Origin of the sequence: Streptomyces sp. NPDC051136 (assembly GCF_044455745.1) — a bacterium.
Lineage (GTDB): Bacteria > Actinomycetota > Actinomycetes > Streptomycetales > Streptomycetaceae > Streptomyces.
On the sequence record NZ_JBITFE010000004.1, the window covers coordinates 576,081 to 632,641 of the forward strand.

The 56,561-nt window shown below is 72.9% G+C and carries 50 protein-coding genes and 1 pseudogene (2 of these 51 cut by a window edge); 18 read left to right on the top strand and 33 right to left on the bottom strand.

Annotated elements, in window-relative coordinates; translation table 11 throughout:
• The 14 genes from ACIBCJ_RS15070 to ACIBCJ_RS15135 all read right to left on the bottom strand — a co-directional run.
• A protein-coding gene (locus ACIBCJ_RS15070) for an ABC transporter ATP-binding protein (RefSeq protein ID WP_362093224.1) crosses the window boundary here: on the bottom strand, positions 1–424 show its 5' portion. 1,460 nt of this gene lie to the left of the window's left edge; the window shows 424 of its 1,884 coding nt (coding positions 1–424); it begins with the start codon at positions 422–424; its stop codon lies off the left edge, out of view.
• Between the two features lie 114 nt (positions 425–538).
• On the bottom strand, positions 539–1,540 hold the full coding sequence (locus ACIBCJ_RS15075) for a proline racemase family protein (RefSeq protein WP_362093221.1): 1,002 nt from the start codon (positions 1,538–1,540) through the stop codon (positions 539–541).
• 2 nt (positions 1,541–1,542) lie between these two features.
• Positions 1,543–2,439 (bottom strand): dihydrodipicolinate synthase family protein, encoded by an 897-nt coding sequence (locus ACIBCJ_RS15080; RefSeq protein WP_365978244.1) that lies wholly within the window; start codon positions 2,437–2,439, stop codon positions 1,543–1,545.
• On the bottom strand, positions 2,439–3,914 hold the full coding sequence (locus tag ACIBCJ_RS15085) for an NAD(P)/FAD-dependent oxidoreductase (RefSeq protein ID WP_365978245.1): 1,476 nt from the start codon (positions 3,912–3,914) through the stop codon (positions 2,439–2,441). The genes ACIBCJ_RS15080 and ACIBCJ_RS15085 overlap by 1 nt, the downstream gene beginning before the upstream one ends.
• Positions 3,907–4,197, bottom strand: coding sequence for a (2Fe-2S)-binding protein (locus tag ACIBCJ_RS15090; RefSeq protein ID WP_365978246.1), 291 nt, complete (start codon positions 4,195–4,197; stop codon positions 3,907–3,909). The genes ACIBCJ_RS15085 and ACIBCJ_RS15090 overlap by 8 nt, the downstream gene beginning before the upstream one ends.
• On the bottom strand, positions 4,194–5,357 hold the full coding sequence (locus tag ACIBCJ_RS15095) for an FAD-dependent oxidoreductase (protein ID WP_365978480.1): 1,164 nt from the start codon (positions 5,355–5,357) through the stop codon (positions 4,194–4,196). Before ACIBCJ_RS15095 ends, ACIBCJ_RS15090 begins: the two co-directional genes overlap by 4 nt.
• Before the next feature lie 274 nt (positions 5,358–5,631).
• Positions 5,632–7,641: an SWIM zinc finger family protein gene (locus ACIBCJ_RS15100; protein ID WP_399282539.1), complete on the bottom strand. Its 2,010-nt coding sequence runs from the start codon at positions 7,639–7,641 to the stop codon at positions 5,632–5,634.
• 611 nt (positions 7,642–8,252) lie between these two features.
• Positions 8,253–11,297 (bottom strand): SNF2-related protein, encoded by a 3,045-nt coding sequence (locus ACIBCJ_RS15105; protein ID WP_365978248.1) that lies wholly within the window; start codon positions 11,295–11,297, stop codon positions 8,253–8,255.
• A 102-nt stretch (positions 11,298–11,399) separates the two neighbouring features.
• A complete protein-coding gene (locus ACIBCJ_RS15110) occupies positions 11,400–11,981 on the bottom strand; it encodes a sugar kinase (RefSeq protein ID WP_362093207.1) in 582 nt (193 codons plus the stop codon).
• The gene (locus ACIBCJ_RS15115) at positions 11,978–13,126 is read right to left on the bottom strand and encodes an ROK family glucokinase (RefSeq protein WP_133886135.1); all 1,149 of its coding nucleotides are present in this window, start codon (positions 13,124–13,126) and stop codon (positions 11,978–11,980) included. Before ACIBCJ_RS15115 ends, ACIBCJ_RS15110 begins: the two co-directional genes overlap by 4 nt.
• A 114-nt stretch (positions 13,127–13,240) precedes the next feature.
• Positions 13,241–14,032 carry an ATP-binding cassette domain-containing protein gene (locus ACIBCJ_RS15120; RefSeq protein ID WP_362093200.1) on the bottom strand — a complete coding sequence of 264 codons (792 nt, stop codon included), beginning with the start codon at positions 14,030–14,032 and terminating at the stop codon, positions 13,241–13,243.
• Positions 14,029–15,069, bottom strand: a complete 1,041-nt coding sequence (locus tag ACIBCJ_RS15125) for an ABC transporter permease (protein WP_362093197.1) — start codon at positions 15,067–15,069, stop codon at positions 14,029–14,031. Before ACIBCJ_RS15125 ends, ACIBCJ_RS15120 begins: the two co-directional genes overlap by 4 nt.
• Positions 15,066–16,070: a sugar ABC transporter substrate-binding protein gene (locus ACIBCJ_RS15130; RefSeq protein ID WP_362506141.1), complete on the bottom strand. Its 1,005-nt coding sequence runs from the start codon at positions 16,068–16,070 to the stop codon at positions 15,066–15,068. Before ACIBCJ_RS15130 ends, ACIBCJ_RS15125 begins: the two co-directional genes overlap by 4 nt.
• A 229-nt stretch (positions 16,071–16,299) precedes the next feature.
• Positions 16,300–17,037: a myo-inositol degradation transcriptional regulator gene (locus ACIBCJ_RS15135; RefSeq protein ID WP_362094083.1), complete on the bottom strand. Its 738-nt coding sequence runs from the start codon at positions 17,035–17,037 to the stop codon at positions 16,300–16,302.
• 129 nt (positions 17,038–17,166) lie between these two features.
• Here ACIBCJ_RS15135 and ACIBCJ_RS15140 point away from each other — a divergent pair, with 129 nt between their 5' ends.
• Positions 17,167–18,180 (top strand): Gfo/Idh/MocA family oxidoreductase, encoded by a 1,014-nt coding sequence (locus ACIBCJ_RS15140; RefSeq protein WP_365978249.1) that lies wholly within the window; start codon positions 17,167–17,169, stop codon positions 18,178–18,180.
• Between the two features lie 10 nt (positions 18,181–18,190).
• On the opposite strand, the gene ACIBCJ_RS15145 is transcribed toward ACIBCJ_RS15140, so the two are convergent.
• The 6 genes from ACIBCJ_RS15145 to ACIBCJ_RS15170 all read right to left on the bottom strand — a co-directional run bounded on the left by ACIBCJ_RS15145 (position 18,191) and on the right by ACIBCJ_RS15170 (position 23,376).
• Positions 18,191–19,786: a polyamine aminopropyltransferase gene (locus ACIBCJ_RS15145; protein ID WP_365978250.1), complete on the bottom strand. Its 1,596-nt coding sequence runs from the start codon at positions 19,784–19,786 to the stop codon at positions 18,191–18,193.
• A 21-nt stretch (positions 19,787–19,807) separates the two neighbouring features.
• Positions 19,808–20,248, bottom strand: coding sequence for a DUF350 domain-containing protein (locus ACIBCJ_RS15150; RefSeq protein WP_365978251.1), 441 nt, complete (start codon positions 20,246–20,248; stop codon positions 19,808–19,810).
• 70 nt (positions 20,249–20,318) lie between these two features.
• Positions 20,319–20,714 carry a DUF4247 domain-containing protein gene (locus ACIBCJ_RS15155; RefSeq protein ID WP_362093184.1) on the bottom strand — a complete coding sequence of 132 codons (396 nt, stop codon included), beginning with the start codon at positions 20,712–20,714 and terminating at the stop codon, positions 20,319–20,321.
• Positions 20,711–21,217 carry a DUF2617 family protein gene (locus ACIBCJ_RS15160; RefSeq protein WP_362506147.1) on the bottom strand — a complete coding sequence of 169 codons (507 nt, stop codon included), beginning with the start codon at positions 21,215–21,217 and terminating at the stop codon, positions 20,711–20,713. The genes ACIBCJ_RS15155 and ACIBCJ_RS15160 overlap by 4 nt, the downstream gene beginning before the upstream one ends.
• A gap of 146 nt (positions 21,218–21,363) precedes the next feature.
• Positions 21,364–22,047, bottom strand: a complete 684-nt coding sequence (locus tag ACIBCJ_RS15165; RefSeq protein ID WP_365978252.1) for a response regulator transcription factor — start codon at positions 22,045–22,047, stop codon at positions 21,364–21,366.
• 78 nt (positions 22,048–22,125) lie between these two features.
• A complete protein-coding gene (locus tag ACIBCJ_RS15170; RefSeq protein WP_362093175.1) occupies positions 22,126–23,376 on the bottom strand; it encodes a histidine kinase in 1,251 nt (416 codons plus the stop codon).
• Positions 23,377–23,555: 179 nt separating this feature from the next.
• Between ACIBCJ_RS15170 and ACIBCJ_RS15175 the strand changes: the two genes are divergently transcribed.
• Positions 23,556–23,756 carry a hypothetical protein gene (locus ACIBCJ_RS15175; RefSeq protein WP_362093172.1) on the top strand — a complete coding sequence of 67 codons (201 nt, stop codon included), beginning with the start codon at positions 23,556–23,558 and terminating at the stop codon, positions 23,754–23,756.
• 32 nt (positions 23,757–23,788) lie between these two features.
• Here the strand turns inward: ACIBCJ_RS15175 and ACIBCJ_RS15180 are convergent, their stop codons facing one another.
• Entirely contained in the window at positions 23,789–24,184 is a 396-nt protein-coding gene (locus ACIBCJ_RS15180) for a ribonuclease (protein WP_362093169.1), read from the bottom strand.
• A gap of 175 nt (positions 24,185–24,359) precedes the next feature.
• On the opposite strand from ACIBCJ_RS15180, the gene ACIBCJ_RS15185 reads away from it, so the two are divergent.
• Positions 24,360–25,136, top strand: coding sequence for an SDR family oxidoreductase (locus ACIBCJ_RS15185; RefSeq protein WP_362093166.1), 777 nt, complete (start codon positions 24,360–24,362; stop codon positions 25,134–25,136).
• A gap of 133 nt (positions 25,137–25,269) precedes the next feature.
• Here the strand turns inward: ACIBCJ_RS15185 and alc are convergent, their stop codons facing one another.
• Both alc and allB read right to left on the bottom strand, forming a co-directional pair.
• Positions 25,270–26,400: an allantoicase gene (gene alc, locus ACIBCJ_RS15190; RefSeq protein WP_362093164.1), complete on the bottom strand. Its 1,131-nt coding sequence runs from the start codon at positions 26,398–26,400 to the stop codon at positions 25,270–25,272.
• Positions 26,401–26,461: 61 nt separating this feature from the next.
• Positions 26,462–27,799 carry an allantoinase AllB gene (gene allB, locus ACIBCJ_RS15195; RefSeq protein ID WP_133886150.1) on the bottom strand — a complete coding sequence of 446 codons (1,338 nt, stop codon included), beginning with the start codon at positions 27,797–27,799 and terminating at the stop codon, positions 26,462–26,464.
• Between the two features lie 256 nt (positions 27,800–28,055).
• Between allB and allR the strand changes: the two genes are divergently transcribed.
• Complete coding sequence (gene allR, locus ACIBCJ_RS15200) at positions 28,056–28,877, top strand: allantoin degradation transcriptional regulator AllR (protein WP_362093160.1); 822 nt, start codon at positions 28,056–28,058, stop codon at positions 28,875–28,877.
• 66 nt (positions 28,878–28,943) lie between these two features.
• On the opposite strand, the gene ACIBCJ_RS15205 is transcribed toward allR, so the two are convergent.
• Positions 28,944–29,255 (bottom strand): DUF5955 family protein, encoded by a 312-nt coding sequence (locus ACIBCJ_RS15205; protein ID WP_362093157.1) that lies wholly within the window; start codon positions 29,253–29,255, stop codon positions 28,944–28,946.
• A gap of 145 nt (positions 29,256–29,400) precedes the next feature.
• On the opposite strand from ACIBCJ_RS15205, the gene ACIBCJ_RS15210 reads away from it, so the two are divergent.
• Positions 29,401–30,024, top strand: coding sequence for a nucleotidyltransferase family protein (locus ACIBCJ_RS15210; RefSeq protein WP_365978253.1), 624 nt, complete (start codon positions 29,401–29,403; stop codon positions 30,022–30,024).
• Between the two features lie 184 nt (positions 30,025–30,208).
• The gene (gene aceB, locus ACIBCJ_RS15215) at positions 30,209–31,831 is read left to right on the top strand and encodes a malate synthase A (RefSeq protein WP_362093150.1); all 1,623 of its coding nucleotides are present in this window, start codon (positions 30,209–30,211) and stop codon (positions 31,829–31,831) included.
• 80 nt (positions 31,832–31,911) lie between these two features.
• On the opposite strand, the gene ACIBCJ_RS15220 is transcribed toward aceB, so the two are convergent.
• Together ACIBCJ_RS15220 and ACIBCJ_RS15225 are read right to left on the bottom strand one after the other, a co-directional pair.
• On the bottom strand, positions 31,912–32,826 hold the full coding sequence (locus ACIBCJ_RS15220) for a HipA family kinase (protein ID WP_365978254.1): 915 nt from the start codon (positions 32,824–32,826) through the stop codon (positions 31,912–31,914).
• A 48-nt stretch (positions 32,827–32,874) separates the two neighbouring features.
• A complete protein-coding gene (locus ACIBCJ_RS15225; RefSeq protein ID WP_365978255.1) occupies positions 32,875–33,303 on the bottom strand; it encodes an ATP-binding protein in 429 nt (142 codons plus the stop codon).
• 162 nt (positions 33,304–33,465) lie between these two features.
• Between ACIBCJ_RS15225 and ACIBCJ_RS15230 the strand changes: the two genes are divergently transcribed.
• A complete protein-coding gene (locus ACIBCJ_RS15230; RefSeq protein ID WP_365978256.1) occupies positions 33,466–34,335 on the top strand; it encodes a helix-turn-helix transcriptional regulator in 870 nt (289 codons plus the stop codon).
• Positions 34,332–34,577 carry a DUF397 domain-containing protein gene (locus ACIBCJ_RS15235; protein ID WP_365978257.1) on the top strand — a complete coding sequence of 82 codons (246 nt, stop codon included), beginning with the start codon at positions 34,332–34,334 and terminating at the stop codon, positions 34,575–34,577. The genes ACIBCJ_RS15230 and ACIBCJ_RS15235 overlap by 4 nt, the downstream gene beginning before the upstream one ends.
• A gap of 64 nt (positions 34,578–34,641) precedes the next feature.
• On the opposite strand, the gene ACIBCJ_RS15240 is transcribed toward ACIBCJ_RS15235, so the two are convergent.
• From ACIBCJ_RS15240 to ACIBCJ_RS15250, 3 genes are all read right to left on the bottom strand, one after another.
• Complete coding sequence (locus ACIBCJ_RS15240) at positions 34,642–35,790, bottom strand: cellulase family glycosylhydrolase (protein WP_365978258.1); 1,149 nt, start codon at positions 35,788–35,790, stop codon at positions 34,642–34,644.
• 252 nt (positions 35,791–36,042) lie between these two features.
• On the bottom strand, positions 36,043–37,071 hold the full coding sequence (locus ACIBCJ_RS15245) for a LacI family DNA-binding transcriptional regulator (protein ID WP_362512822.1): 1,029 nt from the start codon (positions 37,069–37,071) through the stop codon (positions 36,043–36,045).
• Positions 37,068–39,506, bottom strand: a complete 2,439-nt coding sequence (locus tag ACIBCJ_RS15250) for a glycosyl hydrolase 2 galactose-binding domain-containing protein (RefSeq protein WP_365978259.1) — start codon at positions 39,504–39,506, stop codon at positions 37,068–37,070. The genes ACIBCJ_RS15245 and ACIBCJ_RS15250 overlap by 4 nt, the downstream gene beginning before the upstream one ends.
• 273 nt (positions 39,507–39,779) lie before the next feature.
• Here ACIBCJ_RS15250 and ACIBCJ_RS15255 point away from each other — a divergent pair, with 273 nt between their 5' ends.
• The 3 genes from ACIBCJ_RS15255 (at position 39,780) to ACIBCJ_RS15265 (ending at position 43,079) form a co-directional block, all read left to right on the top strand.
• A complete protein-coding gene (locus ACIBCJ_RS15255) occupies positions 39,780–41,102 on the top strand; it encodes an extracellular solute-binding protein (RefSeq protein ID WP_365978260.1) in 1,323 nt (440 codons plus the stop codon).
• Between the two features lie 121 nt (positions 41,103–41,223).
• Complete coding sequence (locus tag ACIBCJ_RS15260) at positions 41,224–42,210, top strand: sugar ABC transporter permease (RefSeq protein WP_362093125.1); 987 nt, start codon at positions 41,224–41,226, stop codon at positions 42,208–42,210.
• Positions 42,207–43,079 (top strand): carbohydrate ABC transporter permease, encoded by an 873-nt coding sequence (locus tag ACIBCJ_RS15265; protein WP_365978261.1) that lies wholly within the window; start codon positions 42,207–42,209, stop codon positions 43,077–43,079. The genes ACIBCJ_RS15260 and ACIBCJ_RS15265 overlap by 4 nt, the downstream gene beginning before the upstream one ends.
• Before the next feature lie 46 nt (positions 43,080–43,125).
• Here ACIBCJ_RS15265 and ACIBCJ_RS15270 read toward each other — a convergent pair whose 3' ends face one another.
• Together ACIBCJ_RS15270 and ACIBCJ_RS15275 are read right to left on the bottom strand one after the other, a co-directional pair.
• A complete protein-coding gene (locus ACIBCJ_RS15270) occupies positions 43,126–44,046 on the bottom strand; it encodes an intradiol ring-cleavage dioxygenase (RefSeq protein ID WP_399282542.1) in 921 nt (306 codons plus the stop codon).
• Positions 44,047–44,209: 163 nt separating this feature from the next.
• On the bottom strand, positions 44,210–45,169 hold the full coding sequence (locus ACIBCJ_RS15275; RefSeq protein WP_362093117.1) for a LysR family transcriptional regulator: 960 nt from the start codon (positions 45,167–45,169) through the stop codon (positions 44,210–44,212).
• A 199-nt stretch (positions 45,170–45,368) separates the two neighbouring features.
• Here ACIBCJ_RS15275 and ACIBCJ_RS15280 point away from each other — a divergent pair, with 199 nt between their 5' ends.
• On the top strand, positions 45,369–47,744 hold the full coding sequence (locus ACIBCJ_RS15280) for a M4 family metallopeptidase (protein WP_399282544.1): 2,376 nt from the start codon (positions 45,369–45,371) through the stop codon (positions 47,742–47,744).
• 123 nt (positions 47,745–47,867) lie between these two features.
• On the opposite strand, the gene ACIBCJ_RS15285 is transcribed toward ACIBCJ_RS15280, so the two are convergent.
• Positions 47,868–49,403 carry an IucA/IucC family protein gene (locus ACIBCJ_RS15285; RefSeq protein WP_365978263.1) on the bottom strand — a complete coding sequence of 512 codons (1,536 nt, stop codon included), beginning with the start codon at positions 49,401–49,403 and terminating at the stop codon, positions 47,868–47,870.
• A gap of 103 nt (positions 49,404–49,506) precedes the next feature.
• Between ACIBCJ_RS15285 and ACIBCJ_RS15290 the strand changes: the two genes are divergently transcribed.
• The 3 genes and pseudogenes from ACIBCJ_RS15290 (at position 49,507) to ACIBCJ_RS15300 (ending at position 53,190) form a co-directional block, all read left to right on the top strand.
• On the top strand, positions 49,507–51,048 hold the full coding sequence (locus tag ACIBCJ_RS15290; RefSeq protein WP_365978264.1) for an IucA/IucC family siderophore biosynthesis protein: 1,542 nt from the start codon (positions 49,507–49,509) through the stop codon (positions 51,046–51,048).
• 62 nt (positions 51,049–51,110) lie between these two features.
• A pseudogene (locus ACIBCJ_RS15295) lies at positions 51,111–52,375 on the top strand (VWA domain-containing protein).
• Positions 52,375–53,190: a hypothetical protein gene (locus ACIBCJ_RS15300; RefSeq protein ID WP_365978265.1), complete on the top strand. Its 816-nt coding sequence runs from the start codon at positions 52,375–52,377 to the stop codon at positions 53,188–53,190. The pseudogene ACIBCJ_RS15295 and the gene ACIBCJ_RS15300 overlap by 1 nt, the downstream one beginning before the upstream one ends.
• Positions 53,191–53,232: 42 nt before the next feature.
• Here the strand turns inward: ACIBCJ_RS15300 and ACIBCJ_RS15305 are convergent, their stop codons facing one another.
• Positions 53,233–53,889, bottom strand: a complete 657-nt coding sequence (locus tag ACIBCJ_RS15305; RefSeq protein ID WP_362093102.1) for a helix-turn-helix domain-containing protein — start codon at positions 53,887–53,889, stop codon at positions 53,233–53,235.
• Between the two features lie 87 nt (positions 53,890–53,976).
• Between ACIBCJ_RS15305 and ACIBCJ_RS15310 the strand changes: the two genes are divergently transcribed.
• From ACIBCJ_RS15310 to ACIBCJ_RS15320, 3 genes are all read left to right on the top strand, one after another.
• Positions 53,977–55,185 (top strand): pyridoxal phosphate-dependent aminotransferase, encoded by a 1,209-nt coding sequence (locus tag ACIBCJ_RS15310; protein WP_133886170.1) that lies wholly within the window; start codon positions 53,977–53,979, stop codon positions 55,183–55,185.
• Between the two features lie 106 nt (positions 55,186–55,291).
• Positions 55,292–55,960 (top strand): 1,4-alpha-glucan branching protein, encoded by a 669-nt coding sequence (locus ACIBCJ_RS15315; RefSeq protein WP_365978266.1) that lies wholly within the window; start codon positions 55,292–55,294, stop codon positions 55,958–55,960.
• Positions 55,961–56,021: 61 nt separating this feature from the next.
• Positions 56,022–56,561: the 5' portion of a histidine phosphatase family protein gene (locus tag ACIBCJ_RS15320; RefSeq protein ID WP_362093095.1), read on the top strand. The gene runs 60 nt beyond the window's last position; 540 of the gene's 600 nt are visible here — the first part of the coding sequence; it begins with the start codon at positions 56,022–56,024; its stop codon lies beyond the right edge, outside the window.

Sequence of the window (56,561 nt, forward strand, 5' to 3'; positions counted from 1 at the left end):
TGAGCACCCGCTTGGTGAGGGAGCCGGCGAAGTTGTCGTGGAAGAACGCGGCGTCCTTGGCGAGGAGTTCGTCCATGCCGCGCACGTACAGGTGCTCCATGCCGAGGGCGTCCACGCGGTTCAGGCAGTGCTGCCCGATCCGCCACACCACCTCGGCGAGCAGCAGCGTCACCCCGAAGCCCAGCACGTACGGCAGTGCCGTGCCGAGGGTCAGGCCGCCGTCGTCGCCGTCGGCGGCCTGACCGGCCAGCTTGGCGATGAGCAGGGGGGCGACGTAGCGGATGCCGATGTTGCCCACGGCGGGCAGCAGCAGCGCGGGCAGGGCGAGTCGTCGTAGTCGCAGCAGTTCACGGCCGTAGTGGCGCAGCGCCAGGACGACCGCGCTCCTGCCCGGCGCCGCCCCTCGTGCGTCTGTGGTGCCCATCACACTCCCGGTGGTTCGGAAGTCGGAATCTTCCCGTCGGACGGAGACCACAGTCCAGGCATTTAAGGCGGACCGTCGAGAATCGGACACCGGGCTCCGGCCCGCGCGAGTCCCTCAGAGGGTGAACCCGGCCGGGTAGGGGTCCGTGGGGTCGAGCAGGTACTGCGCGGTGCCGGTGATCCATGCGCGGCCGGTGACGGACGGGAGGACCGCGGGGCGGCCGCCGACGGTCGTCTCCCCCAGGACGCGGCCGACGAACCGGGAGCCGATGAACGACTCGTTGACGAAGTCCCGGCCGGCCGGCAGCAGACCGCGGGCGTGCAGCTGGGCCATCCGGGCGCTGGTGCCGGTGCCGCAGGGCGACCGGTCGAACCAGCCCGGGTGGATCGCCATGGCGTGCCGCGAGTGCTCCGCGGTCGAGCCGGGGGCCTCCAGGTAGACGTGGTGGCACACGTCGATCTCCGGGTTCTCCGGGTGGGACACCGGGTTCTGCCCGTTGATCGCGTCCATGACGGCCAGCCCGGCGTCGAGCAGTGCCTGCTTGTGCGCCCGCCCGAAGGGGATGCCCAGGTCGTCGGTGCGGACGAAGGCGTAGAAGTTGCCGCCGTAGGCGATGTCGTAGCGCACCCGCCCGTGCCCGGGGACGTCGACGACCTGGTCCAGCGCGTGGCAGTACGAGGCGACGTTCTCCAGGGTCACCGACTCGGCGCGGCCCTCGCGCACCCGCACCCGGGCCGTGACGAGTCCCGCCGGGGTGTCCAGCCGTACGGCGGTCTCCGGCTCGGTCACCTCGACCATGCCGGTCTCGACGAGGACCGTCGCGACACCGATGGTGCCGTGGCCGCACATCGGCAGGCAGCCGGAGACCTCGATGAAGAGCACGCCGTAGTCGGCGTCCGGCCGGGTCGGCGGCTGCAGGACGGCCCCGGACATCGAGGCGTGCCCGCGGGGTTCGCACATGAGCAGGGTGCGCAGGTGGTCGCGTTCGGCGACGAACCGCCGGCGCCGCTCGGCCATCGTCGCACCGGGGAGGACTCCCACCCCGCCCGTGATCACGCGGGTGGGCATGCCCTCGGTGTGCGAGTCGACGGCGTGGTAGCAGACCGTCGAGCGCATCGTCAGTTCACCCCGGCGTCGACGAGGGCCTGGGTGGCGGCGCGTACGACGGCCTCCGTCTCCGGGGCCAGCGGCCGCCGTGGCGGCCGGCAGGGACCGCCGCGGCGGCCGGTCAGCTCCTGGCCGAGCTTGATGGCCTGGACGAACTCCGTCCGGCTGTCCCACCGCAGCACCGGGTGCAGCCGCCGGTAGAGCGGCAGGGCCGTCTCCAGGTCGCCCCGGACGGACGCCTCGTACAGGGCGCGGCAGGCCCGGGGGAAGACCTGCGGGTAACCCGCGACCCAGCCCTTGGCGCCCGCGACGGCGACCTCCAGCACGGTGTCGTCGGTACCGATCAGGAGGTCGAGGCCGGGGGCCAGTTCGGCGATCTCGTAGCAGCGCCGGACGTCGCCGGAGAACTCCTTGACCCCGACGACGAACCCTTCGGCGTGCAGCTTGGCCAGCAGGTCGGGGCGCAGGTCCACCTTGGTGTCGACGGGGTTGTTGTACGCGGTGACGGGCAGGCCGACGGAGGCCACCCGTTCGAAGTGTTCGAGCACGGCGCGGTCGTCGGCGCGGTAGGAGTTGGGCGGCAGGCACATGACGGCCTGACAGCCCGCGTCCTTGGCGAAGCGGGCGTGCCGCTCGGCCTCGCGGGCGCCGTAGGCGCCGACGCCCGGCATGACGGTGAACCCTTCGGGGGCGTTCGCGACGGCCGTCTCGACGACGCGGTCGCGCTCCTCGTGGGTGAGGGTCTGGTACTCGCCCAGCGACCCGTTCGGTGCGACGCCGTGCATCCCCTGCCCGGCGAGGTGGGCGACGCTCTCGCCGTAGGCGCCGAAGTCGACCGAGAGGTCGTCGTGGAACGGCAAGCTGGTCGCGACGATGACGCCGTGCCAGGGCTTTCGGGTCTCGCTCATCAACACTCCTCGTGGTGTTCGCCGCCGTCCGTCGAGGCCGGCCGTCCTTCGTCGAGACCCGCGAGCGACCCGAGGGTCACGGGCGTCGCGACGAGCCGTTCCGCAGGCTCGTAGGCCCGCTCCGGTGCCGTGAGGCAGTGCACGGCGGGTCCGCACATCCGGCCCTGGCACCAGCCCATACCGGCCCGGGTCAGTTGTTTGACCTGCCGGTGGTCGCGGGCCCCGGCGGCCCGGGCGGCCAGGACCGCACCGGCGGTCACCTCCTCGCAACGGCACACGACGGTGTCGTCGCACAGCCACGACGGCCAGGCGGGAGGAACCGGGTGAGCCAGTGCCATCGCCCGGGCGAAGGCGCGGTGGCGGGCCACCGCGGAACGTACCGCGGCAGCCCGCCGGTTCGCCGGTCGCCGGCCGGCCGGTGCGCGGGCGGCGCCGGAGTCGGCGAGGACCGACTCCGCGGCCAGGCGGCCCTCGTGCACGGCGAGGGCGGCCCCGCCCACGCCGCAGGTCTCCCCCGCGGCGTAGACGCCGGGGACGGTGGTGCGCTGCCCCGCGTCGACGGCGGCCACCGCGTTGCCGTCGGCCGAGTCCGTGAGCGCGCAGCCGAGCGGGACGAGCAGGTCGAGTCGGGGCACGAAGCCCCAGCCGACACCGACGGCGTCGACCTCGACACGGCGCCGCGTACCCGGGCGCGGGCGTCCGTCCGGCATCAGTGAGGCGATCCGTACCGACGTCACGCGCTCGTCGCCGTCCGCTCCGACGATCGCCGTGCGCGGGCGGACCGGTATGCGGTGACGCAGGAGCGCGGCGGCGTAACCGGCTCCCTCGGTCCACTTGCCGGGGTTGCGCAGCAGCGGCCCCGGGTGCCGCAGCCAGGCCCGCGGGTGGGCGGCCTCGCAGACCGCGACCACCTCGACGCCGCGCGCCGCGAGCCCGGCGGCGACCGGCAGCAGGAACGGGCCGGTGCCGCCCAGCGCCACGCGTCTCCCTGCCGTGACTCCGCCGCCCTTGAGCAGCGCCTGGAGACCGCCGACGGTCAGGACCCCGGGCAGGTCCCAGCCGGGGAAGGGCAGCGCGCGGTCGTGGGCGCCGGTGGCCACGAGGAGCCTCGGCGCCCGCAGCACCACGGCGTTCTCCCGCGGCGCCTCACGGCGGTCGACCGCGTGGATCGCGAATCCGTCGCCCTCGCGGACGGCGCACCACGCGTGGTGCTCCGGACGCAGGTCGAGCCGGCCCGCCGCGCGGTGCGCCGCCGACGCCTCGCACAGGGCCCGGTAGGTGCGCAGTCCGTGGTGCAGGTCGTCGGTGGGCACGGCCGCGCGCGCGTGCTCCGGCGGGTGCCGCCAGTACTGGCCGCCGACGGCGGCGCCCGAGTCGACCAGTACGACACGCAGTCCACCGTTCAGCGCCGTGACCGCGGCGGCCAGACCGGCCGGCCCCGCGCCCACGACGACGAGGTCCGTCCGCTCACTCATCGTCCTCCTCCCGGGTCGCGTCGTCCTGTGGTGTCTCGTCGTCCTCCCGGGTCGTGACGGCCATGCCGGGGCGGGCCCGCACCAGGCAGGCGCGCTGCCCGCCGGCTCCGTCGACCGTCACGAGGCAGTCGAAGCAGACACCGATAGCGCAGAACACGCCGCGCGGACGGTGTCCGACGCGGCTGGTGCGCCAGGCGAGGCGGCCCGCGGCGACCAGGGCCGCCGCGACCGTCTGCCCCTCGACGAACGGCAGGGACTCGCCGTCGACGACGAACTCGCTCACCGGTGTGCACCTCCGGGGCCGAGCAGGCGGTCGGGGAGCAGTCGGGTGTGGGCGGCGGGATCGGCGCCGCGCCAGGGGCGGCCGAGCAGGTGGGCCGTGACGAGTGCGCCGGTCGCGGGGGCGAGACCGATGCCCGCTCCTTCGTGACCGCAGGCGTGGACGACGCCCGGCACCCGCGGGTCCGGACCGATCACGGGCAGGTGGTCGGGGCAGTACGGGCGGAACCCGCGGTAGACGCGCATCAGATGGACCGCGCGCAGGAAGGGGAACAGCCGGCATGCCTGGGCCGCCAGCCTCGTGACCACGGCGATGTTCATCCTCGTGTCGAAGCCGACGCGTTCCCGGCTGGCGCCGATGAGGAGCGTGCCGCCGCGGGTGCTCTCCACGACGCAGGAGGTCTCCAGTCCGGCGTCCGAGGAGGCGACGCCCGCGACGTAGTCGGCGGAGTAGACCTTGTGCCGGACCATCGGCGGCAGCGGTTCGGTCACCAGGACGAAGCCGCGGCGCGGCAGCACCTCGACGGGAGCGCCGAGCCGTCGGCCGACCTCACCGCCCCAGGTCCCGGCCGCGTTGACGACGGCGTCGGCGGGCAGGACGTCACCGGCGGCCGTCCGGACGCCGGTGATCCGGCCGCCGCCGGTCTCCGCGCCGACGACCTCCCCCGCGTGCCGGCGCGCGCCGCGCCGCACGGCGGCCCGCAGCAGTGCGGCCGCCGCCAGCACCGGCTGCACCTGGGCGTCCTGCGGGTAGTGGACGCCACCGGGGAGGCCGGGCGCGAGGTGGGGTTCGAGGTCCCGCACCCGGTCGACCCGCTCGACGCGGACCCCGGCCGCCTCCTGCCGGGCCGCGAACTCACCGAGCGCGGCGAGGCCTTCGGCGGTGCTCGCCACGACCAGGCCGCCCTTGGGCTCCAGTTCGAGGCGGTCGGGGCCGAGTTCCCGGCCCGCCTCCTCCCACAGGGTGCGGCTCAGCTGCGCGAGGGCCAGTTCGGGGCCGGGCTCCTTGTCGGAGACGAGGACGTTGCCCTCTCCGCGGCTCGTGGTCCCGGCGCCGACGGGTCCGCGGTCGACGACCGTGACGTCCATGCCCGCCGCGGCGGCGTGGAAGGCACAAGCGGTGCCGACGATGCCGGCACCCACGACGACGACCTTGAGCGTCAACGGCTCCTCCTCCGTGCATCGCACCACACTGTGCAATGTCACATGCCATTGCGGAGGCTACGCATTCGACGGACCGCTGACAATGCCCCCTTCGGGCCGCTGACAACGCACCCTTTCGTGTCGGCGGTGCCGTCGGCGCGGTGGGGTGGAGTGCGGGCTGCGGTGGGGTGGAGCGCGTGCTGCGGTGGGGTGGAGTGCGTACTGCGGTGGTGACGGGCCCGCTCCGGTGGTGGTGTGAACGCTCCGGTGGCGGTGCTGCGGGCGGGTCGGGCGGTCAGAGGTCGACGCGGGTGCCCAGGCCCGTGAGGGCGCCGACCGGGTCGAGGTCGGGAGTGCCGCGCGGCCACCAGTCCTCGCGGTCCGGCTCGGACTCGTACGCGAACCAGAGACCCGAACGGCCGAGTCTGAGCTGGACATGGCCACGGGGGTGGGTGAGGCGGTTGCGCCAGGGGCGGAAGGCCGGGAGATCGGCGGCGAGCAGCAGCGGGCGGGCGCGGTCGAAACGGCCGGCCGGCGGGTCCCAGGGCTCCTCCAGGACGTCGAGGCCCTCCGGGCCGCCCTGCCGCCAGGCGGCGACGGCCCGTGCCAGCTCCGCCGTGTCGCGCCCGGCGGCCGAGGCGAGGGACGCGTAGAGCGCGCGGGTGCCCGCGGTGAGGCCGGAGCCGGGGCGTGCCGCGGCGAGGCGGACGGCGTCCTGCCACAGCGTCAGCCCGCCGACCGGGTCGCGCCCCGTCGCGAGCAGGGCGTGGGCGCGGGCGGCCGCGTCGGTGGCGAGCTGGTCCAGCGCGAACGGGTCGGGGCCGCCCGGAGCGGCCGGGTAGGCCGGTGGCTGTTCGGGATGCGGGGGCACGGGAAGCGGCGCGGGGAGCGGCGGCAGGACGCGCCGGGACAGGGCCTCCCCGGCCCGGACGCCGGGCAGGGGCGCGGGGCCCCGGTCCTGGGCCGCACGTGCCGCGCGAGCCGCGTTCCGCCGGGACAGGGCGTCGAGCAGTTCCCGTTCGCCCCGGCCGCGCAGCAGGAGCAGGACGAACGGGTCGGCGTCTAGCAGGCGTGCCGTCTGGTAGCAGAGGGCGGCTGCGTGTTTGCAGGGGTGTCCGGAGTCGGGACAGCTGCACTGCGGGGTCAGGTCGCCGGGTCCGGGGAGCAGCGGGACGCCGCTGTCGGCGAGGTCGGCCAGGGAGTGCGGAAGCTCCTTGTCGAGGAGGGCGGCGATGTGCCCGGGCCGCTCGACGGCGGCGTCCAGGAACCGGTCCCAGTCGGCGTCGCGCAGCGTCCGCAGGCGCACCTGCACACGGTACGGCCGGGCGCGGCCGCCCTGTACGTAGGCGAGGACCAGCCCGGGCGTCACGGTGATGGCGTCCACGTGCCCGCGCTCGGCGTATCCCCGCCCGCGCTCCAGCCGCGCGGCGTCCAGGGCACCCTCCTCCAGCGCGGTCACCCAGGCGTTGCCCCACCACGTCCCCGCGAGGCCCTCGTCCGCGGCCGTCCGGGGCCCGAGCGCGGGGAAGGTGCGCCGGAGCTCGCCGTCACGGCCCGGGGCCGCCATCGAGCGGGGGGCACGGGGTCTCGCGGGCGGCGACGAGGAGGCCGCCCGGCCGCGCGCCGCCGACGCAGGCTCCGGGTGCCGCGGCCGCTCGGTGACGGGCGCGGACGGGTCCGTGGGGTCCGTGGCCCGGGCGGGGCGGGGGGAGGCGGGGGCATGGGTGGGGACCTGGGTCGGAGCTTGAGCGGGTGCGGCGCCGGTGGCCGGGACCGCGCGGGGCGAGGGCCACGTGGGCTCCTCCTCCTGCCCTTCTTCCCCTCCCTCCCCTGCCTCCGGCTCCCGCGTCGAGTCCGGCTGCCGCTCCGGCTTCGATGCCCGCTCCCGTTCCCACTCCGAGTGCGGCTCCGGCCTCGGCCCCTGCTCCACTTCTGATGCGGGCTCCGGCTCCGGCTCTCCTTCGGACTCCGGTTCCTCACCCGGTTCCCGCGACGGGGCCGTCCGGTCCTCGGCCGACGAGCCACCGGCCCGCTTTTCGGCGGACCCGGGCTGTCCGGCGGGCAGGGCCTCGGCGGCCGGCTCCACGCCCGCGTCCCTGTCCATCTCCACGTCCGTGTCCGCGTCCCAGTCCGCGGGCAGTCGGAACGCGCCCGAGACGAAATCGCGTACGGCGCGAGCGCGGGCGTCGGCGGTGCCCGCGCCGCCTGCCCGGGGCTGTCGCCCGGACGGGCGGGACGATCGCCGGGTGCTCGCCGGTCCTTCCCTGGCCGCGTCCACCTTCGCCTGGCGACGAGCCGCCCGCAGCGCCTCCCGCGCCGCGTCCGCCGGTCGGCCGCCACCCCGGTCCGCGGAGCCGGGAGAGGATGCCGCGTCGGGGGCCGCCGGAACGGCCGACTCGGCCGGGTCATCGGATCCGTCCGCTGCTCCCCCGGGTTCCTCCGCGCCTGCCGGAACTGCCGAACTCGCCGGACGGGCCGGACGGGCCGGACCCGCCCACTCCCCCGGACCGGTCGGCTCCTGCGGACGCGCAGGATCCCCGGGCCCTGCCCCATGCCCCGGTGACGGCGACGGCGACAGCGACAGGTCAGGCGGCGGAACGGACGGCACGTCCGACGGTGCACCCTCGGGGCTGTGCGCCTCCCCCTGCCGGGCGGACCGCGCGTTGCGCAGCGCGGCGCGGGCGATGTCCCCGGGACGCGGCTCGGTCGGCTCGGCCGGCTGCCGAAGCGGACCGTCCTCCCGGCCCGCGGCCGACGCCGACGGCGACAGCGACTGCGACTGCGACGGCGACACCGAGGACTCCGACGACGCCGATGCCGAGGGCGCCGCCTCCGTCTCCGCGCTCGCGCCCGTACCCTCGCCCCGCTCGCGGGCCTCCCGCAGCGCGCGGCGGGCCTCGTCGGCGGGCCGGGGGGTCATGACGGCCTCCGCAGGGACACCAGGTCGGACAGCTCACGGGCCGTCAGCTCGGTGAGGGCGGACTCTCCGGCGCCGAGGATCGCGTCGGCCAGGGCCCGCTTGGACTGGAGCATCTCGGCGATACGGTCCTCGACCGTGCCCTCCGTGATGAGCCGGTGGACCTGGACCGGCTGGGTCTGGCCGATGCGGTAGGCGCGGTCCGTGGCCTGTTCCTCCACGGCCGGGTTCCACCAGCGGTCGAAGTGCACGACGTGACCGGCGCGGGTGAGGTTCAGGCCGGTGCCGGCGGCCTTCAGAGACAGGACGAGGACGGGGGTCGCCCCGCTCTGGAAGCGGTCCACCATCCGCTCGCGCTCGGGCACCGGCGTACCGCCGTGCAGCAGGTCCACCGGGACCGCGCGGGCGGCGAGGTGGGAGGTGATGAGCCGGGCCATGCCGACGTACTGCGTGAAGACCAGTACGGAGCCGTCCTCCGCGAGCACCGTGTCCAGCAGCTCGTCCAGCAGGGCCAGCTTGCCCGAGCGGGCGGTCATCCGGTCGGTCCCGCCCGGCTGCTGCTCGGCCTCCTTGAGGAAGAGCGCCGGGTGATCGCAGATCTGCTTGAGCGAGGTCAGCAGTTTGAGGACGAGACCGCGGCGGCCCATGCCCTCGGCCGCCTCGATGGCGAGCATCGACTCGCGCACCACCGCCTCGTACAGCGCGGCCTGTTCCCGGGTGAGCGGAACGGGGTGGTCCGTCTCGGTCTTCGGCGGCAGCTCGGGGACGATGCCCGGGTCGGACTTCCTGCGGCGCAGCAGGAAGGGGCGGATGAGCCGGGCGAGCCGCTCCACCGCCTGGTCGTCCTCGCCGTTCTCCACGGCGCGCGCGTGCCGGGCGCGGAAGGACTTCAGGGGGCCGAGCAGTCCGGGGGTGGTCCAGTCGAGCAGGGCCCACAGCTCGGAGAGGTTGTTCTCCACGGGGGTGCCGGTGAGCGCCACCCGCGCCGGGGACGGGATGGTGCGCAGGGCCTTCGCCGTCGCCGAGTACGGGTTCTTCACGTGCTGGGCCTCGTCCGCGACGACCATGCCCCAGGACCGCTCGGCCAGAGTCGTGGCGGCGGACCGCATGGTGCCGTACGTGGTGAGGACGAAGCCGCCGGTCAGGTCGTCGAGGGTGCGGTCGGGGCCGTGGAAGCGGCGGACCGGTACGCCCGGCGCGAACCGCTCGATCTCCCGCTGCCAGTTGCCCAGCAGGGAGGCGGGGCAGACGACGAGGGTCGGCTCGGTCCGGGCCCGCTTCAAGTGGAGGGCGATGACGGTGACGGTCTTGCCGAGGCCCATGTCGTCGGCGAGGCAGCCGCCGAGGCCGAGCGAGGTCATGAGGTCGAGCCAGGCCAGGCCGCGCAGCTGGTAGTCGCGGAGGGTGGCGCGCAGACCGGGCGGCGCTTCGGCGGGACGCACCCCCGCCGTGAGCCGGTCGCGCAGGGCGGCCAGCGCGCCGACGGGCACCACGTCGACGGTCTCGCCGTCGGCCTCCGCGCTGCCGGTGAGGGCGACGGAGAGGGCGTCGACCGGGTCGAGCAGGCCCAGGTCGCGCTTGCGGGCCCGGCGGACGAGCGACGGGTCGACGAGGACCCACCGGTCGCGGAGCCGGACCACCGGGCGGTGCGCCTCCGCCAGGGTGTCCATCTCCGCCTCGGTGAGAGGGTCGCCGCCGATGGCCAGCTGCCAGCGGAACTGGAGCAGGTCCTCGCTCTCGAAGAAGCCCGTGCCGTCGGTCGCCGAGCCGGGCGCGGTCCTGACCACCGCGGTCGCGGTGAGGTCCTGGGCCAGGTCGCGGGGCCAGTGCACGGCGACCCCGGCGGCGGCGAGCCGGGCGGCGGCGACCCCCAGCAGGTCGGTGACCTCGTCCTCGGACAGGCCGAGCACGTCGGGGACGTCCTGCTCGGCGAGCCGGTCGAGGGGCGGCCACACCCGGGCGGCGCGCCGCACCGCGAGGGCCGCGTCCACGCGCGCGCGGGGGCCGAACGCGTCGTCGGCCGTGCCCGACCACAGGTCGGCGGCGTCGGCCACGAGGGTGGGGTCGGCGAGGCTGTGCACCTGGACGACCGCCGCGCCCGCGTTGCGCACGCCGGCGGGTCCGCCGCCTTCCGTGCCCGCGCCCCCGTCCGCGTCCCGGTCGAAGAGGTCGTACGCGGACAGGTCCAGGCGGAGGGAGATCCGCACGCCCGCGTCCATGCCGGCGGCGACCTCCGCGGCCCAGTCGTGGGCATCGGGCAGGCGCTGGGCCCCGCGGGCGGCGAACGGCCGGCCCGAGGCGTGGGGCGCGGCCGGGGTGCGGGGCAGGGTGTCGGCGACGGCGTCGAGGAAGGCGCGGATCAGCGCTTCCGGCTCCGGCAGCCGGACCGGTCCGGGGCCGTCGAGCGGGACCGCGTGGCCCTCCGGCGGCAGGGCGGCGGCCACGGCCCGCAGGTGCGCGATGTCGTCGGGGTCGAGCGGGCCGGCCCGCCAGGCGTCGTGTCCGGTCGCGGTCAGGCCGGGCAGCAGCCGGCCGCGCGCGGTGAGCCGCAGGGCGTGCAGGGCCGCCGCGCCCCAGCAGGCGGAGGCCGGGTGCGCGGCCGGATCGTGCCGGGCCCGCACCAGGACGGGCAGCGCATCGGCGAGCGGCAGCGACACCGCGGGCGTGGTCCTGCGGCGCACACCGGTGCCGTGCGGGCGCACGACGGTCAGCTCCGTGGCTCCGGCCGGCCGGGCTCCGCTCCCGATGCCCAGCCCCTCTCCGGCACCGGCACCGGCACCGGCACCGGCAGAATCACCCGCGGGCCGGTCCCCGGCGGACGCGACGTCGACGGGACGGCCGTCGGCCCCGCCCTCGGGGACGAGGCCGGTGAGGGGCCCGCCGTCGGGGTCCCAGAAGGCGACCCTGCCCTCGCGCGGCAGCGGCGCCGGCAGGAAGACGGCCGCGAGCCGCGGGGGCAGCCGCTCCGCGTCCGGGTCCCCGCTCCCCGCCGGCTCCCCCGCCCTGCCGGGAGCCGTCCTGTCCGTCACGGCCGTGTCGCCCATACGTCCTGTCACCTCCCGCCCGTCAGCCCGATCAGATGTCTTCGACTCTACGGGCGGGGTCTGACAATCGGCTCCGGCGGCCTTCCGGCCGGTCCCGGAGCCCTACGGAACGGTGTGCGAGACGACGTACACCATCGGGTAGTCGGGGTTGGCCATGTTCACGACGACGTCCTGGGTGGGCGCCGGGTCCTCCTGCTCCTTGACGACGCCCCACCAGGAGCCGGAGCCGCCGAACTCCCAGCCGGTCACCCGCTGGGCGCGGTCGCTGATCGCGATCCGGTCCTTCTTCAGCGCGTGCCGGTCGACGCCCAGCCCCGCGAGGAAGACGTCGAGACCCGCGCGGGTGGTCTCGAACTGGACGTAGAGCCGGCTGGTCCTCCAGTTGTTCGTCTCGTAGTACGCGACCTCGTCGGACGGGACCGGGACGGGCACCTCGTAGATGCGGCGCTGCAACTTGGACGGCCAGCCGTCGGTCATGCCGGTCGCCGCGTACTTCGCCTCCTTGTCCCGGCCGCTGTCGCGGCTCTGGCCGGCGGAGATCGCGAGGTAGCCGGCCGGGACGCCGATGAGCAGCACGATGATGAGCAGGGTGAGCGCTCGGCGGCGGATCATGTGCCTGCGGTCCTCGCCCGGCGGCCCGGGCTCCTGCGGGGGCGCCGCCTGCTGCGGCATGGTCTCCGTCACTGGGCCTCCCCGGTCCCGCGGCGCGCCTCGGCGTACCGCTCGTAGCGCTCGTACCGCTCCACCCGGCGCCGCTTGGCCCGCCGGAACCGGCGGGCGACCAGCCGGGCCAGGTCGGCGGCGCCCACCATGCCGGCCTCGGGGCCGAGCTGGGCGCGGACGATGCGGGCCTCGGGACGGTAGCCGCGCCCGGTGAGCTGCCGCTTGAAGGCGTCGCGGGCGGGGCCGATCAGCAGGTCGTCGGCGGCGCTGACCCCGCCGCCGATCACGAAGCAGGACGGGTCGAGGGCCGCGGCGAGGTTGGCGATGCCGACGCCGAGCCACTGTCCGATGTCCTGGAGCAGCTCGATGCACATGGCGTCGCCGTCGCGGGCCAGCTCGGTGATCATCGGGCCGGTGATGTCGCCGATGCTCCCCTTGACGTGCTCGATGATCCCGTACGCCACCGGCGAGTCGGCGGCGGCCAGCTCACGGGCCTCCCTGACCAGGGCGTTGCCCGAGCTGTACTGCTCCCAGCAGCCGCGGTTGCCGCACGGGCAGCGGTGACCGCCGGGGACGACCTGCATGTGTCCGAACTCGCCGGCGACGCCGTACTTGCCGCGCTTGACCTGGCCCTCCTCCAGGATCGCGCCGCCGATGCCGGTGCCGAGCGTGATCATGACCAGGTGGTCCTCGCCGCGGCCGGCGCCGAAGCGCCACTCGGCCCAGGCGGCCGTGTTGGCGTCGTTGTCCACCAGGACGGGCACGGCGAGCCGGCCGGCGATGCGGTCGCGCAGCGGTTCGTTGCGCCAGGACAGGTGGGGGGCGAACAGCACGCGGTTGCGGTCGGCGTCGACCCAGCCGGCCGCGCCGATGCCCACGGCGTGCACGTCGTGCCGGTCGGAGAGGTCGAGGACCAGCTCGACGATCGTGTCCTCGACGACCTTCGGGCTCTTGGACTTGTCCGGGGTCTCCGTGCGGAGCTTCTCCAGGATGTTGCCGTCGGCGTCGACGACACCCGCCATGACCTTCGTGCCGCCGATGTCGATGCCGACCGTGGGCACGCGGGGTGCCGACAGGTGCGAGCGGCGTTCCCTCGTGCCCACGGTGCGCAGGACGGGGGCGCGGCGGGAGCCGATGGGGGCGGTGAAGTCGCGGTAGGTGCTCATCGGGTGCGATTGTGCCGCACGCTCACGCTGGGTGCCGAATGGGCGGGGGGTGCGTGGAACGGTTCGTTGCCGGGTGCGGGTGCGTTGTGGCTGGTCGCGCAGTTCCCCGCGCCCCTAACGGCGTTCCAGTTCGTGGCGTAGATCGTCCAGCTCCGTTCCGCCTGCCATCTGCCTCGTCAGCTCGTCCAGGGTGATGTCCTCGCGTTCGTGGTTGCCGACCATCGTGCCCCGCTTCAGCAGCACGAACCTGTCCCCGACCAGGTACGCGTGGTGCGGGTTGTGGGTGATGAGGACGACACCCAGGCCCTGGTCCCGGGCCGCCGCCACGTACTTCAGCACGACGCCCGACTGCTTGACGCCCAGCGCCGCCGTCGGCTCGTCCAGCACGAGCACCTTCGCGCCGAAGTACACCGCGCGGGCGATCGCGACGCACTGGCGCTCGCCGCCGGAGAGGGTGCCGATGGGCTGGTCGACGTCGCGCAGGTCGATGCCCATGCGCAGGAGTTCCGCGTGGGTGGTGCGGCGCATGTGGTCGACGTCCATGCGCTTGAACGGGGCGACGCCCTTGCGCGGCTCGGAGCCGAGGAAGAAGTTGCGCCAGACCGGCATGAGGGGGACCACGGCGAGGTCCTGGTAGACGGTGGCGATACCGCGGTCCAGGGCGTCGCGCGGCGAGGAGAGCCGGGTCTCCTCGCCGTCCAGGCGCAGCGTGCCGCCGTCGTGCTGGTGCAGCCCGGAGATGATCTTGATGAGGGTGGACTTGCCCGCGCCGTTGTCGCCCAGCACGCAGGTGATGTCACCGGCGTGGACCTCCAGGGACACGCCTTCGAGGGCCCGTACGTTGCCGTAGTTCTTGCTGACGCCGGACAGCTCGACGAGCGCCGTACGGCCTTCGGTCTGCGTCACTTGGTGGCCTCCGCGCGCTTGCGGACCCAGGCGTTGAGCAGGGTCGCGAGGAGCAGCATCGCTCCGAGGAAGAACTTGAACCAGTCGGGGTTCCACTCGGCGAAGACGATGCCCTTGCTGGTCATGCCGAAGATCAGGGCGCCGACGGCCGAGCCGACGGCGCTGCCGTAGCCGCCGGTGATCAGGCAGCCGCCGATGACGGCCGCGATGATGTAGATCAGCTCGTTGCCGACGCCCTCGCCGGACTGGACGACGTCGTACGAGAAGAGCAGGTGCTGGCCGGAGATCCAGGCGCCGAGGCCCACGCCCATGTAGAGGCCGATCTTGGTCCGGGTCACCGGGACGCCCACCGCGCGGGCGGCGTCCTTGTTGCCGCCGACCGCGAAGATCCAGTTGCCGGCGCGGGTGCGCAGCAGGATCCAGCTGGCCACGGCGACCAGGGCGAGCCACCACAGGATGGTCACCTTGAAGCCGACGCCGCCGATCGTGAACGTGGAGGCGAAGACGTCGTGGGCGGAGGGGAAGCCCTCCATGTCGGCGATCGACTTGGTGGAGACGGTGCCGTCGATGAGCTTGGTGAAGCCCAGGTTCAGGCCGGTCAGCATGAGGAAGGTGCCCAGCGTGATGATGAAGCTGGGGAGTTTGGTGCGGGTCAGCATGAAGCCGTTGAAGGCGCCGATCGCCAGGGTGACGAGCAGCGAGACGCCGACACCGACCCAGACGTCGGCGGTCATCTGGTAGCTGAACATCGACGACACCAGGGCCGACGAGGTGACCATGACGCCCGCGGACAGGTCGAACTCGCCGCCGATCATCAGCAGGGCCACCGGGACGGCCATGATGCCGATCGTGGAGGCGGCGTAGAGCACCGTGCTGAGGCTGGAGGCGTGCAGGAAGCTGTCGGCGAAGAACGCGAAGAAGACGAAGACGGCGATCGCGCCGACGACGGAGCCCAGCTCGGGGCGGCCCAGCAGTTTCCGCAGCGGAGAGGTCCGCAGGATTCTCTCGTCGGCCGCCTTCACCTGCGTGGCGTTCACCGGGTGCCCCGCTTCGTGTAGTCGGCCAGGGCCGCCGCGTCGTCCTTGGTGATGATCTGCGGCCCGGTGAGCACCGGACGGCCGCCACCGAGGACGTCGGCGTTGTACCGGTAGAGCCACAGCAGGTCGACGGCCTCGTAGCCCTGGAGGTAGGGCTGCTGGTCGACGGCGAAGCCGAGGGTGCCGTCCTCGAGGCCGGCGGCCACCTTGGCGTTGAGGTCGAAGGTGTCGATCTCGGCCTTGCTGCCGGCGCCCTGCTTGGCCTTCACGGCGGTGTCGGCGTAGGGGGCGCCGAGGGTGACCACGGCGTCGACGGACTTGTCGGTCTGGAGCTTGGCCTCGATGGCGGACTGCACGTCCGGCATGCTGGTGCCGGTGACGTAGAGCCGCTGGACCTTGCCGTCGAAGGTCTTCTCCACGCCGTCGCAGCGTTGCTCGTGGCCGACGTTGCCCTGCTCGTGGAGCACGCAGATCGCCTGCTTGCGGCCGCGCTCGTTCAGCTCCTCGCCCACGGCCTCGCCCGCGATCGTCTCGTCCTGGCCGATGTGGGTGAGAGCGCCGAACTTCTTGGACTCCGCCGACCCCGAGTTCACCGTGACCACCGGGATGCCCGCCTTCTTCGCACGGGCGAGGGCGGACCTCATGGCGTCCGGCTTGGCGAGCGAGACGATGATCCCGTCGACCTTCTTGTCGATGGCCGCGTCCACGAGCTGCGCCTGCTGCTGCGCCTCGTCGTCGTGGGAGTACAGGAAGTTGATGTTGTCCTTGACCGCGGCCTGTTCGGCGCCGCTCTGGACGATGTCCCAGAAGGTGTCGCCGTCACCCGAGTGGGTGATCATCGCGAAGGTCCAGCGGGGGGTGTCCACCGCCGCCCTGCCCTCGGCCGACGCGGCCTTGCGGGCGTCCTCGGCGCGCTTGCCGCCGGTGCTGCTGCAACCGGCCAGGGACACCGACAGTGCCCCTGCCAGCGCGATGCCCACCCATGTCCGAAACCGTGCCACGAGGCCGTGCCCTTCTTGCCGTGCTGTGCCGTGCTGTGCGTGCGGGGCGCTCACGGCCCCGCCCGGGTTCTGGAACCCGGAATGGTGGAATCCGAGGTTCCGGAAACCCCAAACGCCCCATTGTCCGACACACAAGCGGAGCACGCGCCTCCGGGGACCGCCCGACGGTCACATTGTCCGGACATTGCGACGAACCCGCACGGTGGGAGCCGCCGCAGGCCGTCTCCGCTCAGGGCCGCACGAGCAGCTGGAACTCGAAGGAGTACCGGGAGGGCCGGTAGGTGTGGGTACCGAACTCGACGGCGCGTCCGGTGTCGTCGAACGTGGTGCGCTCCATGGTGAGCAGCGGGGCGCCCGCGTCCTCGCCGAGCCGCTCCGCCTCACCGTCGGTGGCGGCGCGGGCGCCGATGGTCTGCCGGGCGCTGTGCAGGGTGATCCCGGCGGCGCGCATCAGCCGGTAGAGGCCGGTGGCCTCCAGCTGCCCGGTGTCCAGGTCGAGCAGGCCCGGCGGCAGGAAGTTGCACATGTACGCCATCGGCTCGGCGTGCGTAAGGCGCAGCCGCTCCACGCGGTGCACGTCGCTCGCCTCGGCGACGCCGAGCGCGGCGGCGACCTCGGCGGTCGCGGGGACGACGGTGTTGACCAGGACCTTCGTGGCCGGGCGCTGCCCCGCCGCCTCCAGGTCGTCGAAGAGGCTGCTCAGTTCCAGTGGACGCCTGACCTTGCTGTGGACGACCTGGGTGCCGACTCCCCGGCGGCGCACGAGCAGGCCCTTGTCGACGAGCGACTGGATGGCCTGGCGGACGGTGGGCCGGGACAGGCCGAGCCGCGCGGCCAGCTCGATCTCGTTGCCCAGCAGGCTGCCGGGGGTCAGCGCGCCGTGCTCGATCGACGCCTCCAGCTGCTGCGCCAGCTGGAAGTACAGCGGCACGGGGCTGCTGCGATCCACGCTGAGGTCCAGCGACACGGTGGGGTCCACTTCTGGTTTCGGCACGCGCCGAGCGTAGCCGCGTGCGCAGATGACGGGAAGTTGTGCGGTTCGGTTGTCCTGACATACGGATTGACAGGCTGCGGGCCGTGCACCCACTTTGATTCCATGCGCATCGGGGTCATCGGTACGGGCCGCATCGGCACCGTTCACGCCAACACGCTCAGCCGCCATCGCGACGTCGGGTCCCTGATCCTCACGGACGCCGACCTCCCGCGGGCCCAGGATCTGGCCCACCGGCTGGGTGAGACGGCGGCGCCGGGTGTGGACGAGATCTTCCAGTGGGGCGTGGACGCGGTGGTGATCACCACGGCGACGCCGGCCCACGCCGAACTGATCGGCCGGGCGGCCCGCTCGGGGCTGCCGGTGTTCTGCGAGAAGCCCATCGCGCTCGACCTGCCCGGCACGTTGCAGGCGATCGCCGAGGTGGAGGCGGCCGGGACGGTCCTCCAGATGGGCTTCCAGCGGCGCTTCGACACGGGTTACCAGGGGGCCAGGGAGGCGGTGCGGTCCGGGCGGCTCGGGCGACTGCACACCGTCCGGGCGGTGACGAGCGACCAGGCCCCGCCGCCGGCCGGGTACCTGCCGCAGTCCGGCGGGCTCTACCGGGACACGCTGATCCACGACTTCGACGTGCTGCGCTGGGTCACCGGGCGGGAGGTCGTCGACGTGTACGCCGCCGGGTCGGACGCCGGTCCGCCGATGTTCCGCGCGGCGGACGACGTGGACACCGGCGCGGCGCTGCTCACCCTGGACGACGGGACGCTGGCCACGGTGACGGCGACGCGGCTGAACGGGGCCGGGTACGACGTGCGCATGGAGCTGGCCGGGGAGCTGGACCAGATCGTGGTGGGCCTGGACGACCGTACGCCGATCGCGTCCACCGAGCCGACCGGGCCGCCGGCCGCCGACAAGCCCTGGACCGGCTTCGTGGAGCGTTTCGGACCCGCCTACGAGGGTGAGCTGAACACGTTCGTGCAGGTCGTGCGCGGCGAGCGGGCCAACCCCTGCGACGGGCGCGAGGCGTTGCAGGCCCTGCGGATCGCGGAGGCCTGCGACGTCTCCCGCCGCGAGCGCCGTCCCGTACGGCTGGCGGAGATCCCCGGGGCGCCCACCCCCTAGCCGGGGCGCCTCAGTAGTCGCGCCACTCGTCCAGAACGTATTCGAGCACCGCGGGATCCATCAGGGTGCTCGGCCGTACGTCGGTGCGGCGGCGGTCGACGGGGAAGACGGTGGCCGCCTTCAGCACCGCCTCGTCCAGGTAGCGCAGCTTCGGCGTGTCCGGGGCGAGCCGCAGCGGCGGGGCCTCGGTACCGGGGGTGGCGAGAACGAAGCCCCAGTTGCCGAAGCTCGGCACGTCGATCTGGAACTCCGTCGTCGCGTACCCGGCCGTCTCGATGGTCTTGGCGATCGACCAGTAGGTCTTGGGGGCGAAGAAGGGTGATCCGCTCTGCACCATGACCTGGCCGTGCGGCGCCAGCGCCCGGCGGAGCAGATCGTAGAACTCGACCGAGTACAGCTTCGCCAGCGACGCCGAGTCCGGGTCCGGGAAGTCGATGATCACGGCGTCGTACCGCTGCCGTGCCTCGCGCAGCCAGGTGAAGGCGTCGGCGTTGACGACCTCGGCCCGCGGATCGTCCAGCGAACCGTCGTTGAGCTTCCGCAGCGGCTCGAAGGTGCGCGCCAACCGGGTCATCGCCGGGTCGAGTTCCACCAGGGTGACGTGCCGGACGTCCTCGTGGCGCAGCACCTCGCGCAGCGCGAGCCCGTCACCGCCGCCCAGGATCAGCACGTCGGAGCGGCGGCCGGACAGCGCGGGGTGGACCAGTGACTCGTGGTAGCGGTACTCGTCGACGGAGCTGAACTGGAGGTCGCCGTTGAGGAAGAGCCGTACGTCGGGCTTCCCGGTGAAGGCGGTGGAGCGGGTGACCACGATGTCCTGGTACTGCGTGGTCTCGGAGTGGATGATCGGGTCCGCGTACATGTGCTGCCGTGCGGTCACCTCCAGGTCGTCCGCCAGCACGTACGTCGTGCCGAGCGCGGCGAGCACCAGGGTGACGCCGGCCAGCAGCCCGGCCTTGACCCGCCGGCCGGTCCGGCGGCGGAAGATGAACACCACGACGATGACCCCGGCGACCGCGTTGACCACGCCGACCACCAGGGCGCCCTTCAACTGGCCGAAGGTGGGCAGCAGGAACAGCGGGAAGCACAGGCCGCCGACGAGGGCGCCGATGTAGTCGACGGCGAACATGTCGGCGACGGCACTGCTCGCCTCCTGTGTGCGGATCCGCTGGAGCAGCGTCATCAGCAGCGGGATCTCGGCGCCGATGAGCAGGCCCACCACCAGGGACACGACGATCATCGCGGGCATGTAGAGCTGGAGCCAGGCGAAGGCCGCGTACAGCATCAGCACGGACAGGCCGCCGACCAGCGCGAGCACGCCTTCCACCACCGCGAAGGCGACGACGGGACGGCGGCGCAGCGGTTTGGCGGCCAGCGAGCCCACGCCCATCGCGAAGACCATCACGGAGATGACCACGGAGGTCTGGAGCACCGAGTTGCCGATGAGGTAGCTGCCCAGCGCGGTCAGGGCCAGTTCGTAGACGAGGCCGCAGGCCGCGCAGAGGAAGACGGCGAGCAGCAGCAGGAACCGCGCCCCCCGGGTGTGGCGGTCGGCCGGGGGGCGCGGGGGTGTCACGGTGGAGCGGTCGTCCAGGGTGGAGCTCATGGGGTGGTCCTCGTGATGGTCCTAGGAGAGGGCCGCGCCGACCATGGCGGCGGTGCCCAGGTACATGCCGGCCTGGACCCAGGCGGCGGGGTGCGCGCGGCGGTCGTCGCCGTCGTCGAGGGCCACCGCGCCCATCTGACCCGGCGTCAGCACGCCGATGACGATGCCGACCAGCGTCATCACCAGCACCCCGGCCAGACCGTAGAGGAGCGTGCTGAACAGGCCGTGCCCCAGGCCCTCTTCGGACTCGCTGGCCCGGATGGCCGACATGATGACCAGCCCGACCCCGACGGACTGGCTGCCGAGGAGCACGGCCGCGCCGCGGTTGCGGTCCCGCCACACCACGTGGAAGAGCTTGCCGGGTGTGACGAGGTCGAGGGCGACGAAGCCGACGGCCATCACGGCGAGGCCCACGACCCCGTAGAGCAGGGTCTGCCCGGCCGACTCGAAGATCTCGGTCACTGCGTTGCCTTTCTGGAGGGCGTCTGTGGCGTCTGGGGAAGGCGTCGTCGGAATCGGGGCGCGCCGGGCGTCACTTGCCGGAGCCGGGGCCGCCGCCGCGGAAGCTGCTCGGGTTGGGCCAGTAGGTGAGGTGCTGGTGATGCCGGCGGTAGCCGTTGCGGTAGTCCTCGATCTCGATCGTGCTGCCGCTCCGGTAGGGCGAGACGGTCACCATGTCGTCGCCGTAGCGCAGGAACTCCTTGCCCCCGCCGGACGCCCGGTCCAGGGCGTCGCGGTGGCCGTCGATCGCGTCGGCGACCTTGGCCGGGGAGCTGTTCTTGTCGACCCACCCGCTCCCGCCGGTGGTGTACGTCTTGCCGATCCAGCTGCGCGGGACGCCGTCCTCCCCGTCGCTGGAGCAGGCGGAGAGCAGGACCGTGACCAGCACGGCCGCCACCGCCCCGCGCAGGAGTCGGGTGCTGTTCATCGAGCCTCCAGCCGGCTGTGCGTCGATACGATGTGCCCGTCCTGCGGGTAGCTGTGCCAGGTGCGCCAGGCCAGTCCCGCGCCGGACCGCTCGTCGCCCGCCTCGACGACGACCGCCGTCACCGCTTCCGGAGATCCGGGGAAGACCCCGCACAGGCTGTGTTCCGCCTCGTCCGCGCGGCCCAGGGCGTCCGCGACCCGGGCGCTGAACTCCTCGGGTCCGAGGCGTTCCGTGGCGGCGCTGAAGCCGTACGTCCACCCCGCCAGACGCCGGGTGTGCGTCGTCGGCAGTCCTCTGACCGCTTCCGGCAGGCACGCCACGGTCTCCCGTACCGGGCCTGCGAAGACCTGGTGGGAGGCGCCGAGCAGCCTCAGTCGTACGGCGAGGCCGGCCACGAACACCTCGCGCTCGGCGAGCGCGGGCCGTTCCGTCAGGTCCAGGGAGAAGCAGAGCTGATCCGCGGCCGTGTCCAGGTAAGGGGCTTGCAGCGATACGGCATGCATGCGACTGCGGCCCCCCGGTCCGATAGTGCTACGAGCGGCGCCGAGTATGGCACATGCGTCGGCCGTGGCCGAAAGCGCCCCCTGGGCGGCCTCGTTGCCGGTGGGCGTCGGCCAACGGCCCGCCTTCCGGGCCCGGAAGGCGCGCCCTAGGCGTCCCGGTATTCGTCGAGGAGCCCCGCGTCGTAGGTCAGCAGGGCGATCTGGACCCGGTTGTCCAGGTCGAGCCTGGCCAGGATGCGGGAGACGTGGGCCTTGACCGTGGCGACGCTCATGTAGAGGTGGGCCGCGATGTCGGCGTTGGCCATGCCGCGGCCGACGGCGACGGCGACCTCGCGTTCGCGGTCGTTGAGGGCGTCCAGGCGGGCACGCGCGCGTGCGTGCCGTGCGCGCCGGGTGTCGGGGGCGGTGCCGGCCGCCTGCTCCATCAGCCGCCTGATGACGGCGGGCGACAGGACCGGGTCGCCGGCCGCGACGCTGCGCACCGCGTCGAGGATCTGTGCGGGCGGGGTGTCCTTGAGGACGAATCCGGCGGCTCCGGCGCGCAGGGCCCGCAGCACCTGTTCGTCCGCGTGGAAGGTGGTGAGCACGACGACCTGGGGCGCGTCCGGGCGAGCGCGCAGCCGCTCGGTCGCCGTGAGGCCGTCCACGACCGGCATCCGGATGTCCATCAGGACGACGTCCGGGCGGGTGCGGTCGACGAGGGCCGCCACCTCGTCCCCGTCGGCGGCCTCGCCGACGATCTCGACGTCGTCGGCACCGCCGAGCATGAGGGACAGTCCCGCCCGCACGAGCGGGTCGTCGTCGACGAGGAGCAGTCTGATGGCAGTCATGGCCCTACGTAATCACGGTCGCCCGGGCCGACTTCGCCCCCGTGACGCCCTTCCCGGCCCCGGGCCCCGGGCGGCGCCTCACTCCCACGGCAGCCTCGCCCTCACCTCGAAGCCGCCTGCGGGCGTGGGCCCGTGTTGCAGGGTGCCGCCCGCGAGCGTGGCCCGCTCGGTCAGCCCGATCAGGCCCTGCCCGGAGCCGGGCACGTGGGGCACCTCGCCGCGGGGCGGGGCGTTGCGCACCGACAGGACGAGACCGTCGCCCGGCGCTCCGGCGACCGACACGGTGACCTCGGTGCCGGGGGCGTGCTTGCGCGCGTTGGTCAGCGCCTCCTGGGCGATGCGGTAGGCGGTGCGGCCGACGGAGGCGGGGACCGCGCCGGGGTCGGGGACGCCGTCCGTGAGGGTGACCTTCATGCCGGCCGCGCGGGACTCGGCGACCAGCGTGTCGAGCGCCGCGAGCGTCGGCTGCGGGCGGCCCGCGTCGTCCGCCTCCGCCGCCCGCAGGACGCCGATGATCTCCCGCAGGTCCTGGAGGGCCTCGTGTGCGCTCTCCCGGATGACGCCCGCCGCCCGCGCGATCTCCTCCCGGGGCGCGTCCGGCCGGAACTCCAGGGCGCCCGCGTGCACGCTGAGCAGGGTCAGCCGGTGGGCCAGGACGTCGTGCATCTCGCGGGCGATCGCCTCCCGGGCCAGCCGCTGCGCCTGCTCGCTCCGCAACCGTGCCTCGGCTTCGGCGTGCCGGGCGCGGTCGCGCAGGCTGAGCAGGAGCAGGCGCTTGGAGCGGACCAGCAGGCCCCAGCCGACGACGGCGACGGTGAGCAGGGTGCCGATGACCACCGACGCCAGGAACGGCAGGCCCGGTTCCGGTCGCATCCAGTAGTACAGCGGCTGCACCAGGAGGCCGGCCGCTCCCACCCAGGCCACGTACCGCAGCGGCCGGTGCACGGCGAGCGTGAAGAGGGCGGCGAGGGCGGCGCCGCCCGAGGTGGCCGAGACGAGGGAGGCGGGCACCATCGCCACCGCGAGTCCGACCGGCCAGCGGCGCCGGAGCCACACGGCGGCACAGGCCAGGGCCCCGACCACCTGGTCCACGGCCTCCAGCACCGGCGGGAGGTTCGCCTCCTGGTCCAGCGAGTCGACGGCCAGCAGACCGATGGCGACCGCGAGCAGGAAGCAGGTGAAGTCGACGATCCAGTCGCGCGCGGTGCGCCTCGGCCGTCCGCCGGGGCGCGGGGGCTGCGGGTACAGGTCCTCGACCAGCGCCGCCGGCAGCACCCAGCGCCGCTTCGCGAAGGCCGGGGGCGGCGCGGCCCGCTCGTCACTGTTCACGGTCGACAAATCTACGCAGGCGCGGCGGCCGGGGCGGCCGGCCGGGAGCCGCCGTCGACCAAAGATGCGCGGTCTTCGACTTTCGGCGTGCCGCCGCGCGCCCGGCGACACCTTCCGTCGGGCAGGGCTCGCCCCGCGACCGATGTGCGTGGGGGGACCGCGGGGCGAGAGTCGGGAGCATGAAGCGACTGCTGGAGTTCCTCGGTTTCCTCGCCGTGTTGCAGGGCGTGCTGGGTCTGGTGCACGAGTTCGCCGGCTGGAACACGGGCCTGGTGCGGCGGATCGCCTTCCTCGACGGCTACGGGGTCTACGCGAGCATGGCCCTGCTCGCTCTCGGCGGGGCGCTGTTCGCCGCCGCCGAGAGCCGCCGGTCCGGATGAGGCACCGGACCGGCCCCGCGAGCCGGGCGGTCTCAGCAGCCGTGGTCGACGAGGTCGAACGACGCGTAGTGGTCGGCCGTGTAGTAGTCCTCCTGACTCTCCTCACCGGTCACGATCCGGCGGGCGCCGCGCGTGTCGGAGCCCGGGGTGATCACCGTGTACTCGTGGTAGTACCCGGAGGACTGAGCGGGCAGGACGCCCTCCCGGTTCTGGAAGACGGTCCCGTCCTGGTCGTAGGGGTAGGGACCGCCCTGCTCGATCAGGTCGAGCGTGTCGTGGGCCTGGGAGGGCAGGTCGCTGTAGCAGATGTCGCCGACCGCGGCGGCTGCGGCGCCGGCCGGGGTCGCGGAGACGGTGCCGCCCAGGAGGAGGGCGGACAGGACTGCGGCTGCTGCGCCCAGCCGGGCGGCGCGTGGGGGGAATCGCATGACTCATGATGACGCGCGTAGACACTGGCATGTCAATGTCAAGTTCGTGGAGTTTCCCGGGACGTCGTATGTGTTTCCCGCGAGGACACATCGGCGCCGGGTGGGGGCGTGCACCGGTCAGGTCGACGTCCGTTCGCCGCCAGCACGGGCGCTGCGGCCCGGCTGAGATGGACCCATGAACACGAACGCGAACACGAACCCACTCGCTTCCGACACCACCGGCCTGACCGGCCGCACCGCCCTCGTGACCGGCGGCAGCCGGGGCATCGGCGCGGCGACCGCCCTGCGGCTGGCCCGGGAGGGCGCGGACGTGGCGCTCACCTACGTGAACGGCAAGGACGCGGCCGACGACGTCGTACGGGGGATCGAGGCGCTGGGGCGCCGGGCGGTGGCCCTGCGGGCCGACTCCGCCGACGCGGACGAGGCGGCCGGGGCGGTCGAGCGGGCCGCCCAGGCGCTCGGCGGCCGGCTCGACGTGCTGGTCAACAACGTGGGGATCGGCCTGCTCGGCCCGCTGGAGAGCCTGTCCGTCGCCGATGTCGACCGGCTGCTGGCCGTGAACGTCCGCGGCGTCTTCCTGGCCTCCCAGGCGGCCGCCGCCCGCATGACCGGGGGCGGGCGGATCATCACCGTCGGCACCTGCATGACCCAGCGCGTGCCCGGTCCCGGCGGGACGCTGTACGCGACGAGCAAGTCGGCGCTGATCGGGCTGACCAAGGCCCTGGCGAGGGAGCTGGGACCGCGCGGGATCACGGCGAACATCGTGCACCCGGGACCGATCGACACCGACATGAACCCGGCGGACGGACCCTACGCCGACGGCCAGGCGGCCATGACGGCGCTGGGCCGCTTCGGTACGGCGGACGAGGTGGCCGCCACGGTGGCGTACCTCGCGACCGCCTCGTACGTCACGGGCGCGGAGTACGCGGTGGACGGCGGACACGCCGCGTGACCGTACCCGGGCATGCGCGCGGGCGCAGCGATCCCCTGGCGAGCGCCCGGGCGTAGCGCCGGCCGAACATGCGCGCGGGGCGCACCGGTGCTGTCCTGCCGGTGCGCCCCGCGGGTCTGTGACGGGCGTCGGGTCAGCCGCCCAGCTCCTGGTGGCGGGCGGCGAGGTGGGCCGCGCCGTCCTCCGTCAGGCTGCCGAACAGGCGCAGGCGGGAGATGCCTCCGTCCGGGAAGATGTCCACGCGCGCGTGGGTGCCTACGGCCGTCTCCGGCAGGACGAAGCGGTGGTTGGTGTCCGGCTGCATCCGGGTGCGCGGGAGCACCTCGCGCCACTCACCGTCCTCGCCGTCCTTCACGGACACCGACGCCCAGCCGGCGCTGTTGCCCTTGAGGTACGCCGTGTCGATCTCGATCGCGCGGATCTGCGACCGGTCCACCAGGCGGTACTGGATCCAGTCGTTGCCCCGGTCGCGGCGGCGGCGGGTCTCCCAGCCGTCGTCCATCTTGCGGGAGCGGCCCGGCTGGATGGTGTTGGTGGCCGGCGAGTAGAAGAGGTTGGAGGCGTCCTCGACCTGGCCGCCGTTCTCCAGGGCGACCACGTCGAAGGTGCCGAGGGCGGTGAGCCAGGCGGGGTCGGGGACGACCTCGCCGTACACCCGCAGGCGGGCGATGCCGCCGTCGGGGTGCTGCTTGAGGCGCAGGTGGGTGAAGCGCTGCTCGGCCGAGACGGCGAAGCCGTTGGCCGCGTGGCCGCCGACCGCGGTGCGCGGGACGAGGGTGGTCCACTTCACGTCGTCCGCGAGCAGTTCCTCGGGGGACGGGGAGCCCGCGACCGAGGCGCCCTCCACGGAGACGGCCTGCGGGTAGTTGCCGCGGAAGTGGGCGGTGTCGACGACGATGCCGCGGATCACGCCGGGGGCGCCGAGGCGGATCAGCGCCCAGTCGTGGTCCTCCTCGGTGGGCCAGGGGTGCTCGGCCGAGGCGCCGCGGCGCCGCCGGGTCTCCCAGCCGTCCATGACCTTGCCCTTGTGCCCGAAGTGCTCGGGGTCGAACTCGGCGGGCTCGGGCACCAGCAGGTTCTCGCGCTGGGCGAAGAACTCGTCGTTGGCGGCGACGACACCCGCGCCGAGCTGCCGGTCGGCAAGGTTGGCGTACTGGGTGAAGGGGAGGTCGGCGGTGCGGTAGTCCGCGTACGGGTCGCCGCCCCCGTAGGGGTTCGCGTCGCCGGTGAAGCTGGCCAACGAGGTGTTCTGCTGGGCCGTCACGGTGATCAGGTGTTCCTTTCGGGGCTGTTCGGGGAGGGACTGGTTCAGGGGGGCCGAGCCGTCAGGCCCGGTCGAGGAGCTGTCCCTTCGGGTCGGTGAACGCGCCGTCCGCCACGATGCGCGTGCCGCGCAGCCAGGTGGACTTCACGACGCCGTACAGGGTCTTGCCCGCGTACGCGGTGACGCGGTTGCGGTGCTGGAGGGCGGCCGGGTCGACGGTGAAGGTCTCGTCGGGGGCGAGGACGGCGAAGTCCGCGTCGTGGCCCGCCGCGATGGCGCCCTTGCGGGAGTCGAGCCCCACCAGGCCGGCCGTGCGCGCCGACATCCAGCGCACGATGTCCTCCAGGCCGTAACCGCGCTCGCGGGCCGAGGTCCACATGGCCGGCAGGCTGAGCTGGAGGCCGGCGATGCCGCCCCAGGCGGTGGCGAAGTCGTCGGTCTTGAGGTCGGCGGTGGAGGGCGAGTGGTCGGTGACGACGCAGTCGATCGTGCCGTCCGCCAGCGCCTGCCAGAGCAGGTCCTGGTTGGCGGCCTCGCGGATCGGCGGGCAGCACTTGAACTCGCTGGCCCCGTCCGGCACCTCTTCCGCGGTGAGCGTGAGGTAGTGCGGGCAGGTCTCCACCGTCACCTGTACGCCGTCGGCGCGGGCCTCGGCGATCAGCGGCAGGGCGTCGCTGGAGGACAGGTGGAGCACGTGCACGCGCGCGTTGAACCGCTTGGCCTGCGCCAGGAGGGTCGCGATGGCGGTGTCCTCGGCGTCGCGCGGGCGGCTGGCGAGGAAGTGGGTGTACTTGGGGCCGCCCTGCTGCGGGGCCGCGGCCAGGTGGTGCGGGTCCTCGGCGTGCACGATCAGCAGGCCGTCGAAGGCGGCGATCTCCGCCAGCGACCGGGCGAGCTGCTCCTGGTCGAGGTGCGGGAACTCGTCGACGCCGGACGGCGACAGGAAGGCCTTGAAGCCGAAGACCCCGGCCTCGTGCAGCGGGCGCAGGTCCTTGACGTTGTCGGGCAGGGCGCCGCCCCAGAAGCCGACGTCGATGTGCGCCTTGTCGGCGGCGACCTCGCGCTTGGTGCGCAGGTTGTCGACCGTGGTGGTCGGCGGGATGGAGTTGAGCGGCATGTCGACGAGGGTCGTGATGCCGCCGGCCGCCGCGGCGCGGGTGGCGGTCCAGAAGCCCTCCCACTCGGTGCGGCCGGGGTCGTTCACGTGTACGTGGGTGTCGACGAGGCCGGGCAGGACGACGTGGTCGCCGACGTCCTCGAGCCGGGCGCCCGCCGGGACGGGGGCGTCGTACGGCAGCACGGCCGTGATCTTCTCCCCGGTGACCGCGATCGACGCGGCGCGCGTCCCCTCGGGAGTGATGACGCGCGTCGAGCGCAGCACCAGTTCAGCTTCGGACACCCGGATCCCCTTCTCTACCTGTGCGTGTCTGCCTCTGCCCGTCGAATTTCAACGTTCTGTTGAAGGAGTCTTCACTCCCACTCCGAGGCCGTCAAGAGGCACCCTTTGTGATGGCATGCCCAATGACACCGCTCTGGACGTTTCCACAAAGCGGAATTAGAATTCCAGCAAGCAGAACGTAGCTACGTACAAGCCGGTAGTCAACCGGCCGCCGGGTACGCTTCTTTCCTCCCGCCAGCCCCGAAAGGAACGTGCCGTGCCGACGTCCAGCGCCAGCACCACCGACTCCGCCAGGTCCGCCACCGGTGGCGTCCAGTCCCTGGAGCGCGCCTTCGACCTGCTCGAACGGATGGCGGACGCGGGGGGCGAGGTCGGCCTGAGCGAGCTCTCGGCGAGCAGCGGGCTGCCGCTGCCGACCATCCACCGCCTGATGCGCACCCTCGTGGCCTGCGGATACGTCCGCCAGCAGCCCAACCGCCGGTACGCGCTCGGCCCCCGCCTGATCCGCCTCGGCGAGTCCGCGGGACGCCTGCTCGGCACGTGGGCGCGCCCGCACCTGGCCCGCCTGGTCGAGGAGACCGGCGAGACGGCGAACATGGCGCTGCTCGACGGCGACGAGATCGTGTACGTCGCCCAGGTGCCGTCGAAGCACTCGATGCGCATGTTCACCGAGGTCGGCCGGCGCGTGCTGCCGCACTCCACGGGTGTCGGCAAGGCGCTGCTCGCGGACTTCCCGGCGGACGAGGTGCGGGCCCTGCTGGGCCGCACCGGCATGCCCGCCGCCACCGACAAGACGATCACCACCCCGGACGGCTTCATCGCGGCGCTGGAGGACGTGCGGCGTCAGGGCTACGCGATCGACGACAACGAGCAGGAGATCGGCGTCCGGTGCCTGGCCGTCTCCGTGCCGGACTCCCCCACCGCCGCGGCCATCTCGATCTCCGGCCCCGCGGGCCGGGTCACCGAGGCCGCGACCGACCGGATCGTGCCCCTGCTCCAGCAGGTGGCGGCGGAGCTGTCCGAGGCCCTGCTGACCTCCAACGGCACCAACGGCGCGAACGGCACCCCGGCCGCCTGAGGCCCGCCCGCCGCACCGGTGCCGGCCCGCCCCGGCACCGGGTCCCGACGCGCTCCCGCACGGGGATCAGCGGCGCGGCGGGTCCCCGAACAGGTCCACCGCGTGACGGACCTCCGTCAGCCCCGGGGCGAGAGCGCTGACGGAGCCGATCGCCCCGGCTATCAGCAGCAGGGAGCGGCGCAGCCGAGGCGCCTCCGGGACGCCGTGGCCCGCCATGGCGGCGAGGTCGGCCAGTTCGTCCTCCGCGATCCCCCGGTCCGGGAAGTCCGCGGGCAGCGCGGCCAGTTGGCGGCGCAACCGGGACACCGCGGCGCGCAGCGCCACCACCCTCACGTCCTCGTCGCCGACGGTCACGTGCCTCTGCCCCAAGCTCCGCAACGCAGCCCTCCCCCTCGCACCCCGGTGTGCGCGGGCCAGTAAACGCCACCCCGCGCCGGGCGCGCCACCACGCGGACCGAAATTCAGCCTCCGCAAACCCGGCGCACGCCGGGGCGTTTGGCGTGCCGTCAGGTATGCAGGACGCATGACCGACAACGAGACCCAGCCGGAAGACCAGGTGGGCGGCCGGGTGGCGGGACTGCTGCTGGCGGCCGGCGGCGGCCGGCGGCTCGGCGGCCGCCCCAAGGCGCTGCTCGAACACCGTGGACACCTGCTCGTCGAACACGCGGTCGGTGTGCTGCGCGCGGCCGGATGTGCCCGCGTCCACGTCGTCCTGGGGGCGCGCGCCGGGGACGTACGCGCGCGGGCGGCCCTCGACGGCTGCGTCCTGGTGGACAACCCCGGCTGGGAGCAGGGCATGGGTTCGTCCCTGCGGGCGGGTCTCGGCTCGCTGGCCGGGACCGGGGCGCGGGCGGCGCTCGTCTCCCTGGTCGACCAGCCCGGCATCGGCGCCGAAGCGATGGCCCGGGTGCGTGCCGGATACCGGGACGAGACCTCGCTGGTCTCGGCGGCGTACGCGGGCAGGCGCGGGCATCCGGTTCTGCTCGGCGCCGCGCACTGGGCGGGGATCGCGGCGACCGCCACCGGCGACCGGGGTGCCCGCGCCTATCTCGGGGAACACGAGGCGGAGATCGCCCTGGTCGAGTGCGGGGACGTGGCACGGCCGTACGACATCGACACCGAGGCGGACCTGGTCCACCTTGAGTGAGGGAGATGGCACCGAGCGCCACCTTTCCTCGACTCGGAGAATCTCGACATCAACAAACCATTGAAGTTCCACGATGAGGAAACTACTATCCACTGACCAGAAGCACTCCGCTGCACGGCGAGTACGTAATGCCCCATACGCACCCTCTGGCACCCGGTGCCACCGCTGAAGGAAGTGACAGCTCATGTCCGCACCAGCGCCGTCCACGCTGGCCATCGTCGACGCCGAGCCCCTGCCCCGGCAGGAGGAGGTCCTCACCGATGCGGCGCTCGCCTTCGTGGCCGAGCTGCACCGGCGGTTCACGCCCCGGCGTGACGAGCTCCTCGCCCGCCGTGCCGAGCGCCGCGCCGAGATCGCCCGCACCTCCACGCTCGACTTCCTCCCGGAGACCGCCGCCGTCCGCGCGGACGACTCCTGGAAGGTGGCCCCCGCTCCGGCCGCGCTGAACGACCGCCGCGTCGAGATCACCGGCCCCACCGACCGCAAGATGACCATCAACGCCCTCAACTCGGGCGCCAAGGTCTGGCTCGCGGACTTCGAGGACGCCTCCGCTCCGACCTGGGAGAACGTGGTCCTCGGTCAGCTGAACCTGACCTCGGCCTACACCCGCACCATCGACTTCACCGACGAGCGCACCGGCAAGTCCTACGCCCTGCGTCCGGACGCCGAGCTGGCGACGGTCGTCATGCGCCCGCGCGGCTGGCACCTCGACGAGCGCCACCTCCAGGTCGACGGCCGCCCGGTCCCCGGCGCCCTGGTCGACTTCGGCCTGTACTTCTTCCACAACGCCCAGCGCCTCATCGACCTCGGCAAGGGCCCGTACTTCTACCTGCCGAAGACGGAGTCCCACCTGGAGGCCCGGCTCTGGAACGAGGTGTTCGTCTTCGCGCAGGACTACGTCGGCATCCCGCAGGGCACGGTCCGCGCCACCGTCCTGATCGAGACGATCACGGCCGCGTACGAGATGGAGGAGATCCTCTACGAACTGCGCGACCACGCCGCCGGGCTGAACGCGGGCCGCTGGGACTACCTGTTCTCCATCGTCAAGAACTTCCGTGACGGCGGCGCCAAGTTCGTCCTGCCGGACCGCAACGCCGTGACGATGACCGCCCCGTTCATGCGGGCGTACACCGAACTCCTCGTCCGCACCTGCCACAAGCGGGGCGCCCATGCGATCGGCGGCATGGCGGCCTTCATCCCCTCGCGCCGGGACGCCGAGGTCAACAAGGTCGCCTTCGAGAAGGTCCGCGCCGACAAGGACCGCGAGGCGGGCGACGGCTTCGACGGTTCCTGGGTCGCCCACCCGGACCTGGTGCCGATCGCCATGGAGTCCTTCGACAAGGTCCTCGGCGACAAGCCGAACCAGAAGGACCGCCTGCGCGAGGACGTCGACGTCAAGGCCGCCGACCTGATCGCGATCGACTCCCTGGACGCCAAGCCCACGTACGCGGGTCTGGTCAACGCCGTGCAGGTCGGCATCCGCTACATCGAGGCGTGGCTGCGCGGCCTCGGCGCGGTCGCCATCTTCAACCTGATGGAGGACGCGGCCACCGCCGAGATCTCCCGCTCGCAGATCTGGCAGTGGATCAACGCGGAGGTGGTCCTCGACAACGGCGAGCAGGTCACCGCGGAGCTGGCCCGCAAGGTCGCCGCCGAGGAACTGGCCAACATCCGTGCCGAGATCGGCGACGAGGCCTTCGCGGCCGGCAACTGGCAGCAGGCGCACGACCTGCTGCTCACGGTGTCGCTCGACCAGGACTACGCCGACTTCCTGACCCTGCCGGCGTACGAGCAGCTGAAGGGCTGACGCCGTCCCGCGTTCGACGACCGCGCCCCCGGTGCCGCAGCACGGCACCGGGGGCGCGGTCGTGCGCCAAGCCGGGCGGGTCAGCCCAGGTGCACGGACCAGTCCTGCTCGGCGGGCGGCTTGCCGTGCAGGTCGGGGACCCGCTTCAGCCAGTCCGGTCGGCCCCGCTGCGTACGCGCCGCGCGGGCGGCGTTCTCGGCGGCGAGTTCCTCGCGGCTCGGGAAGCCGGTGGGCAGCCACTGCCGTGAGGCCCGCACGCGCGCGTGCAGGTAACTGACGTAGGCGGCGCGCACCTTCTCCGGCGTGTCGAGGTCGCCCTCACAGGTCAGCCAGGCCTCCGGCGCCCGGCCCACCACCTCGCGCAGCAGTTCCTCCGTCACCTTGGGCGCCAGCTCGGCGTCGGCGGCCGGGAGGTCGGGCGCGTAGTGACCGAGGGCGTGGTGGCGGAAGTCGTACGCCTTCTCGGGCGGGGAGGCGCCCCAACGGTGGTGGAAGACGAGGGCCGCGCCGTGGTCGATCAGCCACAGGCGCGGCGGCACGGTGCCGAGGGTGGGCCAGACCATGAGGTTGGAGCTGTGCACCGTCCGGTCGACGTTGACGGTGAGGGCGTCCAGCCAGACGACCCGCCCGGCCTCCCGCGCGTCCACCGGGAACACCTCGGCCAGCTCGGGTGTGAAGTCGGCGCCGCCCGAGAGGTAGTCCATGCCCAGGTTGAGCCCCGCGCTGGCGTGCAGCAGGTCCCGCACCTCCTGGTGCGGTTCGGCCTCCGCGATCGCCGGGTCGAAGTGCGCCAGCACCAGCTCCGGCACCCGCAGCCCCAGCTCCCGCGCCAGCTCCCCCACGATCACCTCGGCGACCAGCGCCTTGCGGCCCTGCGCGGAGCCGGTGAACTTCAGGACGTAGGTGCCGAGGTCGTCGGCCTCGACGACGGCGGGCACGGAGCCACCGGAACGCAGCGGCTCGATGTAGCGGGTGGCGGTGACTTCGGTGAGCATGGGACGAGCATATGGAGCGGACGCGTCCGACGCGTGCGGCGCCGACCGTCACCTGAGGTCCAGCTCCGCGCGGACCGTCTTGCCGACGGGTACGCGGTCCAGCACGCCCCACCGGTCCGCCAGCGCGTCCACGAGCAGCAGCCCGCGCCCGTGCTCGCCTTCCGGCACCGTCGTGACCTCCGGGCGGCGCTCTCCCCGGCTGTCCGACACGTCGATCCGCAGTGTGTACGCGTCGAGCCGCAGCAGCACCTCGATGTCCCGGCCCGGCACCCGCCCGTGCGTCACGGCGTTCGCCGCCAGCTCCGCGACGAGCAGCGCGGCCGTGTCGGAGAGCGCCGAGCCGTACGGGACGCCCCAGGTGTCGAGCCGGTGCAGGGCGAGATGCCGGGCCAGTCGCGCGCCGCGCGGGGTGGAGCTGAACCGCTGCACGAACACACGCGCGGTGACCGGGGGTCGGGGTGTGGGGGCTGGTCTCATGCCGCCCATCCCACCTGCGGCGACGGCCCATCACCAGGTCGGCCACTGGTACGCAGGGTCAGCGTACGGGTACGGAGTGTGGACGGTAGGGGTAACCATCCGTGACCATGGGCCCGTTGGCCGGGTTGGCCCAGTGGGTGTACGTGGCGGGAGGTGTCCTGGATGTCGGACGGTACGGGTGGCGCGGGCGGCGCGGAAGCGCTGTGCGGGGGCGGTGAACCGGAGCGGTCGGACAGTCTCAGGACCTTCGGCGAGGTCGTCAAGGCGTTCCGCAAGCGGGCGGGCCTGACTCAGGAGGAGTTCGCTCCGCAGGTGCGGTACTCGGTGCCGACGGTGGCCTCGATCGAGCAGGGGCGGCGCTTCCCGCCGCTGGACTTCGTGGAGCGCGCGGAGGAAGTCCTCGACGCGTTCGGCGCGTTGCGCGGTGCGGCACGGCATCTGTCGCGGCAACCGGGATTGGCGAGCTGGTTCCGGCAGTGGGCGCGGTTCGAGGCGGAGGCGGTGAGTCTGTACACGTATGAATGCCGGGTGGTGCCGGGGCTGTTGCAGACGGAGGGGTATGCGCGGGCGGTGTCGTTCAGCGTGCCGCCGCTGCCCGCCGAGAAGGAGATGAACGACCGGATCACGGCCCGCATGGCCCGGCACGAACTCCTCGCGACGAGCCGGACTCCTCCCACGGCGTTCAGCTTCATCGTGGAACAGGCGGTCCTGGAACGCGGCACCGGTGGCGACGAGGTGACGCGCGAGCTGTACGACCACCTGCTGGGCTTGGTCGAGCGGCACTGGAACGTGGAGTTTCAGCTGATGCCGCTCCGGCAGCCGGTGCATGCGGGGTTGGACGGCCCTATGCAGTTGGCGGAGACGCCGGACAACCAGTGGTTTGGTTACTCGGAGGGACAGAAGAACGGGCGGCTGATCACCGATCGTAAGGAGATCAGCGTGCTCCACCAGCGCTATGCCAAGATGCGTTCACAGGCCCTGACCCCCGAGGACTCCGTGGGCCTGTTGAAGCGAATGCGAGGAGCGCTATGAACACGTCCGACCTGGCCTGGTTCAAGAGCAGTTACAGCGGCTCCCAAGGTGACGACTGCGTCGAAGTGGCGATGGCGTGGCACAAGTCCAGCTACAGCAGCGGCAGTGAGGGCGACTGCGTCGAGGTGGCGTCCTGCCCCCGGACCGTGCACGTCCGTGACTCGAAGGTGCGGCAGGGGGACCAGCTCGCCGTCTCCCCGGAGGCCTGGACCCGCTTCCTCACGTACACGACCGGCCGCTGACCCCGCCGCCCGCCGGAAACGCCCCGCCCGGGAACTCCTGGGCGGGGCGTCGTCGTCGGCCCGGTCAGTGGTCCGCCGCGCTGCCCCGGACGACACAGGACCGGCTGTTCTCCCACCCCCATCCGTCACCGTCCGGGTCAGACGCACCGCCGTTCACGCAGTACGGGTAGCCGTTGGGCGCGGTGCCTCCGGTGCCACCGCCGCCGTAGACCGTCGCCCTCCTGGACGTCGCGGCGATGCCGTTGCTGCCGTAGAAGATGCGGTTGCCCCAGCTCGTCAGCGAGTTGGGATCGAAGCCGTTGACCATGTCGAGGTACTCGACCCCGCCGCCGTTGCCGCTCCAGGACCAGCCGAGGTAGCCGACGCCGAGGGACTGGGCCGTCGCCATGATGGCGTCCTCGTCGGGGTTGCCGTCGCTGTGCTGGTTACCGAACTCACCGACGACGATGGGCAGTCCGCCTCCGACGAAGGCGTTGAGGTAGTCCCGCACCTCGGCGGCGGTGTCGTAGACCCCGTACATGTGGATGGAGAAGACGGTGTTGCGGTCGGGGTCGGAGGCGAAGACCGAGGCCGCGTTGGAGCGCATCGTGCCGGACCAGTCCTGGCCCCAGTTGGGCGCGTCGACCATCAGGGCGTGGTGGAGGCCGGCGCCGCGGAGCTTGCCGATGGCGGCCTTGGTCGCGGCGGTCCACGCGGTGTAGTTGGTGTTGCCGAAGGGCTCGTTGCCGATGTTGACGACGACGTAGTCCTCCTGGCCCGCCAGCGCGCTCTTCACACTGACCCAGTAGTCGGCCGCCTGGTCCAGGCTGGTCGCGGCGCCGTCCTCGCCGTAGCCGGTGGTGTCGTGCACCTCCAGGACGCAGATGACCTTGTTGGCCTTGCACTGGCCGATGAGCGTGGAGACCTGGGCGGCGCTCGTCCTCGTCCAGCGGCCGCCGCTGCTGATCACGACGCGGACCGTGTTGGCGCCCTTGGCCGCGATGTCGGCGATGGAGCTGGTGCGGTCGGGATACCAGGTGTAGGCGTGGTTGACCCCGCGCATGACGAATGCGCTGCCGTTGCCCTCGACGACGCGCCCGTTGCCGACGTGGATGCCACCGGCCGCGGCCTCCGCCCTTCCGGCGGAAGGACCGGTGAGTGCGAGCAGCAGACCCAGAACGGCGGCGAACGCCATCCCCGCGGTCGTGATCAGCGTGCTTCGTGGCTTACGCATGTGTCTCCTTCGATGGCGAGCATGCACCTGACAACGTTGTCCCCGTGTGCCGGATGGACGTTTACCGGTTAACCGATAGGGACCGTAGGGACACCTGACATGCCTGTCAATCCGTCGCGCAGAGGCTGTTGACGCAGGTAAAGAGCCCATATTGACGGGGTTCACGGCCTGGTCAGCGGGTTTAGCGGTTTAGCAGAAAGAGGGGGCGCGACACGATGTCGCGGCCCCCTCCCGGTGGTCGTTCCGCCGCCGCTACGCGCGGGGCGACGCCGTCGACGCCCTCGGCACCAGGGACGGTGTCGCCACCGGCCGGGACGGCACGTCGTTGCCCGCCAGCACCTCGAACAGCACCCGCGCGACCTGCGCCCCGAAGCCGTGCACGTCGTGGCTCATCGCGGACAGCGTCGGATGGGTGAGCCGGCACAGCTGGGAGTCGTCCCAGGCCAGCAGGGACAGGTCGTCCGGCACGGAGACGCCCATCTCGGCGGCGACGCCGAGGCCGGCGACCGCCATGATGTCGTTGTCGTAGAGGATCGCCGTGGGGCGCTCGGCAGAGAGCAGCAGGGAGCGGGTGGCGCGGGCGCCGTCCTCACCCGAGAAGCCCGTCTCCACGTGCGGGCCGCGCTCCAGGCCGAGTTCGCTCAGGGTCCGCTCGAACGCCGTCGTCCGGATGGCGCTGTGCCCGAGCCCCCGGGGGCCGCCCACGTGCGCGATGCGCCGGTGTCCCAGCACCGCCAGGTAGCGCACCGCCTCGGCGACGGCTGCGGCGTCGTCGGTCCACACCGACGGGAAACCGCCGGTGAGGGACGGGTGGCCGACCGCCACGGCGGGCAGGCCGATGCGCCCGAGCGGGCCGATCCGCGGGTCCTCCTGATGGAAGTCGACCAGGATGGAGCCGCCCACCTGCCGCTCCCGCCACCAGCGTTCCTGGAGTCCGATCTCCTCCTCCAGCGAGCCGACCAGGCGCAGCAGCAGGGAGCAGTCCCGCTCGGCCAGCACGCTCTCGATGCCGGAGACGAACTCCATGTAGAACGGCTCCAGGCCCAGCAGCCGGGCCGGCCGGCAGATGGCCAGCCCCACGGTGTCCACGGACTGGCGCGAGAGGCTGCGGGCCGAGGAGTTCGGGGCCCAGCCCAGCTGCCGGGCCGCCGCGAAGATCCGCTCCCGGGTGGCGTCGGAGACCCCGGGTTTGCCGTTGAAGGCCAGGGAGACGGCGCCCTTGGAGACGCCGGCGGCCGCGGCGACGTCCTTGATGGTGACGCGGACGGACGGTGTGCTCACGCCGGTTCCACACAGAACAGGGCCGCTCGTACGGCGTTGGCCCCGGTCTCCGCGGCGCCCGCGACCCGCAGGCGGAGCTGTTCGCCGGGGAGCAGGGTGCGCAGTCCGGTGTCGCAGACCGCGTCCGGTCCGAGCCGGTCGGCTTGCAGAAGGAGGTCACGTACGAGGGTGTGTGCGGTTACCACGACTTCGACACTACCGGTCCCCGCACCCACCGGGGACTCGACGGCCACGTCGTAGTGCGGGGCCGGATAGGCGAACTCCCGGTCCGTGACGGCGAAGTGCACGGCGCGCAGGCCGTCTTCGTCGGCCACCAGGAATTCCTTGGCGGACGCAGGCCCGGGAGCCAGGTCGGGCGGCACGGTCCGCCGGTGCACCGAGCGGGCGGCGACGGTCGCGTCGATCACCTGCTCAGCCGCCTCGGTGCCGTCCGTCCGCAGCCGCCGCAGGGTCACCCGGGCCTGCCAGGGCTCGGCGGACTGGTTGACGAGAGCGAGTACGGGCAGGGCGTCGTCGCCGTCGCCCGGCTGGAGGGTGAGCAGCCGGTCCGCGTAGACCCGGCGCAGCTCGTGGTAGAGGGGCTTGAGCCGGCCGTCGCCGTCGATGGCCGCCCAGGAGCTGACCGGCCAGCAGTCGTTGATCTGCCAGACGATCGTCCCGGCGCACACGGGCCAGTGGGAGCGCCAGTGCTCGATCCCGGTGGCGATCGCGCGGGCCTGCACGACCTGGGTGAGGTAGTGCCAGCGGTCGAAGTCGTCCTCGGGCAGCACGAAGTGGCGCTCCACGCCCCGATTCAGCTTGCCGTTGCCGTCCTCGGCCTTCTGGTGGTGCAGCATGCCGGGCGAGTCGGGCGCGAGCCGTTCGCCGGGCAGTGCGCGCCGCAGGGTCGCCAGCGCGGGCGGGGCCTGCCAGCCGAACTCCGACACGAAGCGGGGCACCGAGTCGCGGTACTCGGTGTAGTCGCGGCGGTTCCAGACCTCCCAGGAGTGGTGGGTGCCGTGGGCCGGGTCGTTGGGGTGGTGGTCCCAGGAGCCGGACCAGGGGCTGCCGGCGGTGTAGGGGCGGGTGGGGTCGAGTTCGGCGACGATCCGCGGGAGCAGGTCCAGGTAGTAGCCGCCGCCCCAGGAGTCGCCGCGCAGCTCGGGCTCCCAGTCCCAGTCGCGAAAGCCCCAGAGGTTCTCGTTGTTGCCGTTCCAGAGCACGAGTGAGGGGTGCGGCATGAGCCGGACAACGTTGTCGCGGGCCTCGGCCTCCACCTCGCCGCGCAGCGGCTGCTCCTCCGGGTAGGCGGCGCAGGCGAAGAGGAAGTCCTGCCAGACCATGAGGCCCAGCTCGTCGCAGGCGTCGTAGAAGGCGTCGTCCTCGTAGATGCCGCCGCCCCAGATCCGCACCAGGTCCACTCCGGCGTCGGCCGTCTGGCGCAGCCGGGTGCGGTAGCGCTCCGGGGTGATCCGGGACGGGAACACGTCGTCCGGGATCCAGTTGACCCCGCGCGCGAAGATCCGTTCGCCGTTGACGACCAGGGTGAATCCGGTGCCGTGCCGGTCCGCCGAGCGGTCCACCTCCACGGTCCGGAAGCCGATGCGCCGGTGCCAGGAGTCCAGCGGCCGGTCGTCGCCGGTGGCTTCGACGAGGGCGATTTCCAGGTCGTACAGGGGCTGGTCGCCGTAGCCGCGGGGCCACCACAGGGAGGCGTCCGGCACCTCCAGCGTCAGCACGGCGCGCGTGCCCTCCACCGTGCCGCGCGCCTCGGCGACGCCGTCCCCGCCGGTGGCGCGTACGGCGAGCGGGCGGGCCGTCCCCCGCGCGGTCCGCTCGACCTCGACGTGCACCTCGACGCGCCCCGTGCCGCCGTCGACGGTCACCAGCGGGCGGACGTCCGCGATCCGGGCCGTCGACCAGCGCTCCAGCCGGGCCGGACGCCAGATCCCCGCGGTCACCAGGGTCGGGCCCCAGTCCCAACCGAAGCCGCACGCCATCTTGCGGATGTACTGGAACGGCTCCGGGTAGACGTTGGGACGCTCCCCCGTCAGCGCCCGTACCGAGGCCGCTTCGTCGTAGGCGGAGGCGAAGCGCACCTCCAGCGGCCCGTGCCGACCGGTGACGTCGAAGCGGTGACGCCGGTGCATGTTCCGGGTGCGGCCCAGCTCCCGGCCGCCCAGGGTGAGGGTCGCGGCGGTGTCCAGGCCGTCGAAGACCAGGTCGGTCCGCTCGTACCGCTCCTCGGCGGTGTCGGCGGCGGGCAGATCGCGGACGTAGGTCCAAGCCCTGCGTCCGACCCAGGCCACGTCGGGTTCGTTGACGCCGAGGAAGGGGTCCGGGATCAGGCCGGCCGCGAGCAGATCGGTGTGGACGCAGCCGGGGACCCGGGCGGGCAGCAGGTTCTCGTCGTGGCTCAGGCTCCAGCCCTCGGCGAGCGGGACGACTTCCTTCATGGACGGCTCCTTCGGCGGGACGGGGCCCGTTGTCGTGGGGCAACGCGACTCAACCTAACCCCACAGAAGTGAACCGGTCTAGCCCGCACTTCGCGACGGACGATCTTCGCGGGGGGCGCGAAAACCGCCGATGGAGCGGATCACGTCCCGGCCCGAGGTAACGATTGGGTATCGCGAGCGAAAGACAAGCTTTACCGGTTAACGAGTGGCTGACATAGTCGCCGACACCACCACCGGAGCCCGAGCCGTGATCCTTGGAAAGGAGCTGGGCACATGGGGAAGAGGACGCTGGGCGTCGCTCTGCTCGCCACCGCGACGCTGACCGTCGCGGGGTGCGGCGGAGGAGGCAGCCCGAACGCCGGCGAGACCGCCGCCGCGCCGGTCAACCCGGACGGCGTCTCGGGGGACATCACCGTGCTGACCAATCGCACCGACCTGGTCGAGGACGGGACGATGAAGAAGTACGCCGCCGAGTTCAACAAGACCTACCCCGAGGTGAAGGTCGAGTTCGAGGGCCTCACGGACTACGAGGGGGAGGTGAAGATCCGCATGAACACGGAGGACTACGGCGACGTCCTGCTGATCCCGTCGGCGGTCGCCAAGGGCGACTACCCCACCTTCTTCGCACCGCTCGGCGAGACCTCGTCGATGAAGCCCACGTACCGCTTCACCGACAAGACCGACGTCGGCGGCAAGACGTACGGCATCGCCACCTTCGGCACGGCCAACGGCCTCGTCTACAACAAGGCGGTGTGGAAGAAGGCCGGGATCACCGACTGGCCGACCACGACCGGGCAGTTCCTCGACGACCTCAAGGCGGTGAAGGAGAAGACCGGAGCCACCCCGTACTACACCAACTTCAAGGACGGCTGGCCGCTGGAGAGCCCCTGGACCAACGGTGTCGGCTCGATCAGCTGCGACACCCAGGCCTCCGACAAACTGGCCGGGATGGACGAGCCCTGGGCCGAGGGCAACGACCTGCGCACCCTCGACACGCTGCTGTACGACATCGTGCACGGGAAGCTGTCGGAGAAGGACCCGGCCACCACGAACTGGGAGAGCTCCAAGACCCTGCTGGCCAAGGGCGAGGTGGGCAGCATGATGCTGGGTTCCTGGGCGGTCGACCAGATGCGGGACGCCGCCGAGACGGCCGGGCGGAACCCGGACGACATCGGCTTCATGCCGGTCCCGTCCCAGCAGGACGGGAAGTTCTGCGCCACCCTGGTCTCCGACTACCAGCAGGCCGTCAACGTCCACTCGGACCACAAGGAGGCCGCCCGGGCGTGGATCGACTGGTTCACGGAGAAGTCCGGCTACGCGGCCGAGGAGGGTGCCGTCTCCGCCCTCAAGTCCGAGGGGATGCCGACGACCCTCCGGGAGTATGTTGACAACGATGTCAAGATGATTGAGCGGTCCGAGGCGAAGACGGCCGACGTCAACGCCATCGACAACGCCTCCGAGATCGGGCTCAACAAGCCCGACTACCGCAAGAAGCTCATCGACATCGCCCGGGGCGCCACGGACGGTTCGCTCGAAGGCTACTTCGAGGACCTGAACAAGCGCTGGTCCGAGGCCCGGCAGACCGTCGGCTCCTGAGCCGGCGCCCGCCCGGACGCAAGCCCGACTCCCGCACCCGCCGGGTCGCCGCCTCGCCGCCCGGTGAGCGGGACCCGGCGCCCAGCGCCCTCAGCGGACGACGAAAGGCCCTGGCACCGCGATGCCCCGAACCCGAACCCGAACCGTCTCCACCGCGTCACCGCCCGCCCCGGCCGCCGCGCCTGACCGGGTCGGCAAGCTCCCCTCCCGCCACCGGGCGCGGGCCGGCGCCTCCTGGCGCGACCGGTCGCTGCGCGTCCTCACCCCGTGGCTGTTCCTGCTGGCCCCGCTCGCCCTGCTGATCACGTTCACCTACGTGCCGGTGGGCAACATGATCTACTACAGCTTCACCGACTGGGACGGCGTCAGCCCCGACCGCTCCTTCGTCGGCACGGAGAACTACACCGAGATCTTCACCCGTCCCGAGCTGCTGCGGGTGTTCGCGGTGAGCTTCTACTACCTCGCCGCGTCCGTCGTGCAGATCGTCGTCGCGCTGTACTTCGCGGCCGTCCTCAGCTTCGACCTGCGCTTCAGGAACCTCTTCAAGGGCATCCTGTTCTTCCCGTACCTGATCAACGGCGTGGCGATCGGCTTCGTCTTCCTGTACTTCTTCCAGGACGGCGGCACGCTCGACTCGGTCCTGTCCTGGTTCGGCGTCGGCACCGACCACGCCTGGCTGGGCAGTCCGGAGTCGGCCAACACCTCCATGGCCGGGGTGTCCGTGTGGCGCTTCACCGGCCTGAACTTCGTGCTGTTCCTCGGCGCCATCCAGTCGATACCCGGCGAGCTGTACGAGGCCGCCCAGCTGGACGGCGCGAGCCGGTGGCAGCAGTTCCGGCACATCATCGCGCCGGGCATCCGGCCGGTGCTGAGCCTGAGCGTCATCCTGGCGGTCTCCGGCTCGCTGTCCGTCTTCGAGATCCCGTACATCATGACCGGCGGTGCGACGGAGACCTCGACGTTCGTCATCCAGACGGTGAAGTTCGCCTTCCAGTTCAACAAGACCGGCCTGGCCTCGGCCTGTGCGGTGGTGCTGCTGGCGATGATCCTGGTGATCACCTGGATCCAGCGCCGCCTCGTGCCCGACGAGAAGGTGGATCTCGTATGACCCTCACCGCCCCCGCCCGCCGCCTGCAGGAGCGGGCCCGCCGCCGTCCGCGCGTCGGCACCGCCCTGACGTACCTGTCGCTGGTCGTCGCCTCCGTCGTGGTGCTGCTGCCGCTCGCCGTGGTTTTCCTGACCTCGCTCAAGTCCTACGGGGAGGTCTCCGACGGCCGGGGCGCCCTGGCCCTGCCGGACGACTGGCTCAACTTCTCCAACTACGCCACGGCGTTCCACGACGGCCACCTGCTGAAGGCCTTCGGCAACACGGCCTTCATCCTGCTGTTCTCCATCACCGGCACCGTGATCATCGGCTCGATGACGGCGTACGCCATCGACCGCTTCGACTTCCGCCTCAAGAAGCTGGTGATGGCCCTGTTCCTGGTCGCCACGCTGGTACCGGCCGTGACGACGCAGGTCGCCACCTTCCAAGTGGTCAACAGCTTCGGTCTGTTCAACACCCGCTGGGCGCCGGTCCTGCTGTACATGGGCACGGACATCGTGGCCATCTACATCTTCCTTCAGTTCATCCGCGGCATCCCCAAATCCCTCGACGAGGCGGCGCGGCTCGACGGCGCCAACTCCTTCACCATCTACCGGAAGGTCATTTTCCCGCTGCTGAAGCCGGCCATCGCGACGGTGGTCATCATCAAGGGGATCACCACGTACAACGACTTCTACATCCCCTTCCTCTACATGCCCTCCGAGGACCTCGGCACCATGTCGACGGCCCTGTTCCGGTTCAAGGGGCCTTTCGGGGCGCACTGGGAGAACATCTCCGCCGGGGCCGTGCTCGTCATCGTGCCGACGCTCGTGGTCTTCCTGTTCCTCCAGCGGTACATCTACAACGGGTTCGCCCAGGGGGCCACGAAGTAGCGCCGCGGGCCCGCCGGCCGGCGCCGGCCGGCGGACGATCCGCGCGTCAGGCTGAGGGTGACGGGGAGGCCGTCGGGGCGGGGCCGCCGGGTGCGCCGTCGCCGTCGTTCACGGCGTCGGGGTCGACCGCCATGGTGAGGTGGCCGATGACGCCGCGCTCGATGTGCCGCCGGTCGTAGACGAGTTCGAGCAGTCCGCCCGCCGCCCCGGTGCCCGGGTAGATCGAGTCCTGGTCGAGGGTGACGCGCGTGACGGAGTTCGCCGAGTAGGGCGCGACGTCCGCCGTGGCCCGCACCGCGTCCTCGGAGAAGTAGAACTGCCCGGTGTGGCAGGTGCGGCCGCCGGTGTAGCCGTCGGAGCCCCGGGAGCCGCCGGTGTGCACCTTGGTGTGGATGTGGACGGCGCGGCCGGTGTACCAGCCGGGGAAGACGGTCCGGAAGGTGACGAAGCCCTGCCGGTCGGTCATCTGGATGCCGCGCAGCCAGGTGAGGTCGTCGGTCGGGGTCGCGTGACCGCCCCCACCGCCCCCACCGCCCGGACCGCCCGGCCCGTCGGGAGGCGCCGTCGGCGTACCGGACGGCGGCGGGCCGGGCGGTGTCCCGCCGCCCCCGCCGTTGCCGACCTGGGTGTAGCCGGAGTAGACGCCGGAGGCGTCGCAGTGCCAGATCTCGACGGCCGAGTTGCGCAGCGGCTCGCAGGTCGCGCCGTCCACGGCGCGCAGCACGAGGAGCAGCGGGATTCCGGTGCGGTCCTCGACCACGTTCTTCCGGAAGAGTTCGTAGTCGATGTAGTAGGGGCCCTCGATCTGCTCCGTGGTCAGCGCCATGCAGGCGTCGGACGCGGTGGCGGCCGCCTTCACCGCGTCGAGGGTGCCCGGCCCCCCGGCGGTCCGGTCGGCGGCGCCGGCCACGGTGCCCGCGCCACCGAGGGCGACGACGGCGCCGGCCGCGCCGCCGAGGGCGAGCATGCGGCGGCGGGACACGAGGCGGGAGACGACGGCGTTGTCAGGCTCTTCGAGAGAGAATCTAGACATGGGCACGACAGTATGGACGGTGCCTGTGAGTTCCGTGTGGGTCTGCCTGTGAACCCGGTATGCATCACGACGGGCGGGCCCGGACCCCAGGGCCGGATCAGTCGGTGACCGGGTGCAGCTCCGGCCGGGCGTCCCACCAGGCGCGGTAGAACGTGTCGTCGGGGATGCTGTCGAGGTAGGCCCGGGCCGCCGCCCGGTACAGCAGGCGGGCGCGCTGCTCGGTGACCGCGGACCGGTTCCAGGCCAGCCGGATGCGCTCGGTGAGCGGGTCGCCGGTGAGCGGGCGCAGGACCGTGCCCTCGACCTGCGGCGAGGTGGGCTGGCACATGGAGACGGCCCGTCCGGCGGCGATCAGGTCCCAGCGCATCCTGCGGTCGGCGATCCGGTAGCGCAGCGTCGGCGTGAAGCCGGCCCGGCGGCAGGCGTCGGTCATGGCCTCCGGGCCACCGTCACCGTCGTCGGTGAGCGTCGTCCAGGTCTCACCCGCCAGGTCGGCCAGGTCGATCTCCTGCCGCCCGGCCAGCGGGTGGGCGGCCGACATGCGTACGCAGGCAGGTTCCTTCGGGACGAGGGTGCGGGCCGCCACACCGTCGGGGAGCGGCACTTCGTGGTCGCCGACCTCTCCGTACAGGATCGCGTCGTACTTCCCGGCACCGAGCATGCGGGTGAGCGTGGTCGCCGAGTGCTCGGTGGTGAGGTCGATCTCGTGACCGGGCAGCTCCTCCTCCAGCGGCTCGATCAGCCGGTCCACCAGGACGAGCAGGAGGCAGCCGATCCGCAGCACCGGATGCGGTGCGGTGGCGCGCGTCCCGGCCGTCAGGGCGTCCATCTCGCCGAGCACCCGGCACGCCACGGACAGTACGAACTCGCCCAGCGGGGTGGGTTCGACACCGATCCTGCTGCGGACGAACAGCTCGCCGCCCGTGACCTGCTCGATGCGGCGCAGCTGCGCGGAGAGGGCCGGCTGGGACACCCCGAGCCGCATCGCCGCCCGCCCCAGACTGCCCGCTTCCGCTATCGCGCGGACAGCTTCGAGATGCCTCAACTCCAGCTGCATTTCACCAGCATAGGCAGGGTGGCGGACGGCCCGGACGGGTTCGGCGGGGGGCCGGTCATAACGCGGGTCTTATGAGCGGTGGGAGGTCCCCTCGTTGCCATGGCCACGCCCATACTCGGCGCATCCCACGGACTCCCCCCTCCAGACTGGAGCAGATGTGCACCTCACCAGACTCACGGCCGCCCTCGCGGCGCTCACGCTGACGGCGGGTCTCGCCGGCACGGTGGCGGGCACCGCCGCCGCCGCCGGACACGGTTCCGCTCCCGCCGCGCACGGTTCCGCTCCCGCCGCGGACCGTCCCAGCCCGCTGCGCGCCGGCTCCCTTCAGGCCCGGCTCAGCCCTGCCCAGCGCGCGACCCTGGTCCGCGGCGCGAAGGACGACACGGCCGCCACCGCCCGCACCCTCGGCCTCGGCGCGAAGGAGAAGCTGGTCGTCAGGGACGTCGCCAAGGACGCCGACGGCACGCTGCACACGCGCTACGAGCGCACCTACGACGGCCTGCCCGTGCTCGGCGGCGACCTCGTCGTGCACACCCCGCCCCCCTCGTCGGCGTCCGGCACCGTCAACACCACCTGGAACACCAAGCACAGGATCGCGGTTCCCTCCACCACCGCGACGGTCACCAAGGCGTCCGCCGAGAGCCGGGCGCTGCGGACCGCCCGGGCCCTCGACGCGGCCCGGCCCTCGGCCGACAGCGCGCGCAAGGTGATCTGGGCCGGCGAGGGCACCCCGACGCTCGCCTGGGAGACCGAGATCGGCGGCTTCCAGGACGACGGCACGCCCAGCAGGCTGCACGTCGTCACCGACGCCACCACCGGAAAGGAACTGCACCGGTTCCAGGCCGTCCGGACCGGTGTCGGCAACACCCGCTACAGCGGCCAGGTCCAGCTGACCACGACCCGCTCGGGCTCGGCGTACACGCTGACCGACGCCACGCGCGGCGGTCACAAGACGTACAACCTGAACCACGCCACCTCCGGCACCGGCACGCTGTTCTCGCAGAGCAGCGACACCTGGGGCGACGGCACCACCTCCACCGCCACCACGGCCGCCGCGGACGCCGCCTACGGGGCCCAGGAGACCTGGGACTTCTACAAGAACGCGTTCGGGCGCAGCGGCATCAAGAACGACGGCGTCGGCGCCTACTCCCGCGTCCACTACGGCAACGCATACGTCAACGCGTACTGGGACGACAGCTGCTTCTGCATGACCTACGGCGACGGCTCGGGCAACAACGACCCGTTGACCTCGCTGGACGTGGCCGCCCACGAGATGAGCCACGGTGTCACGTCCAACACCGCGGGCCTCGAGTACAGCGGCGAGTCCGGCGGTCTGAACGAGGCGACCTCCGACATATTCGGCACGGGCGTGGAGTTCTACGCCGGCAACAGCTCCGACGTCGGTGACTACCTCATCGGCGAGAAGATCGACATCAACGGCGACGGCTCGCCGCTGCGTTACCAGGACAAGCCCAGCAAGGACGGCAACTCGGCCGACAGTTGGTACTCGGGCCTCGGCAACCTCGACGTGCACTACTCCTCGGGTCCGGCGAACCACATGTTCTACCTGCTGTCCGAGGGCAGCGGCACCAAGACCATCAACGGCGTCACGTACAACAGCCCCACCTCCGACGGCGTCGCCGTCACCGGCATCGGGCGCGACGCCGCCCTGCAGATCTGGTACAAGGCGCTGACCACGTACATGACGTCCAGCACCGACTACGCCGGTGCCCGCACCGCCGCCCTCAACGCGGCCGCCGCGCTGTACGGCTCGGGCTCCACCCAGTACGCCGGGGTCGGCAACGCCTTCGCCGGCATCAACGTGGGCAGCCACATCACGCCGCCCAGCAGCGGCGTCTCGGTGACCAACCCGGGCAGCCAGTCCTCGACCGTCGGCACCGCGGTCAGCCTCCAGATCCAGGCGAGCAGCACCAGCGGCGGCTCCCTGACCTACAGCGCCTCCGGTCTGCCGGCCGGCCTGTCCGTCAACAGCTCCACCGGGGTCGTCTCCGGGACGCCCACCACGGCCGGGACGTACAGCACCACCGTCACCGTGAAGGACTCCACCGGCGCGACCGGCACCACCACGTTCTCCTGGACCGTGAGCACCGGCGGTGGCGGCGGGACGTGCGCCTCGGCGCAACTGCTGGCCAACCCGGGCTTCGAGTCGGGTGACACCCGTTGGACCGACAGCGGGGTCATCACCGACGACAGCCGCCAGCCGGCTCACGGCGGCTCCTACACGGCCTGGCTCAACGGCTGGGGTTCCGCGCACACCGACACGCTCTCCCAGACGGTGACGATCCCCGCGGGCTGCAAGGCGACCCTGACCTTCTACCTGCACGTCGACACCGCCGAGATCGGCAGCACCGCCTACGACAAGCTGACGGTGACCGCCGGTTCGAAGACCCTCGCGACCTATTCCAACGCCAACGCGGCGTCGGGCTACAGCCGCAAGTCCCTCGACCTGTCGGCGCTCGCGGGGTCGAAGGTGACCCTGAAGTTCACCGGCGTCGAGGACGCCTACCTGGCGACGAACTTCGTCGTCGACGACACCGCCCTGACGACCGGCTGAGCAGCCCCGCACGGCAGCGTCCCGCGCCCCTCCCCCCGGGGTGCGGGACGCTGCCGTGCCGCCCGCCCGCGTCGGTGCCCGCCCGGAGCACCGGCCCGACGGCGAGGCGGGGCCGTCCCCCCGTCACCCCGGCACCCGGCGCAGCGGGTTGGGCAGCGGCAGGTAGCGGGCGTCGGCGCCGTCCGCGCCGGTCCAGCGCAGCAGGAGGTTGGTCTTGGCGGGGAGGGCGGGAGCGTCGAGCAGGGCCGGGATCTCCGGGAGGTCGTGGCGGGCCAGGACGCGGCGCACGGCGGGCCAGGGGTCGAGGCCGGGGTGGTGCTCGGTGAGGGCGGCGGCGATCTCGTACAGGTGGTTGACGACCAGGCAGTAGACCAGGCGCTCCCAGCCGGCCGCGCGGGCGGTGTCCGGCAGCAGCTTGACGCCCTCCGCGTCCCGGAAGAGGGCCTGCACCGGGGCACCGGCCGCGTCCACGGCGACCAGGGTGTTCTGCAGGTGCGCCTCCAGGACGACTCCGTCGTCGGCGAAGGCGGTCAGCACGGGCGGGACGACGGCGTCGAGGTACGCCTCCCACCAGGCCGCGGGGTCCGCGGTGCCGGCCAGCGGGCTGCCGGGGAAGCCCTCCACGAGCGCGGCGGCCAGGAGCGGGGTCGCGCCGGGCAGGAGGTGGTCCCGCACGCCGTCGCGGACGACGACGGCCAGTTCCTCGAAGGCGAAGTCTGCGGTGCGGTGGCCGCGGTCGCCGAGCCAGGCGGCGGGGGGCCCGAGCGAGGCGAACGCCTCGGAGACCGCCGTGTCGGTGCGGCGCAGCCGCATCAGGTCGTGGCGCCACAGACGGCGGATGTCGTTGGTGACCCGCACGTCCAGGCTGAACTTCAGGAACAGGTCCCGTCCCGGGAGGTACTCGGGCGCGTACACCGTGCGGATCGCGGCCGTCGGCCAGGCGAAGAAGCCGGTCGTGCCCACCCGCAGCAGCCGCCCGTCGGCGAAGGCGGGGGCGAGGGCCGGCGCCGTCAGCTCCAGCTGCCAGGGGTGGGCGGGCAGCAGCCGGTAGCCGGGCGGCGCCTTGCCGAGGGCGTCCAGGGCGGCGGTGTCCCCCTCGTCGACGACGGTGTCCTCCCGCACGGCGAGCAGCGTCAGCGGGAAGCGGGCGTGCGCCTCGGGCGCGTACGGCAGCCAGCCGGCGTGCGGGCCGCCCCCGCGCGCCTTCGGGGCCGGGTGGTGGGTGTGGCCGGTGAGCAGGGACTGCTCGGAGCGGAGGTAGGGGTCCGCGGGCGGGGTGGCCCGCGCGCGTGCCGTCAGCAGCGCGGCCACCGCGTCGCGGCTGTCGGTCATCTCGGTGGGCAGTTCGTGGTTGGGCACACCGGTGTGCCGGCGCAGCGCCTCGGCGACGAGCTTCACCAGTTCGGCGTGGTCGACCGGGTGCCACCCGGCCGCCGTACGAACTTCCGGTTCCGCGGGCCGGCGCCCCGGTCGCACGCGCAGCAGTCTGCCGCCGGGCAGCCGGTACACGGGGCGGGCGCCGGGGCCCGGCAGCGGTTCGGCGACCTCGCGCAGCAGGCAGTTGAGCAGCGGCACGGCCGCGTACGCGTCGGCACGCCGCGCCAGGTCGTCCGGGGAGTCGGCGCCGGTGGGCGGGGGCAGGAGATCCACGCGTTCCACTCGTTCCCTACGGTCGGTCCATGGCGGAGAGGAGGACGGAGACGATCAGGACGATCAGTATGTCTCCCGTCATGACGCACATCCGTACCCGAGGAGCCTGCCCGTGCACCGTCCCCCCGGCACAGCGGCCGAGTTCGCCGACGAACTGGCGGCCGTCCGTCCCGCCCTGGCCGCCCGGTTCACCGCCGAGCTGCCCGGGGCGCGGGCGGCGGTGCTGTCCCGGCTGTGGCGTGCGCTCACCTTCGAACCGCTGCCGTGGATCGAGCGCCGGGAGCGGTCCGGTGACGGACTCGTCCTGCGCCTGCGCGACGGCCGCCGGCTGACGGGTCCGGCCGCCGACCCGTACCGCACGGACGCCTACGTCCCGGTCGTCCGGGTGGGCGAGGCCGCGCACGACGACCCGGAGCGGCTGATGACCGGCCTCGCCGTACCGGGGTCGACGGGGTTCGCCGCCGAACTCGGCCACAGTGCGGCGTCGCTGGCGCTGTCCCGCGCGGCGCAGCCCCGGGCCGTGCCGGAGGGGGCGCCGGAGAATCACCCGGACGAGTGGCCGGGCGGCGCGTGGCCGGACAGCGACTGGGGCTGGGAGCGGCGCGTGGTCGACGGGCACCCGTACCACCCCGGCTGCCGTGCACGGCCGGGCTTCTCGGTGGCGGAGCAGCTCGCGTACGGCCCCGAGCACGAGCCGGTGGTGGAGCTCGGGCTGGTGCCCGTCGCGCCGGCGGACTGCCTGGTGACGGGGGTGTGGCCCCGGGAACTGCGGGACGGGGACCGGATGCTGGTCCCGGTGCATCCGTGGCAGGCGGCGCACGTGCTCGACCGGCCCTTCCTGCCGTGGCTCCCCGCGCACCCGCTGATGTCCCTGCGCACCCTCGCCGTGCCCGGCGGGCCGCACGTCAAGACCGCGCTGAGCGCCCGGCTGACGTCCTCGGTGCGGGACATCTCGGTCGCCTCGGTCACGGCGTCGGCGCACCTGTCGTCGTTCGGGGAGGTACTGGCCGCGCGCCTGGACGGCCTGCTGCACGTGACCCGCACGCTGGGCGCGGCCACGGACGGCTCCCCCGACCTGGCCGCCGTACTGCGCGAGCCGCCCGGGGTGTACGCCGCGCCGGGCGAACACGTGGTCCCGGTGGCCGCGCTGGCGACCACCCGGCTGCCCGGGTCACCGACCTGGCTGGCGGCCTTCACGCGTCTCGCGCTCACCGCCGGGCTGCGCGCGCTGGAACTGGGCGTCGCCCTGGAGGCCCACGGCCAGAATCTGCTGGCCGTGCTGTCCGCGACGGGCGATCCGCTGCGCCTGGTCTACCGGGACCTGGCCGACATCCGCGTCTCCCCGGCCCGTCTGGCCCGGCACGGCATCACCGCGCCGGACCTGCCCGCACGCGTCCTCACCGACGAACCCCTCGCCCTGCGTCGGAAGTTGTTCGGGTCACTGGTGGGCGGCGCGCTGGCGGCGACGGCCGGTTCGGGTCCTGCGCTGCGCCGGGCCCTGGAGGCGGCGCTGCCCGGGGTGCCGCACACGGAGGATCTCGCGGCCCTGCGCGAGGAGCCGCTGCCGGTGAAGGCGCTGACGGTGATGCGGACTTCGCCGGGACGACCGGGAGATCTGTGGACGGAGCTGCCCAACCCGCTGCGGTGGAGGTGAAGTCGGGGCATCGGCGCGGTCTCGTTTTGGAGCGCGGTACCCCTGATCAATAGGATCCGCCGATGATCACAAGAACACGGCTGGCGGCGGGCACCTGCGCCCTGCTCGCCGCGCTGGCGGCCGGGTTGGCGTTCCCGGCCGGGGCGGTGGCCGGTGAACCCACGGGTGAGGACGCGCCGAAGGTCGACCTGGTGCTCGACGTCAGCGGTTCGATGCGGACGCGGGACATCGACGGCGGTACGCGGATGGCCGCGGCGAAGCAGGCGTTCAACGAGGTGCTCGACGCGACGCCGGAGGAGGTGCGGCTGGGCATCCGCACGCTCGGCGCGGACTACCCGGGCGACGACCGCAAGACGGGCTGCAAGGACACCGCGCAGCTCTACCCGGTGGGCCCGCTGGACCGCACCGAGGCGAAGACGGCGGTGGCGACCCTGTCCCCCACCGGCTGGACGCCGATCGGTCCCGCGCTGCTGAAGGCGGCCGACGACCTCGACGGCGGGGACGGCTCCAAGCGCATCGTGCTGATCAGTGACGGCGAGGACACCTGCGCCCCGCTCGACCCGTGCGAGGTGGCCCGTGAGATCGCCGCCAAGGGCATCGGGCTGACCATCGACACCCTGGGGCTGGTCCCGAACACCAAGATGCGCCGGCAGCTCAGCTGCATCGCGGAGGCCACCGGCGGCACCTACACCTCGGTCGAGCACACCGACGAACTGACCGACAAGGTCAACCAGTTGGTGGACCGCGCGGCCGACCCGGTGGTGACGCCGGTCGCCACGGAGGGCGCGGACGCCTGCGCGAAGGCGCCGGCGCTGAAGTCGGGGCTGTACACCGACCGCGAGGAGTTCGGGCAGCAGCGCTGGTACCGGGTGGACGTGGAACCGGGCCAGGAGCTGCGCGCCTCGGTGAGCGTGGGCGCCGACCGGGCGGTGAACCCGTCCTACGGGGTACTGCTGCGGGCGGTGACGGCGCACGGCCGGGAGATCGTGCGCGGCGAGGCGGCGGGCGACGGCCGCACCGACGTGCTCTCGACGGGACTGCGGTACCCGAAGGCGGAGAGCGACGAGGACGACGCGCCTCCGAGGCGGTGTGCCTTCAGGTCACCAACTCCTTCTCCGTCGCCTCCGGTGTGAAGACCACGCCGGGGCTGCCGCTGGAACTGACCGTCGACGTCGTGGACGGTCCGGGCGACTCCGACGACGTGGCCGCCTTCGGCCTCGGTCGGGGCTGGTGGCTGCTCGGTCTGCTGGTGCTGGTCGGCTTCCTCGCCGGTCTGCTGTGGGGCTGGCTCTCCCGCTGGCGGTTCGCGATCTGGAGGACGAACTGATGCGATTCACCCGAGCGTTGAGTGCGGCCGTCGTGCTGCTCGGCCTCGCCGCGGCTCCCGTCGCGGCCGTCTCCTCCCCTTCCGCGAGCCCGTCCGGGGACGGTGACGCGCCGACCACGGCGGGCACGTCCTTCCGTACGGCGTCCGAGTTCGAGCAGGGGCAGGTGGCCACGGCGAACGGTGCCGCGGGCGACTACCTGTACTGGTCGTTCCCGGCCGACGCCGGGCAGCGCCCCACCGTGAAGGCAACGGTGAAGCTGCCCGGGACGCACGCCGCCCAGACCTGGCGGGCCGACGTGTACGACGGTCTGCGCCGCCGCCAGGCCTGCCAGTGGGGCGCCCAGACCCGCACCGCGGACGCGGGCACCTCCTCCCTGGAGCTGGCCTGCGTCCTGCGCACCGTGCGCGCCTGGTCCGAGCCGTGGGCGAACGACCCGCTGCCGGGCACGTACTACGTCCGGCTGACGGCGGTGGACGTGCCGACCTCGGATCTCGGCGTCCCGGTCTCGGCCGAGGTGCGGGTGGAGTCGAAGGACATCGGCGGCGCCGCGGCGGTGGACGGTTCGCTGGCCGAGCCGCTGGTGCCGGGCATCGCGGTGACGTCCGGCGCCGATGAGGACGGGGAGGGGGACGGCCAGGACGACAGCGCCGTGCTGTCCGCCATCGAGCCGGAGGACGGCTGGTCCTCGGGCTGGTGGTCGGACCGCTGGGTGTGGAGCGGGATCGGGGCCGTGCTCGCCGCGCTCGCGGGCATCGGCGGCTACGCGCTGACCCGAGGGTCGGGACGGCCCTCCCGGGTGCCGCCCGGCGCCTGACAGCCGGTCAGGAGGCCCGCTCCGGCGGGCCTCCTGTTGTTCTCAGTCCTCCCGCAGCGCCTTGGCCGCCGTGCCGTCGCCGGTCACCTCGACGCGGCCGGCCCGCACCGCCTCCCGCAGGCCGACCTCACCGCGGCCGAGAGCCGCGCACGTCACGGCGTCCAGCACGAGCCGGGCGTCGGACGGGCCGGGGGCGGGTCCGTCGCCGTACAGGGGCTCGCCCTCCTGCTCGGCGCGGGCGCCGGCGTGCAGGTGGAACGTACCCTCCTCCAGGCCGACTTCGACGACCCCCTCCGTCACCCCGGCCTCCCGCAGGGCCCGCAGCAGGGGCAGCGCGAACCAGTGCGCGCGCACCGCGTCCGTCGGCCGCCGCTCCCCCAGTTCACCCGCGCCCCACGCCCCGAGCGCCTCCAGCACCGGCAGCAGGGCCCGCCCCCGCGCGGTGAGTTCGTAGACGTACGCCGCGCCGGGCGGGGGCAGCCGGCGCCGGGTCGCCAGTCCGTCGCGCTCCATGTCCTTGAGCCTCGATGCGAGCACGTCCGTGCTGACCCCGGGCAGGTCGGCGTGCAGGTCGGTGTAGCGCCGGGGACCGGCGAGGAGCTCCCGGACGATCAGCAGGGTCCAGCGGTCGCCGACGGCGTCGAGCGCGCGGGCGGCGGAACAGTACTGGTCGTAGCTACGGCGAGGACGCGGTGACATGCGACGCAGTCTAGACAAGTTGTTGGACTTTCCAAGCTGCTACTTGGTAAAACCAAGCAACACCAGATTCCGGAGGGGAAGCCGCGCATGGAGTTCCGGCAGTCGAACAAGCTCAGCGAGGTCTGTTACGAGATCCGCGGCCCGGTGATCGAGCACGCCGACGCGCTGGAGGAGGCAGGGCACAGCGTCCTGCGCCTCAACACCGGCAACCCGGCCCTCTTCGGCTTCGAGGCGCCGGAGGAGATCGTCCAGGACATGATCCGGATGCTGCCGCGGGCGCACGGCTACACGGACTCGCGCGGCGTCCTCTCCGCCCGCCGGGCCGTCGCCCAGCGCTACCAGGCGCTCGGCCTGGAGGTGGACGTGGACGACGTCTACCTGGGCAACGGCGTCTCCGAACTGATCTCCATGGCCGTACAGGCCCTGCTCGAGGACGGTGACGAGGTGCTGATCCCCGCCCCCGACTTCCCCCTCTGGACGGCGGTGACCACCCTCGCGGGCGGCAGGGCGGTGCACTACCTCTGCGACGAGCAGGCGGAGTGGTACCCGGACCTGGCCGACATGGAGTCGAAGATCACCGACCGCACCAAGGCGGTCGTCGTCATCAACCCCAACAACCCCACCGGCGCCGTCTATCCCAAGGAGATCGTCGAGGGCATCCTCGACCTCGCCCGGCGCCACGGCCTGATGGTCCTCGCCGACGAGATCTACGACCAGATCCTGTACGACGACGCCGTGCACCACTCGGCCGCCGCCCTCGCCCCCGACCTGGTGGTGCTGACCTTCTGCGGGCTGTCCAAGACCTACCGGGTGGCGGGCTTCCGCTCCGGCTGGCTGGTGGTGACGGGGCCGAAGCAGCACGCGAAGGACTACCTGGAGGGCCTGACCATGCTGGCCTCCATGCGGCTGTGCGCCAACGCGCCCGCCCAGTACGCCATCCAGGCCGCGCTCGGCGGTCGGCAGTCCATCCGCGAGCTGACCGCACCGGGCGGCAGGCTGCGCGAACAGCGGGACGTGGCCTGGGAGAAGCTGAACGAGATCCCCGGCGTCACGTGCGTGAAGCCCAAGGGCGCGCTGTACGCGTTCCCGCGGATCGACCCGGCCGTCCACCGGATCCACGACGACGAGCGCTTCGTCCTGGACCTGCTGCTCCGCGAGAAGATCCAGGTCGTCCAGGGCACGGGCTTCAACTGGCCCTCCCCCGACCACTTCCGCATCCTGACCCTGCCCCACGCGGACGACCTGGAGGCGGCGATCGGCCGGATCGGGCGCTTCCTGAGCGGGTACCGGCAGTGACCGGGGGCCGCCCCTCGACCGGGGCGGCCGGAAACCCCTCCCGCCGCGACCCGCGGGTGTGATGGTGTGAGGGCTCGCATCGACTCGACCGGAGGGACCGCACGGCGTGGCCGTCATCCATCGCACAACGCTCAAGCCGACCAAAGTCGAACTGCTCGCCTCCTGGCTGCCCTCCCGCCCGTGGTACCGCGGTGGCCCGGACGCACCGGAGCTGACCAGGGCCGGCGGCTTCCGGCTGGACGACCCGGCCGGCGAGGTGGGCATCGAGTTCATGGTGGTCACCGACGTCTCCGGGGCCGCCTACTTCGTCCCGCTCACCTATCGCGGTGCCCCGCTCGACGAGGCCGGGCACGCGCTCGTCGGCACCGCGGAGCACGGCGTACTGGGGAAGCGCTGGGTCTACGACGGCTGCCACGACCCCGTGCTGGCAGCCCAGTTGCTGGCCCTCGCGGAAGGCCGGGCGCAGGCCCAGGCCCAGAACACCAGCGACACCCCCGACCAGGACGTCGTCGTCGCCCGCGACGGTACGGGCTCCCTCTTCCCGGAGTTCACGGACTTCTCGGACTTCCCCGTGACCGACGACGAGGACGGCACCGGACTGACCGCTCCCGGCGGCGCGGTCCTCCGTCTGCACCGGGGCCTGCGGCCCGCCCCGGACGGCCCGTCCGCCGCTCCGCCGGGGGCGGCCGGCCACATCACCGGCTCCTGGCAGGCTCCGGACGGCACCCGCGTCCGGGGCGTGTTCGCCGTCTTCGGCTCCGGCAGCCGGGCGTAGTCCCGGGCGTCCGCTACGGCCGCCCCCGGCCGCTGCCGGGGGCGGCCGTAGCCTGGGGGGTATGGGTGATCTTTTTCTGGTCCGGCACGGCGAGACCGAGTGGTCGCGGTCCGGGCGGCACACCGGGCTGACGGACGTCCCGCTGACCGAGAAGGGGCGGGAGCAGGCGCGGAGCCTGGTGCCGTTGATCCGGTCGCACCGGATCGGGGCGGCCTTCGTCAGCCCCTTCCAGCGGGCCCGGGAGACGGCCGAGCTGATCGGGCTGCACGAGGTGCGGATCGAGCCGGACCTGCACGAGTGGGACTACGGCGGCTACGAGGGGATCACGACCGTCGAGATCCACCGGAGCCGGCCGGACTGGTTCCTGTTCACGGACGGGGTCGCGCCCGGGCCGCCCGACCACCCCGGGGAGACGCCCGAGCAGGTGGGCGAGCGGGCCGACCGGGTGCTGGCCACGGTGGAGGCGGCCTTCGCCAACACCGAGGGGTGCGTGGTGCTGGTGGCGCACGGGCACTTCCTGCGGGTGCTGACCGCCCGGCACCTGGGCCTTCCGCCCGCGCAGGGGGCGCTGTTCCAGCTGGGCACGGGCACGCTGTGCCGC

Excerpts from the sequence above, each read along its gene's own strand:
- ACIBCJ_RS15155 (WP_362093184.1), bottom strand. The coding sequence starts at position 20,714 with ATGAACAGCACCCGACTCCTGCGCGGGGCGGTGGCGGCCGTGCTGGTC.
- ACIBCJ_RS15085 (WP_365978245.1), bottom strand. The coding sequence starts at position 3,914 with ATGAGTGAGCGGACGGACCTCGTCGTCGTGGGCGCGGGGCCGGCCGGT.
- ACIBCJ_RS15210 (WP_365978253.1), top strand. The coding sequence starts at position 29,401 with ATGACCGACAACGAGACCCAGCCGGAAGACCAGGTGGGCGGCCGGGTG.
- ACIBCJ_RS15165 (WP_365978252.1), bottom strand. The coding sequence starts at position 22,047 with ATGACTGCCATCAGACTGCTCCTCGTCGACGACGACCCGCTCGTGCGG.
- ACIBCJ_RS15080 (WP_365978244.1), bottom strand. The coding sequence starts at position 2,439 with ATGAGCGAGACCCGAAAGCCCTGGCACGGCGTCATCGTCGCGACCAGC.
- ACIBCJ_RS15275 (WP_362093117.1), bottom strand. The coding sequence starts at position 45,169 with ATGCAGCTGGAGTTGAGGCATCTCGAAGCTGTCCGCGCGATAGCGGAA.
- ACIBCJ_RS15240 (WP_365978258.1), bottom strand. The coding sequence starts at position 35,790 with ATGCGTAAGCCACGAAGCACGCTGATCACGACCGCGGGGATGGCGTTC.
- ACIBCJ_RS15230 (WP_365978256.1), top strand. The coding sequence starts at position 33,466 with ATGTCGGACGGTACGGGTGGCGCGGGCGGCGCGGAAGCGCTGTGCGGG.
- ACIBCJ_RS15075 (WP_362093221.1), bottom strand. The coding sequence starts at position 1,540 with ATGCGCTCGACGGTCTGCTACCACGCCGTCGACTCGCACACCGAGGGC.
- ACIBCJ_RS15160 (WP_362506147.1), bottom strand. The coding sequence starts at position 21,217 with ATGCATGCCGTATCGCTGCAAGCCCCTTACCTGGACACGGCCGCGGAT.
- ACIBCJ_RS15260 (WP_362093125.1), top strand. The coding sequence starts at position 41,224 with ATGCCCCGAACCCGAACCCGAACCGTCTCCACCGCGTCACCGCCCGCC.
- aceB (WP_362093150.1), top strand. The coding sequence starts at position 30,209 with ATGTCCGCACCAGCGCCGTCCACGCTGGCCATCGTCGACGCCGAGCCC.
- ACIBCJ_RS15250 (WP_365978259.1), bottom strand. The coding sequence starts at position 39,506 with ATGAAGGAAGTCGTCCCGCTCGCCGAGGGCTGGAGCCTGAGCCACGAC.
- ACIBCJ_RS15265 (WP_365978261.1), top strand. The coding sequence starts at position 42,207 with ATGACCCTCACCGCCCCCGCCCGCCGCCTGCAGGAGCGGGCCCGCCGC.
- ACIBCJ_RS15185 (WP_362093166.1), top strand. The coding sequence starts at position 24,360 with ATGAACACGAACGCGAACACGAACCCACTCGCTTCCGACACCACCGGC.
- ACIBCJ_RS15140 (WP_365978249.1), top strand. The coding sequence starts at position 17,167 with ATGCGCATCGGGGTCATCGGTACGGGCCGCATCGGCACCGTTCACGCC.
- ACIBCJ_RS15145 (WP_365978250.1), bottom strand. The coding sequence starts at position 19,786 with ATGAGCTCCACCCTGGACGACCGCTCCACCGTGACACCCCCGCGCCCC.
- ACIBCJ_RS15225 (WP_365978255.1), bottom strand. The coding sequence starts at position 33,303 with ATGAGACCAGCCCCCACACCCCGACCCCCGGTCACCGCGCGTGTGTTC.
- ACIBCJ_RS15305 (WP_362093102.1), bottom strand. The coding sequence starts at position 53,889 with ATGTCACCGCGTCCTCGCCGTAGCTACGACCAGTACTGTTCCGCCGCC.
- ACIBCJ_RS15235 (WP_365978257.1), top strand. The coding sequence starts at position 34,332 with ATGAACACGTCCGACCTGGCCTGGTTCAAGAGCAGTTACAGCGGCTCC.
- ACIBCJ_RS15300 (WP_365978265.1), top strand. The coding sequence starts at position 52,375 with ATGCGATTCACCCGAGCGTTGAGTGCGGCCGTCGTGCTGCTCGGCCTC.
- ACIBCJ_RS15175 (WP_362093172.1), top strand. The coding sequence starts at position 23,556 with ATGAAGCGACTGCTGGAGTTCCTCGGTTTCCTCGCCGTGTTGCAGGGC.
- ACIBCJ_RS15180 (WP_362093169.1), bottom strand. The coding sequence starts at position 24,184 with ATGCGATTCCCCCCACGCGCCGCCCGGCTGGGCGCAGCAGCCGCAGTC.
- ACIBCJ_RS15310 (WP_133886170.1), top strand. The coding sequence starts at position 53,977 with ATGGAGTTCCGGCAGTCGAACAAGCTCAGCGAGGTCTGTTACGAGATC.
- ACIBCJ_RS15270 (WP_399282542.1), bottom strand. The coding sequence starts at position 44,046 with ATGCTCGCCCTCGGCGGCGCGGCCGGCGCCGTCGTCGCCCTCGGTGGC.
- ACIBCJ_RS15115 (WP_133886135.1), bottom strand. The coding sequence starts at position 13,126 with ATGAGCACCTACCGCGACTTCACCGCCCCCATCGGCTCCCGCCGCGCC.
- ACIBCJ_RS15255 (WP_365978260.1), top strand. The coding sequence starts at position 39,780 with ATGGGGAAGAGGACGCTGGGCGTCGCTCTGCTCGCCACCGCGACGCTG.
- ACIBCJ_RS15105 (WP_365978248.1), bottom strand. The coding sequence starts at position 11,297 with ATGGGCGACACGGCCGTGACGGACAGGACGGCTCCCGGCAGGGCGGGG.
- ACIBCJ_RS15220 (WP_365978254.1), bottom strand. The coding sequence starts at position 32,826 with ATGCTCACCGAAGTCACCGCCACCCGCTACATCGAGCCGCTGCGTTCC.